Genomic DNA, 53,626 nt, shown 5'->3' on the forward strand with positions numbered 1-53,626 from the left:
CTATGGCCACGGCCGCACTGACAGGCAGGGCGCGAGTATCGCCAGCGAGTTGGCCCGCATCGGCTACCTGGGCGAGCAGCCCGCGTCGGCTCGCCCTCTGACGGCCTCCTTTGAAGTGCATATCGAGCAGGGGCCGATCCTCGAAGCCGAGGGTCTGCAGGTGGGCGTGGTCACCGGAGTGCAAGGTATCCGTTGGTACGACCTGACCCTGGAGGGGCAGCCGGTGCATGCCGGGCCCACGCCGATGACGGTGCGTCGCGATCCATTCATGGGGCTTGGCGGCATCCTTCCGCGCCTCTACCAACTGGCCGAGGAACATGGGCCCTGGGCTCGCGTGACCTTTGGCGACATCCGCGCCGAGCCCGGCTCGCGCAATACGGTGCCTGAGCGTCTGTTACTGGCGGTGGACGTGCGCCACCCCGACGAGGCCGTATTGGAGCGGCTGGACGCTGATTTTCGCCGCATCGTTGCCGATGAGGCCAGGCGTCATCGGTTGCAGGCCGACATTCGCGAGGAGTGGCATTCCCCAGCGGTGACTTTCAATGGCGATTGCGTGGCGGCCGTGCAAGGCGCAGTGGATGCGCTCGGCTATTCGCATCTGCGGATGTGCAGCGGTGCCGGCCATGATTCGGTTTACCTGTCGCGAGTCGCCCCCACCAGCATGATCTTCGTCCCCTGCGAAGGGGGCATCAGCCACAACGAGGCGGAAAACGCCGCACCTGCCGACCTCGAAGCCGGCGCCAACGTCCTGCTGCACGCCATGCTGCGCATGGCTCAATCCTGACCTGGAGAACCTGATGAGCGCATTCACCCTGAAACACCGCCGCGACGGTGGCGACACCCCTCGCCTGGATAACTGGGGGGCCGATTCCGAGTACGGCGTCCTGCGTGACGTCCTGCTCGGCCCGGTCGATCACTACCACTGGCTGGAAACCAGCTCCATCTCGCGCAAGAGCCTGCGCCTTGGCTACGGCTTCGACGCCGCCGTGGCGCGTGCCCAGCATGCGGAGATGCTAGACGCGTATCGGGAAGCGGGGGTGAACGTGCACATGCTGCCGACGGACCCGAACCTGAAGTATCAGGTGTTCGCCCGAGACTCCAGTGTGATGACGCCCTTCGGTCCTATCGTCACCCAGATGGCCCAGTGGTGGCGCCGTGGCGAGTACGCGCCGGTGATCCAGTTTTACAAGGACAACGGCATCCCGATCTACGACATGGTCACCGCTGGTTCTTTCGAAGGCGGCGACTTCATGATGCTGCAGCCGGGCGTGATTCTCTGCGGCTATACCGGCGAGCGCTCCCAGGAGCCGGCGGTGCAGCAGATGAAGGGCTGGCTGGAGGCCGAAGGTTGGGAAGTGAAGCTCTACGGCATGGACCCCTTCTTCGTACACATGGACGCCCTCTGCGTCATGTTGGCCGAGCGTCTGGCCGCGGTGTGCGTCGACGCCGTGGAGCCGGAGCTGGTTGATTGGCTGAAGGCCAAGGGCATCGAGATCGTCGATATCCCCTTCAAGGATGCGATGGAGCTGGGCTGCAATGTGGTGGCGCTGGGCAAGGGCCGGGTGCTGTTACCTTCCACCAGCAAGACGCTGAAGGAGAAGTGCCTGGCATTGGGCCTCAAGGTCTATGACCCGGACATCAGCATGATCGCCAAAGGTGGTGGCGGCGTGCATTGCATGTGCCAGCCGCTGCGCCGCGATCCGGTCTGACGGCGTTCTCGTTGGGGGAGGGCCGCGGGGCGAACCTGCGGCTCCCTCTGTCCTTCAAATAATCACCCATCAGGTGCTATTCGCCGCCTGGACCTTCCGCCCATTGCAGCAGCCAGTCGGCAAAGCGCCTGAGTTTCGGGTCGCGGCTCTGCTTCGGTATCACCACGTAGTACTTTCCCGCCACCAGCGGCTGCTGGCAGGCGACCACCAAGTGGCCATCCTTGACCTCGCGATCGACGAAGAAGCGCGGTAGCACTGTCGCCCCGAGCCCGTGCAGGGCGGCGTCGAGCACGAACTGGAAATGTTCCAGGCGCTGGCCGGGCAGGGCCTCTATTTCCTTTGCGGAAAGGCCGGCACTGTGCAGCCAGAGCTGGGTGGAGGACTTGGTCAGGCTGGTGAGGGAGCTGTGGTGGAGCAGGGGATAGCGCAGGATGTCGCGCCGTTCGACGATGGGCCCGAAGCGCTCCAGCAGGTCCGGCGTGCAGACGGCGACCATCTCGCCCTCCATCAGCAATCGCGCATCGAACTCCGGCCAGTCGCCGTCGCCGTACAGAATGCCCACGTCATAACCTTCGTGCCGGTCATAGAGGCGGCGCAGGTCGTTCATGATCTCCAGCTCGATTTCCGGGTTGAGCCGCGCATATTCCTTGAGCTTGGGTAACAGCCAGCGGGTGGTGAATGAGGGTTCGGCGCCGACCCGCAGCCGCCCTGAGTGGCTGCTGCGTACGCGCATGGTGGCGGCTTCCAGTTGGTCCAGCAGCAGGCTGACTTCTTGCACGTACTCGCGGCCCTGGTCGGTCAGCAGCAGGCGCTGGCGCACCTTCTCCACCAGCGGGCAGCCGAGCATGTCTTCCAGATTCTTGATCTGCCGGCTGACGGCGCTCTGGGTGAGGTTCAGCTCTTCGGCGGCGCGGGTCACGCTCATGTGTCGGGCGAAAGCGGCGAAGCAGCTGAGGGAGATCATGCTGGGAAGCTGACGGCGCATCGGAGTTCATTACATTTTGGAATGATTGTCAGCAAGATATATCGATATTCGCACCTGGGCAAGCGCTCTAATCTCCGCCCCGAGGGACCATTGAAAGGGTAGGCGCATCCCCCCGGTGCGTAGGCTCACGGATGCGCCGATCTGCCCAGCGATGTCGATACTTGACCGGCTGGAATGCTCCATGACAACAAGCAGCAATGAACAGATGCTCCGTACCGACCTCGCTGCCGCCTACCGGCTGCTGGAGGTCAATGGCTGGAGCGACCAGGTCTTCACCCATATCTCGGTCAGGCTGCCGACGGATGAGCCTGCTTTCCTGATCAACCAGTACGGCTTGCGCCCGGAGGAGGTCACCGCCTCCAACCTGGTGGCCATCGACGTCAACGGCCGCAAGCTCGACGACCGCGCCCGCGAAGTGAACCCCGCGGGTTTCACCATCCATAGCGCCATTCACATGCACCGCCACGATGCCGTCTGTGTGATGCATACGCATACCTTGGCCGGCATGGCCGTGGCTGCCCTGGAAGAAGGGCTGTTGCCGCTGAACCAGACCAACATGGCCTTCTACGAGCGGGTTGCGTACTACGACTACGAAGGCATTCCGCTGGACCTGGAAGTGCGCCAGCGCATCGTCGCGGCCCTGGGCGACAAGAAGGCCGCCATCCTGCGCAACCATGGACTGCTGACCGTCGGCCGCAGCGTGGCTGAGGCCTACTTTCTGATGTTCTACCTGAACAAGGCCTGCGAGATTCAACTGGAGGCCATGAAAACTGGTTGCCCGCTGCGCATTCCGTCCCATGAGGATTGTGATTTCACGGCCCGCCAGTTCGACAACGAACGCTACCACCTGGAAAGCGTCGACCTGGTCTGGCAGGCCGAATTGCGTCGACTGGACCGCCTGGACGCAACCTTCAGGGCCTGATGCCCGATCCGTACGCTTGAATCTGCCGTGCGAGCCGGGGCCACCAGCGACCGGTACGACATCCACTACAAATACAAGAAGGTATGACCATGCAAGAACAACCCGATGCCGGATCGGTACTTCCCCAGTCCGGAGGTCCCTTAAGTCAGTACAGCACCGCACAGCTGCTGCGTTTCCTGATCCCGTCGCTGATCGGCGTGATGCTGTTCCTGGTGCCGTTCGAGATCAACGGCAAGAGCAACATCCTTATCGCGTACGTGATCGACTACATCAACGACGTGGTCAAACCGATGATGGTTCCGGTCACGGTCGGTGTTGCCACCATCCCCAGCCTGCTCACCCTGCTGGTGACTTTCAGCGCGCTGAAGAAGAACCCCAACCGCTTCATCCAGCTGTTCAACCCGGGGCTGGGCTGGACCACCGTGCGCGTCATCGGCGCCGTGCTGATGGTGATGACCTATTGGAAGATCGGGCCGGAGTGGATCTGGCACCGCAACACCGGCGGCGTGATGCTCTATGACGTCGGCCCGGTCGTATTGGCCATCTATTTCCTCTCGGCCATCCTGCTGCCGCTGCTCACCGACTATGGACTGATGGAGTTCGTCGGCAGCCTGGTCAGCCGTGGCTTCGAGAAGCTGTTCGGCCTGCCCGGCCGCGCTGCGGTGGACTGCATGGCGTCCTGGCTGGCGGCCTCCAGCGTGGGCATCATCCTCACCACCCAGCAATATCGTCAGGGCTTCTACACCAGCCGCGAGGCCTGTGTGATCGCCACCAACTTCTCCATTGTGTCGATTGCCTATTCCTACCTGCTGCTGAAACTGATCGGCATGGAGCATGTCTTCGTGCCCTGGTACATAGCGGTGGCCATCACCGGCCTGCTCTGTGCCCTGATCGTGCCCAAGTTGCCGCCGCTGCGTGGCAAGCCGAATGCCTATAACCCCGTCGTTGGCAAGCAGCTGAAAACCGATCGTCGCGAAGGCGAAGGCCTGTTCGCCCTGGGCCTTCGCCGCGCCATCGAGCGTGCCGATACCGCGCCGTCGATCTTCGCCCAGGTGCGCCATGGCGTTCACGTCAGCATGGACATCGCCATCTCCGTCTACCCAGCAATGATGTTGGTCGGCTGCCTGGGCCTTGCCGTGGTGGAGTTCACTCCGCTGTTCAAGTACATGGCGATTCCGTTGGTGCCCTACATGGAATTGCTGCAGTTGCCAGAAGCCGAGAAGGCAGCCCCCGCGCTGCTGGCCGGCATGGTCGACAGCATCATGCCGTCGATCCTTGGTGCCAGCATCCAGAGCGAGGTCACCCGCTTCGTGATGGTGGGCGTGGCGGTCAACCAGATCATCTTCTTCACCGAAGCGGCCATTCTGCTGATTCGTGCCGACATCGGCTTGAAGCTGCGTGACCTGCTGATGATCTACGTGCTGCGGGTCCTGGTTTCGCTGCCGATCCTGGCGCTGCTGGGCCACCTGATCGTTGGCTGACCGGCGGCCGGGGTGTCGCCAGGCACCTCGGCCCCAAGACCATAACAAGATTCCCGATTCGGACTTCACTGCCATGGATAAACACACCGACTTCCGTTCGTCGAACCTGCCGGGGTCTTCCGGCGCCGCCGACCTCGTGCTGACTAACGGCCGTATCTACACCGTGGATGCCGCCAACCCCTGGGCCGAAGCCGTGGCCATTCGCGGAGGGCGCTTCGTTGCAGTCGGTGCCAGTGGGGAAATGGACAGCCTGATCGGTCCGCGTACCCGCGTGCTGGACCTGAAAGGGCGCTTCGCCATGCCGGGCCTGTACGACATGCACACGCACCCGGACCTGAAGCTGGCTCCTGGCTACGCGGGCTACCTGGAAGTGGGCGTGGAGGACCCGACGCCGGAGCAGGTCCGGCAGGCCATCCTCGACTATGCCGCCGCCCACCCCGGCGATGGCTGGGTCTACGGCCAGTACTTCGTGCGCTACACCTTCAAGCAGGCCGGACTGGTGCCTGACCGACACTGGCTGGACAGCGTCCTGCCGGATCGTCCGGTGGCCATCCTCGACCGCTCCTGGGGCTGCATGATGGTCAACTCCCGCGCGCTGGAACTGGCTGGCATCGATGCGGATACGCTGGACCCGCGCCACGGCTACATCGAGCGTGACAGCGTCACCGGCGAGCCCACCGGCATCCTGGTGGACGGTGCCTATGCGCTGATCCACGCAGCCATGCCGCCGACCCCGCAACATGCGCTCAAGCGCGCCTACCGCGAGGGGGTGTGGTTCCAGAGTGGCCACGGCGTGGTGGGCACCAAGTACGTGCATGTCTGCGAGCACCGTCTGAACGCGCTGAAATCCATTGACCAGGTCGGCGAACTTTCGGTGCGGGTGGAAGCCGCCATCAGCTGGCAGGACGACATCTTCCCGGTGAAGCGCCGCTGGGAGTTGCTGGCCGGCGAGCGGCACTACTACCGCAGCGCCCGCCTTAACGCCAACGCGGTGAAGTTCCACTTCGACGGCACCCACGAATCCCGTTCCTCCTACCTGTCCAGCGCCTGGCCGGGCGAGGCCAGTTGGCGCGGCCACCTCAACCTGACTCCCGAACACATCACCGACATGGTGGTGGACATGGACCGCCGGGGTATCCGCGTGATCGCCCATTGCACCGGCGATGGCGCCTCCGATCTGTTCCTCGATGCCGTGGCCGAGGCCCGTCGTCGCAACGGTGACAGTGGCGTGCGTCACCAGTGCGCCCACAGCACCACATTGCTGGACGGCAACCTGCCGCGCTTTGCTGAACTGAAGGTCACTGCCGAATTCTCCCCGGTGGGCTGGTTCCCGTCGTCCTTCGCCAACGCCCGCGCCGTTTTCGGCGAGGATCGCATGCAGCGCGCCTACAACTTCAAGGGCGTGCTGGAGCATGGCGGCGTGGCGGTGATGGGTACCGACTGGCCGGTTTCCAGCATCAATCCGTGGATCGGCTTCGAGGCGATGGTCACCCGCGAGAACCCCTTTGGTGATGAGGAAGGCCGCTTCTACGGCAACCCCATCAGCCTGGAGCAGGCCATCCGTGTGATGACCCTCAACGGTGCGTGGTGCATGGGCATCGAGGACAAGGCCGGCTCCATCGAAGTGGGCAAATCCGCCGACCTCATCGTGCTCGACCGCAACCTCTTCGAGGTGGAGCCCAGGGGCAACATCCATGACACCCAGGTGCAGCTGACCCTGCTGGAAGGCGAGGTGACCTGGGACCGTCACGGCGAGTTCGACGGCACCGAGCACGCCGCTGTCTGGCAGGGCGAACTGCCGAACTTCTGAATCAGCCACCGGAAAGCACAGCCATGAGCAGACTCGCCCCCATCCCAGTGACCCTGGTGTCAGGCTTTCTCGGCGCCGGCAAGACCACCTTGCTCAACCGCATCCTCAACAGCGATCACGGCCTGCGCATGGCGGTGATGGTCAACGACTTCGGCGCCATCAATATCGACAGCCAGTTGATCGTCAGCCAGACCCGAACCACGGTGAGCCTGGCCAATGGCTGCATCTGCTGCACCGTGGAGAGCGACCTGATCGAACAGCTCGGCCGCCTGCTGGATGACCGCGTCAATCGCCCCGAGTACATCCTGATCGAAGCCAGCGGGGTGTCGAATCCGGCGAAGATCGCCAACACCCTGCGCTATCCGCAATTCCGCGAGGCGCTCAGCATCGACAGCATCCTCACTCTGGTCGATGCCGAGCAGTTCGGGCGGCTGGAAGGGGAGATGGCGCAACTGGCGATGGAGCAGCTGGATGTGGCGGACATCATCGTACTGAACAAGGTGGACCGGGTCGGCCGCGCCCAGATCGACGCCCTGAAGGCGCGCTGGTTCTACCCCAATGCACGCTTGCTGGAGTGCGAATACGGTGAGGTTCCGCTGGAACTGGTGCTGGGCGCTGGTCGCTTCAAGTCCGGCCGGAATCTGCGGCCGGCTGCCGCGGCGGCAGCACCGCTGGTGGCATCGGTGAAGGGGGCCGATCACTCGGCGATCTTCGAGACCTGGAGCTTTTCCAGCGAGCGCCCGCTGTCACTGAAGGCCCTGCGCCAGGCACTGGCGAACCTGCCGGCCGGTATCTATCGCGCCAAGGGCGTCTGCCAGATAGCCGAAGCCGCGGGCAGACGCTGCATCCTGCATCTGGTGGGCAGCCGCTGTGAGATCAGGCCGGAACAGGGCTGGAATGGCCGAACGCCGCAAACCCAGCTGATCTTCATCGGCCGACGCGGGACCATCGATGCGGTGAAGCTGCAGGCAACCTTTGAGCAGTGCGTGGCCTGACGGCGTTCTTGCCCCTTATAGGGAGAGAAGGGCGGTCATGGCTCCTGCCGGGCGGCACGGGCGAAATCGATGAAGGCCTTGAGCACCGCCGGCACCTGGCGGCGGCTTGGGTAGTAGAGGTGCAGGCCGGGGTAGTAGGGGCACCAGTCCTCCAGCACCTGGATCAGCCGGCCCTCAGCGACGTGCTCCGCCACCATCTCCTCGAACACGTAGGCCAGTCCTACGCCCTGTAATGCCGGCCCCACCATCAGGCCCACGTCGCCCAGGGTCAGCGGGCCGTCCACTTCGATCTCCAGCTGCACGCCGCCGCGCTCGAATTCCCAGCGGTAGTAATGGCCGCTGGGGAAACGGTGGCGGATGCAGGGAAGGCCGTGCAGGTCCTCTGGTTTTTGCGGCAGCGGATAGCGCTCGAAGAGGGCCGGTGCCGCCACGACCACCGAGCGCAGGTAGGGGCCGATGGGCAGGGACACCATGTCGGCCTCCAGGCGTTCGCCGAAGCGTACGCCAGCGTCGTAGCCGGAGGACACCACGTCCACCAGGGCGTCGTCGGCGGAGATTTCCAGGATCACGTCCGGGTAAGCCTCAAGGAAGCGGCTGGCCAGCGGCAGCAGCACCAGTTGTGCGGCGGCGCGGCCGGCGCTGATGCGCAAGGTGCCGGACGGTGTATCGCGGAACTGGTTGAGGTCCTCCAGGGCGTCCTCGATGTCGCGGAACGCCGGCCTGATCCGGGAGTAGAGACGCTCGCCGGCTTCGGTGAGGGCCACGCTACGGGTGGTGCGGTTGAACAGGCGAACCCCCAGACGTTCTTCCAGGGCGCGCAGGGCGTGGCTCAGGGCCGAGGGGGAAAGCCCGAGCTCGACAGCCGCACGGCTGAAACTGAGGTGGGCGGCAATGCTGAGGAAGACATTCAGGTCGGCGGTGGATACCGGTTTCATTGCTGAATCCTGTTCTTGGATTCAGGCGATTCTAGTGAGCGCTACACAGGAGTAAAGGCGTTGCCTGGACGTGGCTTTACGCCGCCTGAACAGCGTCTAGAGTAGGTACCCATTCCCACAGGCAAGGAGGCCATCATGCCCAGTCTTCCGATGTACTTCCCCTCTGCGTTTTCCCTGTCCCAGGCGCAGCAATGTGCCGTACTGGTGGAGGCGGCCTACGACCAGTACAGCCAATGGCTGCAACAGGACAAACCCCGCAAAGCTTCCGATTTCAGCTGGCAGCTGCCAACCAGCCTGAGCGGGTGGAACGTCTCAGCGCCGATCTGGAGCACGCTCAGCGAGCTGAAATACATCAACGAGTCCGAGCCTTTCGGCTTTGCTGCCATGGACACCAGCGATGCGGTGTACCTGGTGTTCCGTGGCACCGAATCGGCCCAGGACTGGGTGGACGACTTGGACGTCAAGCAGGATACCTATCCCTGGCAGTCGCATGTCGGCCAGGTCCACGCCGGCTTCCTCAAGCTCTACGCATCCCTGCGCGACCAGGCCCTGCAGGCCGTGGAAGGGCTCCAGCCCAGTGGCGATCTCTGGGTTTGCGGCCATAGCCTGGGCAGCGCGCTGTCCAGCCTGGCGGTACTTGACCTGCATAGCCAGTGGCCCCACCAGCCTTTGCAGCACTACAACTTCGCCAGCCCGCGGGTAGCCGACCCCAACTTCGCCGCCTACTACAACGGCCTCGACGTACCCACCTACCGGGTGGTCAACGACAGCGACCTGGTGCCCGAAGTCCCGCCGGGCGTGACCGATTCATGGGTCTACCAGCACCTGGGCCTGGCCGTGACTTTCACGGCCAGCTACTCCAGCTTCGCGGGCGACCACAGTATGGCGGACTGTTACCTCTACGCGATCAACAATCCCGATGCGCCGATGAATGGGTGAGGCGCCGCCATAGCGAATTCGCTGCCTGAGAGACCGCAAGGGCCGGGCATGGAGAGAGCAGGGCGGTGAAAGAGCGCGGCGCCCAAAGGCGCCGCGCCGGGTGAACAGTCCGGACGGTCCTGTCCGGCCGAGGTCACAGACCCAGTTCGGACAGACCCGGGTGATCGTCCGGACGGCGGCCCAGGGGCCAGTGGAACTTGCGCTCGGATTCCTTGATGGGCATGTCGTTGATGCAGGCGAAGCGGTGGGCCATCAGGCCGTTCTCGTCGAACTCCCAGTTCTCGTTGCCGTATGAGCGGAACCAGTTGCCCGAGTCGTCGCGCCATTCGTAGGCGTAGCGCACGGCGATGCGGTTGTCGGTGAAGGCCCAGAGCTCCTTGATCAGACGATACTCGAGCTCCTTGGCCCATTTGCGGGTGAGAAAGGCCTTGGCTTCCTCGCGGCTGTTGGCGAATTCGGCGCGGTTACGCCAGCGGGTGTCCAGCGTATAGGCCAGGGACACTCTTTCCGGATCACGGCTGTTCCAGCCATCTTCGGCCAGGCGGATCTTCTGGATGGCACTTTCGCGGGTGAAAGGGGGAAGTGGCGGACGAACTTCAGCGTTAGAGGACATGATATGTCTCCAATAAAAGTTTTGATTCAAAGATTGAAGTCGCCCGCTGGTTGAGCTTTTACTTCCCCAGAAGAGTTCGCGCTACTTGCAAGGCATCATCTGCGGAGTTCAAATCACCAAGCACATGGGCAACGGTAATGGCACCGTCGATCAGAATTAAAAACTGCCTGGCCAGGGCATCCGGATCGGCGGCGCCATATTGCTGGCAAATCTCCTTCACGAACCCGAGCAACTTCTCTTTGTGCTCCTTGGCAACCAGGCGGACGGGATCAGTCGGATCACCCGTTTCACCCGCGGTATTGATGAAGGCACAGCCCCGGAAGCCCGTGGAGGCGAACCAGCCCTTGAGCACGCTGAAGATATGCAGCAGGCGTGCCTCGGGTGATTCGGCTTTTTCCACTTCTGTCCTGAACCATTTCATCCAGCGCTCATCGCGCCTTTTCAATACCTCTGCTACGAGTTCGTCCTTGGTTCCGAAGTATTTATAGATACTCTTCCTCGAAACACCGGAGGTCTTCACCAGGAGATCCATGCCAGTGGCGTGGATACCGTTCCTGTAGATCAAGTCCTCGGTTGTTTCGAGAAGTTTTTCTCTGACATCGGAAGTTGATTTGCTGTCCATGTGAGTGATGGTAGAACGATCGTTCTCCACGAGCAAGCCTCTTTTCTTAAAAAGGTATGAACGGTCAATTGATAGATGAAGGAAATGAGCTTATTGCGTTCGTCTATCAGCGCCGGAGTGTAACCCAGTGCCAGAACGGAGATAGGCCCGGAAGGGGAGGCAAATCGACGCCAGCGACTATACTTGCCACCAACTTTGCCATTTGGGGGGAAAGGCACCGAGCTTCCGGCGCGGCCGGAAGCCGGAACGTGGAGCACATGCACTGCCGATGACCGTCGACGGTCATCAGGAACGAGGCGACGGGAACATGGCGATTGCAATCATCCTGGGACTCATCGTTGTCGTTTCCATCCTCTTTCATCTCCTGGCGCCCTGGCACCTGACGCCCGCCGCGTCCAACTGGGGCTCCATCGACACCACGCTGTTCATCACCCTGGTCATCTGCGGCGTGTTCTTCGTTGCCATCGTCGGTTTCATGGTGGTGGCGATCATCCGGTTTCGACACCGCGAGGGCCGGCGCGCCCGGTACGAACCGGAGAGCCGCAAACTGGAGTGGTGGCTGATCGTCGTCACCTCGGTCGGCATCATCGGCATGCTGGCACCGGGGCTGGTGGTGTACAGCGATTTCGTCCAGGTTCCCAAGGACGCCTACCCGTTGGAAGTGGTCGCCCAGCAATGGCAATGGACTTTCCGCTTTCCCGGCCAGGACGGCCAGCTCGGCCGCGCCGACGTGAAGTGGGTGGACGCTGGTAATCCCCTCGGGCTGGACCCTGGCGACCCGCTTGGCCAGGACGATGTACTGATCCGCAGCAACGAGGTGCGCCTGCCCGTGGACCGTCCGGTGAAGGTGCTGCTGCGCTCGAAGGACGTGCTGCACAATTTCTACATCCCGCAGATACGCGGAAAGATGGATATGGTTCCCGGCATGGTTACGCACTTCTGGTTCACCCCGACGGTGGCCGGGCAGTACGAGATTCTCTGTGCCGAGTTCTGCGGGGTAGGGCACTTCAACATGCGCGGGATGATGCGGGTCGAGCCGGTCCAGGCCTTCGACCAGTGGCTGGCCGCGCAGCCCACCTTCGCCCAGACCCTGGCCAGCGCTGGCAAGTCGGATCAGGGCGGTCTGGCCGAGAAGGGCCGGCAACTGGCGGAAACCCACGGCTGCTCGGCCTGTCACAGCGTGGACGGGAGCGAGAGCCTCGGGCCGGGCTGGAAAGACCTCTACGGCCGCGAGGAAAAACTGGCGGACGGCAACAGCGTGAAGGTGGATGAGGACTACCTGAAGGAGTCCATCCTTGACCCCCGCGCCCGGCTTGTGCAGGGCTTTCCGCCGGTGATGGTGCCCTATACTTTCACCCAGGATGAGCTGGCCGCCCTGGTCGCCTACATCCAATCGCTGAGCGCTGCCGGGCAGCCCGTGCAGGGTGCTTCCGGGCCGGGCGGCGATGCCGTGGAGCAGGGCCGGCAACTTGCCCAGTCCCTCGGCTGCCTGGCTTGCCACAGCCTCGACGGCAGCAAGGGCGTGGGCCCCAGCTGGCAAGACCTGTACGGGCACCGCGTGACCCTGGCCGATGGCAGCCAGGTCGAGGCGGACGACGCCTACCTCGAGGAGTCCGTGCGGGCTCCCGCCGCCAAGCTTGTCCAGGGGTTCGCGCCGGTGATGCCGGCCTTCACCCCCAGCGACCAGGAACTGGCCGCGCTGATCGCTTTCATCAAGTCCAGGGCGAATCCCGACGCCACGAACCACGAACAGGCGCCGTAAACCCAGAGGGACTCCGACATTACGGAGGTAGTCCGATGGCCCATGTCGAGCATGCAGAAGCCGATGTCCTGCACGAGCCGAAGAGTTTCCTGACCCGCTACATCTGGAGCCAGGACCACAAGGTCATTGCCATCCAGTATGCGCTGACCGCGATCTTCGTCGGCCTGATCGCCCTGGTGCTGTCCGGCCTGATGCGCATGCAGATCGGCTTCCCCGGCAGCCTGGAGTTCATGGACCCCAGCACCTACTACCAGGCGATGACCATGCACGGGATGATCATGGTGATCTACCTGCTCACGGCGCTCTTCCTGGGTGGGTTCGGCAATTACCTGATCCCGCTGATGGTAGGTGCGCGTGACATGGTCTTCCCCTACGTCAACATGCTCAGCTACTGGTTCTACCTGGTCTCGGTGCTGATCCTGCTGGCCAGCTTCTTCGCGCCGGGCGGGCCCACCGGTGCGGGCTGGACCCTCTATCCACCCCAGGCGATCACCCAGGGCACGCCGGGCACCGAATGGGGCATCGTGCTGATGCTGGTGTCCCTGGCGGTGTTCATCGTCGCCGCCACCATGGGCGGCCTGAACTACGTGACCACCGTGCTGCAGGCGCGCACCCACGGCATGACGCTGTTCCGCATGCCGCTTTCGGTGTGGGGCATCTTCATGGCGACCATCCTCGCGCTGCTGGCCTTCCCGGCCTTGTTCGTCAGCGCGGTGATGATGCTCTTCGACCGCCTGCTGGGTACCAGCTTCTTCATGCCGGCGCTGATCTCCATGGGGCAGCCGCTGGACCACCAGGGCGGCAGCCCGATCCTGTTCCAGCACCTCTTCTGGTTCTTCGGCCATCCGGAGGTGTACATCGTCGCCTTGCCGGCTTTCGGCCTGGTGTCGGACCTGATCAGCACCCACGCCCGCAAGAACATCTTCGGCTACCGCATGATGGTCTGGGCCATCGTCGCCATCGGCGTGCTCAGTTTCGTGGTCTGGGCCCACCACATGTACGTCAGCGGCATGAACCCGTACTTCGGCTTCTTCTTCGCCACCACCACCCTGGTGATCGCCGTACCCACTGCCCTGAAGGTCTACAACTGGACCCTGACCCTCTGGCATGGCGACATCCACCTGACGGTGCCGATGCTCTTCGCCCTGGCTTTCATCGTCACCTTCCTGGTCGGCGGCCTGACCGGGCTGTTCCTCGGTAACGTGATCGTCGACATCCCACTCTCGGACACCTACTTCGTGGTGGCGCACTTCCACATGGTGATGGGGGTGGCGCCGATCCTTGTGGTGTTCGGCTCCATCTACCACTGGTACCCGAAGATCACCGGGCGGATGCTCGACGACCGGATCGGCAAGCTGCACTTCTGGATCACTTTCCTCGGCACCTACGCCATCTATTTCCCCATGCACTACCTGGGCTTCCTCGGCATGCCGCGGCGTTACTACGCCTACCCGGACTACCAGTTCATCCCGCAATCGGCCCAGGACCTGAACGCCTTCATCACGGTGGCGGCGCTGATCGTCGGTGCGGCGCAGCTGCTGTTCCTCTTCAACCTGGGCTGGAGCCTGTTCAAGGGACGCCCCGCCGGTGGCAACCCGTGGAAGGCCACCAGCCTCGAATGGCAGACCCCGGATACGCCGCCGGTACACGGCAACTGGGGCGAGAAACTGCCGGTGGTGCACCGCTGGGCCTATGACTACAGCGTGCCGGGTGTGGAGCAGGACTTCGTACCGCAGACGGTTTCGGAAGAGGAACTGCAGCGCCTGCGCGAAGCCAACGGCAAGGCGACGACCACGGAGAAACGGCCATGAGCACGCAACTCTGGAAGCATGCCGACAGCGACGGGACGGGCGGCTGGACCCCGGGCGAGGCCGGGCAGCCGGAAGCGCCGGTCCAGGACAGCTACCGCACCGCGAGGATCGGCCTGGGGGTTTTCCTCGGCGTGGTGACCTCGTTGTTCCTGTTGTTCCTGCTGGCCTTCATCGCCCGTTCCCAGGTGTCGGACTGGCGCCCGCTGACCGACCCTCTGGCGCCCCTGGCCCATCCCTGGATGCTCTGGGTGAACACCGCCTTGCTGGGCCTCGGCAGCGCCTGCCTGCAATGGGCCAAGGTGGCGATGGCCCGCGAACGTACGGGCGACGCAACCCTGGCATTCCTGCTCGGCGGTGTGTTCGCCGTGGCCTTCCTGGCTGGCCAGCTGTGGGTCTGGCAGCAGTTCGCCGCCTGGGGTTTCAAAGTGTCGGGGAATCCGGCCAACAGCTTCTTCTACCTGCTCACCGGCCTGCATGGCCTGCATCTGGCCGGTGGCCTGGTGGCCTGGGCGATAGTGGCCTGGCGCCTGCTGCGCTTCGGGGCGGGTGAACGGCTAGAGGCCGGCATGGCGCTCTGTGCCTTCTACTGGCACTACCTGCTGGGGCTGTGGCTGGTGCTCTTCGCGGTGCTCACCAGCACGCCGGAAACCTACCAGGCCATCGCGGCCTTCTGCGGGCTGAGGTGATGCCATGGCCATCACGACACGGGAGACCCCGGCAGCAAATAGATCACCCGATCCATCGCCCTGGCGCAGCATAGTGCAGGACTGGTCCTCGGATCGCGACGCCTTCAAGCAGGTGCCGTGGGGCAAGGCGATGATGTGGATCTTCCTGCTCAGCGACACCTTCATCTTCTCCTGCTTCCTCACCGGCTACATGTCGGTGCGCATCAGCACCACCGCCACCTGGCCCAACCCCAGCGAGGTCTTCGCCCTGACCATTGGCGGCGCGAGCATCCCGCTGATCCTCATCGCCATCATGACCTTTGTGCTCATCAGCAGCAGCGGCACCATGGCCATGGCGGTGAACTTCGCCTATCGCCGCGAGCGCATGCGCTGCGCCGCGCTGATGCTCGCCACCGCAGCCTTCGGTGCCACCTTCGTCGGCATGCAGGCCTTCGAGTGGAGCAAGCTGATCGCCGAAGGCGTGCGGCCCTGGGGCAACCCCATGGGCGCGGCACAGTTCGGAGCCTGTTTCTTCATGATCACCGGCTTCCACGGGCTGCACGTGTCGATTGGGGTGATCTATCTCACCATCGTGGCGTTCAAGGTGCTGCGCGGGGACTACGAGAAGCGCGGGAACTACCAGATCGTCGAAATCGCCGGGCTCTACTGGCACTTCGTGGACCTGGTCTGGGTATTCATCTTCGCGTTCTTCTACCTGTGGTAGAGCAGGAGAGAGATGAGATGGCACACGCAGAAGGTCAACAACATCCGATCAGCCTGTACCTCAAGATCTGGGGGCTGCTGTTCATCCTCAGCACCCTGTCGTACCTGGTGGACTACTTCCAGTTCACCGGGTACTTCCGCTGGTCGATGATCGTCATCCTGATGCTGCTGAAGGCGGGGCTGATCGTTTCGATCTTCATGCACATGGCCTGGGAGCGCCTGGCACTGGTTTACGCCATCCTGGTGCCGCCCTTGTGCCTGCTGGTGCTGGTGGGGCTGATGGTGGCCGAGGCGGACTACGTGTTCTTCAGCCGGGGGATGTTCCTGGGGCAGTAGCGCTTCGAACCATTGTGGGAGCGAATTTATTCGCGATTGGTTGGCGCTGCGGTGTTGGGCCTCGTACCTCGGACCAACCTACGGCAGGACTACGTCCTGCTTGGCGAATGAATTCGCCCCCACAAGAGGCGCTCTGGGATCACCCCTCTCCCTTGGGGGAGAGGGGATGGCGGAGAGGGTTTAGATGGTGCGCTTGAACTGATGCCAGCGATGCAGCCAGGCGACCACCCAGTGCGGTGAGGCCGACCCCGTTCCGGCCAGCCGCAGTTGCGGGTGGTGATGGATGACGCGGTCGAGAGTGGATTCCTGGTCCGGGTCCACATCGACGAAGAAGATGTGTTCGCCCTCCTTGACCTTTTCCTTGAGGTTGCGGAAGTGGGCATTGGGCACCTGGATGCCGAAGAACCCGCCTTCCCAGATGCAGAACCCCAGCACGACGATGGCCAGGAACACGAAGGGCACCCAGCCCGCCGGCGTCTCGGTCCAGCCCGCCAGCCAGGCGCCGAGGAGGATCAGGGCGGCCAGCGGCACGCCGATCACCGCGCCGATCTCACCGGAGTGGACGACGTCCTGTTTCATGAAGGAATTCACATCGTGGAGATGGTGCTGTTCCACATCGGCATCCTTGTCGCTCAGCACATGGATCTGCTCGGTATTGATGCCGTTGGCCTCAAGTTCGGACTCGAGGGTTTCAAGGTCATCAAGGTTGTTACTGATGTAGTAATGCCGATTCATCACACACCTCCGGATTCTTGTTCGAAGTGGAGTGCCGTCTCCCGCAACTGATGGGTTTATTCCTGCAGGCTATGTTCGGAACATGAGTGAGGATTCATGGTTCTTTCACTTGAAAATTATAGCATCGGCGGATTTTGTGAACGGCTGAAACCCCTGCCGTGCGCGGCCTTTGGCGATTAGTGACGCATTCTTCCGGCGGGCTTTGTCTAAACTGCTGATTGATCGTCGGGTGCGGCAACGCCCCAACAAAGGAGGTTGTCAGATGAATACCTTGACCATTAAAAGCTGGTGCAAACCCCAGGGCGCGGAGAAGTCTTTCCCTATGGGGGACCTGCACTTCCACGTCAACGACGCCGACCACCTGCGGCTCGAAGAGGCGGAAGAGCGGCTGCAGAAGACCCATGAGCCAGAGATGCTGTTCGATGCCGACATGGAGCACATGGAACTGGTTACGCCCTCCGAATGCGGCTCGCTTGCGGACCTGCAATTCCGCGTCTACCTCAGTAAGGGCGACGAGCGCGGCCATTTCCACCTGGTGGGGCATCGGGAGAGTGACGGCAGCCTGGTGTACACCAATGCGGTGATGATCGATCAGCTGGGCTAGGCAGCTCTGGTCAATTCGCGCCCGGTGCGAGCGGTTCGCTGAGCCAGGCGCAGCGGGCCCTCTGGAACTCTCCCGGAGGGCCTGCCTTGTAAGCCCCTGTATCCGCCTCCCGGCCCGACACGGGAACTTGCAAAACCCACGGATTACGACACAAGGCCGGCAGATGCCGGGGATAGGGTGAAGCCTCCATCACTGCTCGAACGAGAGGCTCCGCCCATGTTGCATTCAGCTTTCATCACCACCGCTGCGGCCCTGCTTGCTTTTGCCGGGCTCGCCCAGGCCGGGGAATCCCAGCCGCAATCCGGGGCCGGCCAGGCGAGCTGGCAGAACGGCATTCACCGTACCGACCTGGCGCGCCACGACCTGGAAGTGCCCGGCTATGAAAGCATCCAGGCCCGCGTTGACATTGATCCGGGCGTCGCGTCCCCCAGGCACTCCCATCCGGGCGCGGAAGTCGCCCACGTGCTGCACGGTACCTTCGAATACCAGCTGGAAGGCCTTGCGCCGATCGTGCTCAAGGCGGGCGATTCCCTGTTCATTCCCGCGGGCACGCCCCACGTGGCGAAGAACATCGGCAGCGCCACCGCCGCCGAGCTGGCGACCTACACGGTGAACAAGAGCCAGCCTCTGCTGAAGCTGGAGGAGTGACCCACCCGGGATCAGAACCTTGCAGGTGCCGGCTTGCTGGCGAAAACGGGACATTAGCTGGCAGGCCGGCTCCTGCGGGATCGAGTCACCCGGCCCTGCGCTAAGGCGTCCAGTCCACCCCATGCTCATCGAGATAGACATCCACGGCCGCCTCGACCGTAGGCTGGAAGATTTCGTCGCCAGCGCCGATACGGGCAAGCACTTCCAGATACCGGAGCTTGTCCTTCACCGGGTCTTTCATTTCGGCGAAGCGCAGTTCCACACCGGCGCTGCGCAGGATCTGCTCCAGGTCCACGAGCATGTCCGCCGAGGTCACGTCCACGCTGGTGACCGGTTCCGCCGCGATCACGATGCGGCGCACCTTGCCCGGCGCCTGGGCAACGGTGTCCAGCACGCAGCTCTGGAACAGCTCGGCGTTGGCAAAGAACAGCGGCGCATCCCAACGGAACAGCACCAGGCCGGGCACCACCCGTGCGTGGGGGTGGCGACTGATGTCGTGATAGCCGCGAATGCCGTCGACCCGCCCCAGCACCGCGTAGTGGGGGCGCCAGCCATCCCAGAGGAATTCGATCACCGCCACGACCACGGCCAGGCCGATCCCCGGGACGGCGCCGAGCACTGCCACGCCGACGAAACAGGTCATCGACAGCCAGAACTCCCATTGCTGGATGCGGTAGATGCGCTTTAGGTCCTTGAACTCGAACAGGCCGATGGCTGCGGCGATAACCACAGCTGCCAGGGCGCTGTTGGGCAGGTGCTGGAGCAGGTCGGGCGCGAGCAGCAGCAACAGGGAAACCCCCAGCGCGCCGAACACGCCGGTGAGCTGGGTCTTCGAGCCGGATGCCTCGGCCACCGGTGTGCGTGACGAGCTGCTGCTGATGGGAAAGCCCTGGAAAAGCCCGGTGGCCAGGTTGGCGGCGCCGAGGGCGACCATTTCCTGATTGGGGTCCACCGCCGTACGGTTTTTTGCCGCAAAGGTGCGGGACAGCACGCTCGTGTCGGCGAACGAAACCAGCGCCACCGCGAAGCCGCCGATGAGCACGGTGACCAGGTCGTCCGGATGCAGCCAGGGCACGGCGAAATTCGGCAGCCCCTGCGGCATCGCCCCAAGCACCTTGACGCCGTGGCTGGCCGAGAGATCCAGGCTGCCCACCAGCAGAGTCGCGCCGATCACCGCAATGAGAATGCCCGGCACCCGCTCGAATCGCTTCAGCAGCAGGATCGCCAGCAGGGTGCCGGCGCCCACGGAAAAGGACGCCCAATTGACCTGGTTGGAGAGCAGCGACTGGGCAAGTTCCCAGATATCGAGAAGCGGATTCGAGCTATCGACGGAGGTGCCGAACAGCTTGGGCGTCTGGCTGATCAGGACGGTGAAGGCGATGCCGTTCATGTAGCCATAGCGGATCGGCTTGGACAGCAGCTCGGTGATGAAGCCCAGGCGCAGCAGGCCGGCGGCGATGCACACCAATCCGGACACCAGGGCCATGGCGCTGGCCAGGGCGATGGCGCGCATCGGATTGCCTCCCGACAGCTGCATCACCACCGCGAGAATGATGGCCGCCAAAGCCGAATCCGGGCCGACCACGAGAATGCGGCTGGGGCCGAAGAGGGCATAGACCAGCAACGGCACGATGGTGGCGTACAGACCATAGATGCCCGGCACACCCGAAGCCTCGGCATAGGCGATGCCCACCGGCACCAGCATGGTGGTCAGGACCAGGCCCGCCACCAGGTCTTTCGGCAGCCAGGCCGGCTGGTATTCCTGCAGCATCTTCAGCCCGGGCAGCCAGCGCCGCCAGCCCGATTGCCGGGAGGTGGCGAGGGCGGCTTGCGCAAGGAACTCGGGCTGGTTGTCTTTCATCGGGGATCCAGGAAAGCGGCCAGGGCGGCGACGGCAGCGCGATTGGCCAGACGGCCCCAAGGATGATGCAGGTTCATCGCAACGGCAATGAAGCGCGCAGCGATCGTGACGTCGATGAGGGAGATTTCAATGGCTGCTGCGTCAGCTGTTGCAGTTAGGAGGGGGGAGCTGCATCCCTGACGGACCAGGACACCGTACAAGCGAGCTCTGCTCGCGAATGTCCCACGCAGCGAATCGCGAGCAGAGCTCGCTCCTGAATCCTCCCGGACTCCGCGCGAAATCGTTATGCAGGGTCCGGCATGGATGCCGCGAGAGGCGTGCGGGGCCATGAATGGCCCCTCACGTGGCGCCTCACTTCTTCTCGGGCATTGCTGACGAGTGATGGCTGGTGATCAGCCACTGCTGTCCGTCCCATTTGTAGGTGTATGTATAGCGAGCTTTCACCTGGGCACCGGTAGTGCCGAACGTGAAGGTGTAGAGCCCGGCGTCAACGGCTGAATTGCAGTCGATCTCGATCATTCTCCAGTCGATCGTGCCCACCGGCTTGTTTTCCAGGAAGTGATGGAAGTAGTCCTCCTTTTCGGACGGGGTCAGTCGCGGTTTGTTCGATACGGTCGCAAGGAGTACGGAGCGCTCGGCATAGTTGGCGACGACCTTGTGTGGATCGCCAGTTTGCAGTGAGCGATTCCAGCGATCGAACAACGCCGAGATTTCTTGCTCGCTGGTTGCCTTGCATGCTTCCGTGCGACCAGTAGCGGAGCCGGAAGTCGATGAATAAGAAGTACAGCCTGCAAGGAAGAGAGCCAGCGCCGCCGGCACGATGATTGAGTTTTTCATTGTTGGTCTTCTGAGGGACAAGAAAAGTGAGGGGTTACTGCTGGTTTTGCGCCAGGGTTCGACGGCAAGGACGGCACGCATGGCAGACCCGGGCGGTCAGAGCAGTATAGGCACCCGATCAATTCTGGCTGCCGGTCCATTCGGTTTGATTGAGCGGCGCACCTGGGCGATTCTCAAACAGCTGCTAGGCTTGCAAGAGACAAATTCGAGAGGCCTGCCGTAATGGAAGATAAAGGCAGATCCAGCCTGGACAAGCGGCATGAAACCCGCCTGTTTCTCTTTCTGATATTCCTGCTGTTTCCCCTGTTGTCGATCGCCATAGTGGGCGGCTACGGCTTCGTCGTCTGGATGCTGCAGCTGATCATGGGGCCGCCCGGTCCGCCGGCTTGAAGGGAGTTGATGCCTCCATGCCCGCCCCCCTGCATATCGCCAGCCTGCTGGTTCATTGTCGTCCCGAGCTGATGCCCGCGTTGCTGCCCAATCTCGAGCGGTTGCCGGGGGTGGAGGTTCACCGTCACTCCCCCGGGGGAAAGCTGGTGGTAGTACTCGAGGTCGAGCATGAACAACAGATCCTCGATTGCATCGACCAGATCCAGCAATTGCCTGGCGTGCTCGGTGCCGCACTGGTCTATCACGAACTCCTCAGCGCAGAAGGAGACACCCCATGAGCATGACCCGCCGTGAATTCGCCAAGGCGCAGGCCGCGGCCATCGCCGTCGCTGCCGCCGGCCTGCCGATTGTCACCACCGCCAGCAACCTGATCACCGATGCCGAGAGTACGAAGCTGGACTGGAACAAGGCGCCGTGCCGCTTCTGCGGCACCGGTTGCAGCGTCATGGTGGCGACCCGGGATGGCCGGGTGGTGGCGACCCACGGCGACGTCAAGGCCGAAGTGAATCGGGGCCTCAACTGCGTGAAGGGCTATTTCCTGTCGAAGGTGATGTACGGCAGCGACCGCCTGACCCAGCCGCTCCTGCGTATGAAGGATGGCGCCTACCACAAGCAGGGCGAGTTCCTGCCGGTGTCCTGGGAGCAGGCCTTCGACATCATGGCCGAGAAGTACAAGGCGGCGATCCGGGAGCATGGCCCCGAGTCGGTCGGCATGTTCGGTTCCGGGCAATGGACGATCTGGGAAGGCTATGCCGCCAACAAGCTGATGAAGGCCGGCCTGCGTTCCAACAACATCGACCCCAACGCCCGTCACTGCATGGCTTCGGCGGTCATGGGCTTCATGCGCACCTTTGGCATGGATGAACCCATGGGCTGCTACGACGACATCGAGGCCACCGACGCTTTCGTGCTGTGGGGCTCGAACATGGCCGAGATGCACCCGATTCTCTGGACCCGGGTCACCGATCGGCGCTTGAGCTATCCCCATGTCAAGGTCGCGGTACTGTCGACCTTCGAGCACCGCAGTTTCGAGCTGGCCGACATTCCCATGGTGTTCAGCCCGCAAACCGACCTGATCATCCTCAACTACATCGCCAACCACATCATCCAGAGCGGTGCGGTCAACCAGGAGTTCGTAAGCAGGCACACCCGCTTCGCCAAGGGCGCCGATGACATCGGCTACGGCCTGCGTGCCACTGACCCGCTGGAGCAGAAGGCGCAGAACGCGGCCAAGGCCAATACCTGGAGCGACATTTCCTTCGAGCAGTTCGCCGAGTTCGTCAAACCCTACACCCTGGAGCGTGCAGCCAGGGAGTCGGGGGTGCCGGCTGAGCGGCTGCAGGCGCTGGCCGAGCTGTATGCCGATCCCAAGCGCAAGGTGGTGTCGTTCTGGACCATGGGTTTCAACCAGCACACCCGTGGTGTCTGGGCCAACAATCTGATCTACAACATCCACCTGCTCACCGGAAAGATCAGCGAGCCCGGCAACAGTCCGTTCTCCCTTACCGGCCAGCCTTCGGCCTGTGGAACCGCGCGGGAAGTGGGCACCTTCTCCCACCGCCTGCCGGCCGACATGCTGGTGGCCAATCCCAAGCACCGCGCCGCTGCCGAGAAAATCTGGAAGCTGCCGGAAGGCACCATCCAGGAGAAACCCGGCTTTCACGCCGTCGAGCAGAGCCGCAAGCTCAAGGACGGCGTGCTCAAGGTGTACTGGACGCAGGTCAGCAACAACATGCAGGCCGGGCCCAACGTCATGCAGGAGATTCTTCCCGGCTGGCGCAAGCCGGATGCATTCGTGATCGTTTCCGATGTCTATCCCACGGTTTCGGCCCAGGCCGCCGACCTGATCCTGCCCAGCGCCATGTGGGTGGAGAAGGAGGGGGCCTATGGCAACGCCGAGCGGCGTACGCAGTTCTGGCACCAGTTGGTCAAGGCGCCGGGGGATGCGAGGTCCGACCTGTGGCAACTGATGGAGTTTTCCAAGCGGCTGAATACCGACGAGGTATGGCCAGCGGAATTACTGGCCAAGGCCCCGGAGCTGAAGGGCAAGAGCCTGTTCGAGGTGCTGTTCAGGAATGGCCAGGTCGACCGTTTCCCCGTCAGCGACGTCGCCGAGGGCTACGCCAACGACGAGGCGAATGCCTTCGGCTTCTATGTGCAGAAAGGCCTGTTCGAAGAGTACGCCGCATTTGGCCGCGGTCATGGCCACGACCTGGCGCCCTTCGATGCCTATCACGCGGAGCGTGGCCTGCGCTGGCCGGTGGTCGATGGCCGGGAAACCCGCTGGCGCTACCGCGAGGGCCACGACCCCTACGTGGAGAAGGGGAGTGGGGTGCAGTTCTACGGCTACCCCGACAAGAAGGCGATCATCTTCGCGCTGCCCTATGAGCCGCCGGCCGAAGTGCCCGACAAGGAGTATCCGTTCTGGCTGAGCACCGGCCGCGTCCTCGAACACTGGCACACCGGGAGCATGACCCAGCGTGTCGACGAGCTGTACAGGGCCGTGCCGGACGCCTTGGTGTACATGCACCCGGACGATGCCCGCGAACTGCAGGCACGCCGCGGCAGCGAGATCAGGCTGGTCAGCCGGCGCGGTGAAATCCGTGCCCGGGTGGAGACCCGCGGGCGCAACAAGCCGCCACGGGGCATGGTGTTCGTGCCGTTCTTCGACGCCAACAAGCTGATCAACAAGGTCACCCTGGATGCGACCGACCCGATCTCCAAGCAGACCGACTTCAAGAAGTGCGCCGTGCGCATCGAACTGGTCAGCCTGGCGTAAGGAGCACGATCATGAAGACCCTGACTCTGCTGCTTGCCTTGCTGGTTGCCGGCGTACAGGCCGCCGACTATCCACTGGATGCCCCGGCGCCGAACGGCCGTCGGCCCGGAGGCACCCTCGCCGAAACGCAACCGGCGCCGCCCCTGGCTGCCGAAGAGAACAAGGACATAAAACGCGAACGCATCTACCCGGACCAGCCGCCGACCATTCCCCATGCCATCAGCAGCTACCAGGTGGACATGAACAGCAACAAGTGCCTGTCCTGCCATAGCCGGGCCAACGCCCCGCGCTCCCAGGCGCCCATGATCAGCATCACCCATTACATGGACCGTGACGGCCAGGCACTGGCCGCGGTTTCCCCGCGCCGCTACTTCTGCAACCAGTGCCACGTGTCCCAGACGGATGTGAAACCGCTGGTGGAGAACCGGTTCCGCACCATCGACCAAGTGCTGCAGGACGAAGTGCAGCGCGCCGGGCAAACGCCGTGAGGTGTGCATGAAAGCCTTGTTGAATCTGCTTCGCCCATACTGGACAGTCCTGCGCCGGCCGAGCGTGCATTACAGCCTGGGTTTTCTCACCCTGGGCGGTTTCCTCGCGGGCATCGTCTTCTGGGGTGGCTTCAACACCGCCCTGGAGGCGACCAACACCGAGACGTTCTGCGTTTCCTGCCATGAAATGCGCGATAACGTCTTCGTCGAACTGAAGGACACCATCCACTACAGCAATCGCTCCGGCGTACGCGCCACTTGCCCGGATTGCCATGTGCCGCATCAGTGGACCGACAAGATCGCCCGCAAGATGCAGGCCTCCAAGGAGGTCTGGGGGAAGATCTTCGGCACCATCAACAGCCGCGACAAATTCCTCGAAAAACGGCGGGAACTGGCCGAGCACGAATGGGCGCGGCTGAAGGCCAACGACTCGCTGGAGTGCCGCAACTGCCATAACTTCCAGTTCATGGACTTCACCCGGCAGAGCGTCAGGGCCCGGCAGATGCACTCGACGGCACTGGCCGGCGGCACGGCCACCTGCATCGACTGCCACAAGGGAATCGCCCATCGGCTGCCGGACATGAGCGGGGTCAAGGGCTGGTAGGACCCCGTCCCCAGCCCGAGCGCAGAGGCGATCACAGGCATCCATCCGCTCCGTTAGAATGCCCGCCCCACCCGGATGCCTGTTCAACGAGATGCCCATGCCTTCGATCCGCGACTCCGTTCTCCGTCATCGCTGCGATGAGGCCCGGCCATGAGCGACGCCACGCTTGAACTGGTGGAAACCGGCCCGGAGCACGTCGAGCTGATCCGCAACCTCTACCAGTTCTATGCCTACGAGTCGTCGGACTGGGAGCAGGAAGACGTGGAGGTGGACGGCCGTTTCTACATCCACGACGAGCACCTGGCGCGTTACTGGCAGGAGCCGCAGTGGAGCGCCCAACTGATCCTGGTGGACGGTTTCATTGCCGGGTTCCTACTGATCGAACGCAGCGAGCTGCCGGGGATCGATGCCCTGGAGCTGGCCGACCTGTTCGTCTTGAAGAAGTACCGCCGGCTGGGCATCGGCAGCGCCCTGGCCACCCAGGTGCTGACGAGCGGGGAGGGCGACTGGCTGGTGCGTTTCTATCGCCAGGACGAGGTGGCGGCCGCCTTCTGGCGGACGGTGCTGGACCAGTTGCCGCGTCCGGTGCAGGCCATCGAAGTGGATGATGACCCGCAACTGCAGAACTTCCTGGTGACCCGCGCTCGCCACTGAGCGGGCCGTACAAGTTGTGCACCAGGATCATTCGACTGTCATTTTCGATCATTGAGCCGGGGTAGACCGGCTCGTATCGTCCTTCCTCACCAGGCTGTCGCCGCGCGCTGCGTGGCGGGCATGCCCTCACAAGAAGAATAATCGGGAGGAATACCGCATGTCCGGACTCAACCTTCATCCCCTGGCCGCCGCCTCGCTGGAGCGCTGGCACGAAATGGTCGCGCGGCAAGACCTCAGCGACCTGCCCGAACTCCTGGCGGCGAACGTGGTGTTCCGCTCGCCCATGGCCCACACGCCCTATCCGGGGGTGACGGTGGTTTCCACCATCCTCAATACCGTGCTCAAGGTTCTCGTCGACTTCACCTACCACCGCCAGCTGGCCACGGCCGATGGCTGCAGCGTGGTGCTGGAGTTCAGCGCCAGTGTCGATGGGCGCGAGCTGAAGGGCATCGACATGATTCGCTTCGACGAGCAGGGCAAGATCGTCGACTTCGAGGTGATGGTCCGGCCCATGAGTGGCCTGCAGGCACTGGGTGAGGAAATGGGCCGGCGCGTAGGGGCCTTCCTGGCTGCCGCCAAGGCCTGAGCCGGCACGGGTACGGGAGCGACAGCCGCGCCCCCGTACCGGTGTGGCAGCGAATGGGACCCGCCGCAAGGGCGAGTTGATACAGCGTCAGTAGGTGTAGACGAAGTCTCGCACGCCGCGGCCATCGAACTCGACCGCCAGCCACTCGCGCAGCAGGATGGTGGTGCGTTCGGGCTCTTCCAGCGGCGGCAGGTGGCCGCAATTTTCGAGGATTTCCAGTCGCGAACCGGTGATGCGTTCATGCATCAGCCAGGCTTCGGACACTGGCGTGAGCTGGTCGTCGGCACCCACCACGATCAGGGTGGGCACCTGGATATCGCCCAGTACGGGCAGGGAGTCGGCGCGCTTGATGATCGCCTGCTGCTGGCGCACGAAACCGTCCTTGCCCACGGCCGCGGCCATTTGCTGCACGGTGGCCGATACCTGGGAGTCCAGCCAGCGGGGATGGATCAGGCGCGGCATCAGTTGCGGGCTGACGCCGACGAAGCGGCCGCGCTCGGCAAGCTCCAGCAGCCCCTGGCGGGTCGCGGCGCGCTCCGGCGAGTCGAGGCTGGCCATGGTGTCGAACAGGGCAAGGCGCAGGACCCGCTCCGGGGCCTGGCGCATGATTTCGAAGGCGACATAGCCACCCATCGACAGCGCCGCCAGGGCGAACTGCCCGGGGACTTCGTCCAGCACGCGTCGCGCCATGGCGGCAATGCTGTCATTCCGGGTGAGGTCGGGGATCCGGATGTCCACCTCATCGGCGAGGGCGGCGGCCTGGTACGCCCAGAGGCGCTCGTCGTTCAGCAGGCCCGGCAACAGGACCAGAGTCGTTGGGGTTTCTTCCATAAGGCAAGGCACTCGTACAGATGGCGAGTCGCTGCACGGGCGGCACGGGGGCCGTTCGAACAGGCGACAGGGATCAGGGGTTACGCGGATGGAAGCCATCAGCGCACCCTGGATACGGAGCGTTTCACATAAGTGAACAGCGAATTTTAGCCGCATTCCACCGCAGAGGTCGCACAAAGGATTCCTCGAAGGTTCCGAGCCGGCACCGGGCAAGGGCGGCGAGGGCGCTGTATCCCTTTGTATCCGGGCCCTCGCCCTGTTGGCTCGCTTACAAATGCTTCCGGTTGCGGATACGCCGCGGATACATGGCTGAGGCGAAATGGCCACACCCGAACGAGGCAGGCCCAATCGCCTCGCCCGGGGTTCCCAAGCCCGCTACCCATGCCCGGAGAAGCACCATGACTCGTACCCAGATCTCGAACAAGACCCGCATCGGCCTGATCGCTGCCACCCTGGCCGGCGGCATGAACCTCGCCAGTTCCGCTGCCTTCGCCGTGGAGGCGCTGCCCCAGGGTTACCAGCTGGCCGCCGCCGACAAATCTGCCGAAGGCAAATGCGGTGAAGGCAAATGTGGCGCCGCCGAAGCCAGCGGGAAATCGGCCGAAGGCAAGTGTGGCGAGGGCAAGTGCGGTGCCGCCGAAGCCGGCAACGACAGTGCCAAGGCCGCGGAAGGCAAATGCGGTGAAGGCAAGTGCGGCGACGCCTCCTTCGCCCGTACCGACACCGACGGCGACGGCCTGGTTTCCCGCAAGGAGCTGCTGACCGTGGCCCCGAACGGTGGCGCGGAATTCGAAGCCATGGACACCAACAAGGACGGCTTCCTGTCCGAAGGCGAGGTCTACAGGTTCCGCAGCAACCAGTACATCTCCAACGGCAAGAAAGTCCCCACCGAGCTGTTCGTGAACATGAGCAAGGCCAAGAACTGAGCCGCCGCGTCCTGCCCTCCCTGCGCCGCTGGCGGGGGGAGGGGCCACCGCCTGGAGAATGCCCCCATGAGCACTGCTTCCTTCCCCTCTGGCGCCGGTCTCGGCCTGCGTCGCGCGCTGTTGCCCGATCTGCTGGAGATGGACGCTGGCGCCGTGGACTTCCTGGAGTGCACGCCGGACAACTGGATCAACGTCGGCGGTCGCCAGGGTGACGGCCTGGCCCGTCTCGCCGAACGCTTCCCGCTGGCCTGCCACGGCCTGTCGCTGTCCCTTGGCGGACCGGCCCCCCTGGATCGCGAGTATCTCCAGCGCATCCGCGGGTTCCTCGATAGTCATGAGGTGGCCTTCTTCAGCGAGCACCTGAGCTACTGCTCGGACGACGGCCAGCTCTACGACCTTTTGCCATTGCCCTTCACCGATGAGTCGGTGCGCCATGTCGCCTCGCGCATCCGTCAGGCCCAGGATGCACTGGGGCGGCGCATCGCCGTGGAGAACATTTCCTACTACGCCGCGCCCTATCAGGCGCTGCAGGAGATCGACTTTCTCCGCGCGGTACTGGAGGAGGCCGACTGCGACCTGCTGCTGGACGTCAACAACCTCTATGTCAACGCGATCAACCACGGTTACGACGCCGCCGCCTACCTGGCCGCGCTGCCAGCGGAGCGAGTGGTGTACCTGCATGTGGCCGGCCACTACGACGAAGCGCCGGACCTGAAGATCGATACCCACGGCGCCACCGTGAAGGGTGCTGTCTGGACCTTGCTGGAACAGGCCTACCAGCGCTTCGGCGTGCTGCCGACCCTGCTGGAACGTGACTTCAATATCCCGCCCCTGGCCGAACTGCTGGGTGAGGTGGAACAGATCCGCATGCGCCAGCAGGCCGCCATCGCCTGGCCGGAGGTGCGCCGTGCATGAGGTCCTGCATGACCAGTTGATGAGCCTGGCCCGCTACGTGCGCGACCCGCAGCACAACGCGCCGCCGCCGGGCATCGAGGCGCACCGTCTGGCGGTTTACCGGCAGTTGTTCTTCGGCAATGTGGAGTCGCTGCTGTCGGGCGGCTTTCCGGTGCTTCGCACCAGCCTGGGCCCCGAGAAGTGGCAGGCGCTGATCAACACTTTCTACGCGCAGTACCGTTGCAAGACGCCCTTGTTCAGCGAAATTTGTGGAGAGTTCGTCGACTTTCTGGCCGAAGGGGGAGGGGACCTCCTCGATCTGCCGCCCTGGGTGGTGGAACTGGCCCATTACGAGTGGGTGGAGGCCGCACTGTTGCTGAGCGACAGGTGCGAGCCTGCCCATGACCCCGAGGGCGACCTGCTGGAAGGGGAGCCTGTGTTGTCGAGCCTGGCCTGGCCCCTGGCTTACCAGTGGCCGGTCACCGAGATCGGCCCTGACTACCTGCCCCAGCAAGCGCCGGAGCAACCGACCCTGGTACTGGCGCGCCGTGGCACCGACCAGAAGGTGCATTTCTGGCGCCTCGCGCCCCTGGCCCATGCACTGCTGGAGTCACTACAGGAGAGGCGTTGCCCGGGCCGAAGACACCTGGAAACCCTCGCCCAGGCCATTGGCGCGGAGCCCGAAACCGTCCTGCCGCAGGGCCTGGCCCTGCTGGAAAACCTGCGTGCCCAAGGCGTGGTGCTCGGCACCCGCGCCTGAGATGCGAGCTGTTGCCGGTGTCTGCCTCTTTAGCTCGGTGTGGACTGCGCACCGATTTCAGGCCCACCCCGCCGCAGGTCTGCATTCGTGCTTCGACGGTCGTGGGAGTTGTCTTGTATGCGGAAATCCATATATTCACGTTTCCCCATGTCCTTTGCCCTATCCCACGTCGAGGCCTCCATGGCGAGTCTCCAGACCCCAATTACCGTGTTCAAGGCCCTGGCCGATGAAACCCGGGCTCGGCTGATGCTACTCATCGCGCGTGAGGGTGAGCTGTGCGTCTGCGAGCTGACCTGCGCGCTGGACGAGAGCCAGCCGAAGATTTCCCGCCATCTCGCGCAACTGCGCACTGGTGGGCTGCTGGCAGATCGGCGCCAGGGACAATGGGTGTACTACCGCCTTCACCCGGACCTTCCCGCCTGGGTGCGCAGCATGCTGAGCACGGCACTGGAGGCCAACCAGGACTGGCTGACGGGGGATGTTTCCCGGCTGGATGCGATGGGCGGCCGCCCGGAACGAGCCGCCGCTTGTTGTTGAGCGTCAGCTTCAACAGGTAGCCGCGCTTTCCTTCCTTTTCTGTAATCACTGAGCACACTTTCATGAGTATCAAAGTCGGTATCAACGGCTTCGGTCGTATCGGTCGCTTGGCCCTGCGCGCCGCCTGGGGCTGGCCGGAGTTCGAGTTCGTCCGCATCAATGACCCGGTGGGTGACGCGGTGACCCACGCGCATCTGTTGAACTTCGATTCGGTGCATGGCCGCTGGCATCACGAGGCCAGCGCCGAGGGCGATTGCATGATGATCGGTGGCAAGCGCATCCAGGTCACCGCCAACAAGGCGATTGCCGACACCGACTGGTCGGACTGCGATCTGGTGATCGAGGCCAGTGGCAAGATGAAGACCGTCGCCGTGCTTCAGGCCTATCTGGATAAAGGCGTGAAGCGGGTGGTGGTGAGCGCACCGGTGAAGGAGGAGGGCGCGCTGAACGTCGTCATGGGGGTGAACCAGCACCTGTTCGATCCGGCACAGCACCGCATCGTCACCGCCGCGTCCTGCACCACCAACTGCCTGGCGCCGGTGGTCAAAGTGATTCACGAGAACCTCGGCATTCGCCATGGTTCGATCACCACCATCCACGACCTTACCAATACCCAGAGCATCCTCGACCAGCCGCACAAGGACCTGCGCCGCGCCCGCGCTTCGGGCATGAGCCTGATCCCCACCACCACGGGTTCGGCGACCGCGATTGCCGAAATCTTCCCCGAGCTGCGCGGCAAGCTGAACGGCCACGCCGTGCGCGTACCGCTGGCCAACGCCTCGCTGACCGACTGCGTGTTCGAGGTGGAGCGGGCAACCACGGTGGAGGAGGTCAACCAACTGCTCAAGGCGGCTGCCAATGGCGAGCTGAAAGGCATTCTCGGCTTCGAGGAACGCCCGCTGGTGTCCATCGACTACCGCACCGACCCGCGCTCCTCGATCATCGATGCGCTGTCGACCCTGGTGGTCAACGGTACCCAGGTGAAGCTCTACGCCTGGTACGACAACGAGTGGGGCTACGCCAACCGCACCGTCGAACTGGCCCGCCTGGTCGGCTCGGCCGGCTGATCGGGGCGCATGGCGATCATGAAAGCCTTGTCGGCCCTTTCCCCGGAAGTGCGCCAATACCTGCTGGTGACCGGCAACTACTGGGCCTTCACTCTCACCGACGGCGCGCTGCGCATGCTGGTGGTGCTGCACTTCCACACCTTGGGCTTCACGCCCCTGCAGATCGCCGCGCTGTTTCTGTTCTACGAGATCTTCGGTGTCATCACCAACCTGGTGGGCGGCTACCTGGGCGCGCGCCTGGGTCTGAATCGCACCATGAACATCGGTCTCGGCATGCAGGTGATTGCCTTGCTGATGCTGGTTGTGCCGACCGCCTGGCTCACCATCTCCTGGGTGATGGGGGCGCAGGCGCTCTCGGGCATCGCCAAGGACCTCAACAAGATGAGCGCCAAGAGCTCGATCAAGCTCCTGGTGCCGGGCAGCCAGCAGGGCAGGTTGTACCGCTGGGTGGCGGTCCTCACCGGGTCGAAGAATGCCTTGAAGGGCGTCGGCTTCTTCCTGGGCGGCGCCTTGCTGGCACTGCTGGGCTTCAAGGGGGCGGTACTGGCCATGGCGGTGGTACTGGCGCTGATCTGGCTTGGCAGTCTGGTGACACTGAAAAAGGACCTGGGCAAGGCCAAGGCGAAGCCGAAGTTCCGCGACATCCTGTCGAAAAGCCGGGCGATCAATGCGCTCTCGGCGGCGCGGCTGTTTCTCTTCGGCGCACGCGATGTCTGGTTTGTGGTGGCGCTGCCGGTCTACCTGAGCACCGTCTTTGGCTGGGATTTCTGGCTGGTGGGCGGCTTCCTCGCCGCCTGGATCATCGGCTACGGCATCGTGCAGTCCGTGGCGCCAGCCATCACCGGCAAGCAGCGTGACCATGTCCCGGATGGTCGCGCGGCCTTCGCCTGGGCGGCCTCGCTGGCCGTGGTGCCGGCGGGCATTGCCATCGGACTGGCAGCAGGCTGGTCAAGCCAGGCGGTGTTGCTGGGGGGCCTGATGCTGTTCGGCGTGCTGTTCGCGGTGAACTCGTCGCTGCACAGCTACCTGATCGTCAGTTACGCCAAGGAAGACGGCGTGTCGCTGGACGTGGGGTTCTACTACATGTCCAACGCCCTGGGCCGGTTGCTGGGTACCTTGCTGTCCGGCTGGGTCTACCAGGTGCAGGGGCTGGAAGCCTGTCTGTGGATGTCCACGCTGTTCATCCTGATGGCCGCGGCGATCTCATGCGCCTTGCCCCGGCATTCGCCAGCCCAGGGGCGTAACCCGTAGGAGCTGGCTTGCCTGCCAATGGCCCCGTTTCGCCAGCAAGCTGGCTCCTACAGGGCCCGGCAACGTGCCTGCCAGCTCCCGTGCAGCGACTATGCTGGAACTCAGTTGTATGGCAGTGGAAGGCCAACGCTGCAGCGCGCTTGACCCGAAAGGGATGTCGAGGCCGGCCCCGGCAGAAATGATGATCATTGGACCGAAATGATTTGGATCGGGCCCGGCGCGGTTGGACGATCTCCGCCTCTTGCCCGCCGGACTGCCTCCAGGTCCGGCTGTTCTCGCTCGAATGCCACCGCAGAAGGAGAGCCAAATGCTGCCGAATGCCGTTTCAGAAAGGATCCTGTCCCGCGGATTGATGGATGTGTTCATTCGAGCGGGGCTGGTGGCGATCCTCGCCATCTCCTGTTACGAGGTGTTCCGTCCCTTTCTGAACCTGATGCTCTGGGCAATGATCCTGGGCGTTACCTTCTATCCGTTGCATCTGAGGATCAAATCCCGCCTGGGCCTGCGTGACGGGCATGTGGCCACGCTGATCGTGGTCGTCTCGCTGATCCTGCTGATGGTGCCCATCTACCTGCTGGCGGCGTCCATGGCCGAGTCGGTGCAGGCGGCCATCGAACTGATCAAGAGCGGGGAGCTGCACGTGCCGGCGCCCAACGAATCCGTTGCCAGTTGGCCGCTGATCGGCCAGCCGCTGTTTGACTTCTGGCAGCGCGCTTCCAGCGACCTGACCAGCCTGATCAAGCAACTCTTGCCGCACCTGCGCGGATTCGGCCTGGGCCTGTTCGGCAAGCTGGCCGGCGTTGGTGCGGGCTTCCTGCTGTTCATCGCCGCGCTGATCGTCGGCGGCATCTTCATGGCCTTCGGCGAGAATGGTCACCGCAACGCCGTGAAGATCGCCTCGCGGATTTCCGGGCTGGATCGTGGACCGCAGATCGCCCAGCTGTGTACCGCGACCATCCGAGCCGTGGCCCAGGGCGTGGTGGGCATCGCGTTCATCCAGATGCTGCTGGTGGGGCTGGGTTTCGTGTTCATGGGCATTCCGGGCGCCGGCCTTCTTGCGCTGATGGTCCTGCTGCTGGGGATCATGCAGTTGCCGGTGGTGCTGATCACGATTCCGGCGATCATCTTCGTCTTCGCAACCGAAGGGGCCAGCCTCGGCACCATCGTGTTTGCCGTCTACAGCTTCGTCGCCGGCATGTCCGACAACATCCTCAAGCCGCTCCTGCTTGGCCGGGGCGTGAACGTTCCAATGCCGGTGGTGCTGATCGGCGCCCTGGGCGGCATGGTCACCGGCGGCATCATCGGGCTGTTCATCGGCCCGGTGATCCTGGCGGTGGGCTACATGCTGTTCTGGCACTGGGTGGAGGACCAGCCAAAGGCACAGGAAGACGCGGAGGAAGAGGAGAGGGCGGCCTGATCCGGATTGGGCGCCATGGCTCGTTCCGCCTGCCTGCGCCTTCTGCTGCTGGGTACCCTGGGTCTTGGCGGCTGCGTGCGCCTGGGCCCGGACTTCCAGCCGCCTCGCGAGCCCTGGGTGGAGCACTGGAGCAGCACGGCGGTGGAACAGGTCAGCCTCAACCGCCCGCAGCCAGACTTCATCCAGTGGTGGCAGGTATTCGAGGACCCGATCCTCGATGCGCTGATCGCCGAGGCGGACACCCATAACCCCAACCTGGAAATTGCCGGCCTGCGAGTAATGGAAGCCCGTGCGCAGTTGGGTATCGCCGTGAGTGGCCGTTATCCGCAGTTCCAGCAGGCCAGCGCCGACAGCCTCTACCTGGACCGTGATCAGTCCGGAGGCCAGAACCCTCGCGACACCCATTCCTGGCAGTACAGCGCAGGGTTCGATATCGCCTGGGAACTGGACTTCTGGGGACGCTTCAGCCGCGCCATCGAATCTGCCGACGCCGCCTACTTCGCCGCCCGTGCCAACTACGAGGACGTCCTGGTGCTCCTGCGAGCCCAGGTGGCGGATACCTATTTCGTCATGCGCACCTTCGAAGCCCGCCTGGGCATCGCCCAGGAGAACGCTGAGCGGCAGAAGCGCAGCTTCGAAATCACCGAACGCCTGTTCCGCAGCGGCGACAGCTCGGAGCTGGACTTCCAGCAGGCCAAGACCCAGTACCTGGGCACCCTGGCGACCATCCCGGACCTGGAAGCGCAGCTCCAGCGGACGCGCAACACCCTGGCCGTACTGCTCGGCCGCCCGCCCGGAGCGCTGCCAGAACTGTCGGGCGGGGAAGGGCAGGTGCCGCTGCTGGACCGCGCGGTCCTGCAGGACGTGCCGGCGAACCTGCTGCTGCGCCGCCCGGATGTGCGTGCCGCCGAACTGGCGGTGGCCGCCCAGTCGGCCTTGATCGGCGTTGCCGAAACCGACCTTTATCCCTCGGTGACACTTCTGGGCAGCATCGTCTGGAGCGCCTCGACCCTCGATGGGGTGCCGGACACCCTGGACCTGGTCGCCGGCCCCGGCATTGCCTGGAACGTCTTCGACCACGGCCGCATCAAGAACGACGTGCGGGTGCAGGACGCCCGACTGCAGCAGCTGATCGAGGCCTATCGCGACCGCGTGCGCCAGGCGGCGCGGGAAGCCGACGACGCCGCCACCGGTCTATCCAAGGCGCTGGACAGCGAGCGCATCCGCCGAGAGAGCGCCCTGGCCGCGCTGCGCTCCCTGGACCTGGCCAATGCCCAGTACCGCGAGGGTTTCGCCGACTTTCAGCGGGTGCTGGACGCCCAGCGCGAATTGTTCCAGCAGCAGGAGAACTACCTGCTCAGCCGCAGCGATGCCGTCAGCAACCTGATCGGCCTGTACAAGGCCCTCGGCGGCGGCTGGTACCGGGATGGCCCGATGATCGACGACGCCACCCGCAAAGAGATGCAGCAACGGACCGACTGGGACGACCTGCTGGACGAGCCGCCTCCGGCCCGGCCGGTCACAGATAGCGAACAAGGTGAACGAGAATGAGCGAGCAATCGCAGGCCGAAGCACCGAGCCAGCCCGAACCCACGGGCAAGCCCGATGCGGCGGCGAAGGGAACCCGCTGGGTGGCGCTGGTCATCGTCCTGACGCTGGCCTGGTATCTGCTGGCGGACCGCTTCACCCCCTATACCCAGCAGGCCCGCGTGCAGGCCTTTGTGGTACCGGTGGCGGCGGAAGTCGCAGGAAGGGTCACCAAGGTGAATGTGCGCAACAACCAGGACGTGGAGGCGGGCGCCGTGCTCTTCGAGCTGGACCCGGAGCAGTACCGTATCGCCGCCGATCGCGCCCGCGCCGACCTGGAAACCATGCGTCGGCAGATCGGTGCCAGTACCGCCGCCATCGACTCGGCGCTGGCCTCGCTGCGGGCCGCCCAGGCCAATGAGATCAAGGCCCGCCAGGACAGCGACCGCCTCGAACGGCTCTACCGGGAGGATCCGGGCACCATCTCCGTGCGTCGCCTGGAAGTGGCGCGTGCGACCCTGGAGCAGTCCATCAGCCAGGTAGCTGCGGCGCGTGCCGAAGTGCAGCGGGCGCGGGAGCAGCAGGGGGGCAGCGAGGAGGAGAACGCACAGTTGCGCAGCGCCGCCACCGCGTTGGAAAAGGCCCAGCTCGACGAGACCAATACGCGTGTAAAGGCACGTTCCGCCGGACTGATTACCGACTTGCGCACGGACGTCGGCCAATACGTCGGGGCAGGCAGTCCGGTGATGACCCTGATCGCCATCCACGACCTCTGGCTGAGCGCCGAGATGACCGAGAACAACCTGGGCCACGTCGAGGTGGGCAGCCCAGTGGCCATCGTGCTCGATGCGTTTCCGGGCCGGGTGTTCGAAGGTCGGGTGCGCAGCGTCGGTTACGGCGTCAGCGTGGGCCAGGCACCGGCACCCGGCACCTTGCCGACGGTGGAGAACAGCCGCGACTGGCTGCGACCGGCGCAGCGCTTTCCGGTCATCGTGGAATTCGCGCCCGGCGAGCTGGACCAACTGCGTGGCTTGCGCGTTGGCGGCCAGGCGGAGGTCATGGCCTTCCCCATCGAGGGCAATCCGCTCAATCCCCTGGGCCGCGTGTTCATCCGCCTGATGAGCTGGCTGTCCTATGCCTACTGAGCAAGACCCGCGCGGCCGGCGCGCCTTGCGCCTGGCCAGCGGCGTCGCCCTGGCCCTGGCGGTGAGTTTCGGCATGGCCTTGCCGATTCCCTTCCTGGCGCCGATCTTCGTGCTCCTGCTGCTAGTGACGAACAACCGTCCATTGCCCTTGAAAGCCGCCCCGGCGCTGGCCCTGGTCATCATGCTCACCACCGGCAGCGGTCTGCTGATGATCCCGCTGCTGCAACACGCGCCACCCGCTGGCGTGCTGTTGGTGGGCCTGTGCCTGTTCCTGTGTTTCCGCCATGGCCTGCGCGGCGGCAATCCGCTGGTGACGCAGTTCCTCGTGGTCGGCCTGACGATGATCTCGGCGGCAGGCACCTTTCTTTTCCCCCTGGCAGTCACCGTGATCGAGGCCCTGGCCAAGGGCATGCTGCTGGCCGTGCTGGTGTCCCTGGTCAGCCACGCCTTGTTCCCGGAGCCCGCCGATGCACCAGCGGCGCGACCTCGTCCGGTGCTGGATGCCAGCGAATCCGCCTGGATCGCCCTGCGCGCCGCGCTGGTGGTGCTGCCGGCCTTTCTTCTCGCGCTGATCGACCCGAACAGCTACATGCCGCTGATCATGAAGTCGGTCAGCCTCGGTCAGCAGGTCTGTGGCACCTCGGCCCGCACCGCCGGCCGCGAACTGCTGGGTTCGACGCTGCTCGGCGGCCTGCTTGCGATCCTGTTCTGGAGCGCCTTGAGCCTGTTCCCGCACCTGTGGATGTTCTTTCTCTGGATGTTGTTATTCGGCCTGGTGCTGGGCCGGCGGCTCTATGCCCTGGCGGCGCCCCGGCAGACGCCGGGATTCTGGATGAACACCCTGGTGACCCTGATCATCCTGCTGGGCCAGTCGGTGCAGGACAGCGAGTCCGGCAAGGACGTCTACACCGCCTTCGCGGTGCGCATGGCGCTGTTCATCGCCGTCACCCTGTACGCCTGCGCGGCGGTCTACCTCATCGACCGCCGGCGTTTCCAGCTGCAGCGCCGCCAGGAGAGGGCGGCCCTGGCGCCCGAGAAATCAGACTGAACGAATTGCCACGGCAGCGCGTCGGAATGAGGTAGGCCCCTCGCGGGCCTTTCAGCCACCTGTTGGCTCGGCGCGGCATCGTCGGCGCCAGGCCGGGAGCTTGCCCCATGGACAACCCAGACGATCGTGAAGACATCATCCGCACCCTCAATACCCTGATCGAGACCTGCAAGGACGGCGAAGCCGACTTCACGGCCTGTGCCGCTGACGTCCAGCGCTCGGACCTGCAGGAATGGTTCACCACCCGTTCGAAAGACTGCCGCAATGCAGCCACCGAGTTGCAGCGTTCAGTGGTGGAACTGGGCGGCAGGCCCGGGCAGAGCGCCAGCGTCAGCGGCGAACTGCATCGTCGCTGGGTCGACCTTAAAACCCTGGTTTCCGGCAAGGACGAACAGCTCATCCTCGACGAGGCCGAGCGCGACGAAACCCTGGCGGCCAAGCAGTACGCCGAGGCCCTGCATCAGCCGTTGCCCACCGAGATCCGCGCCATGGTCCAGCGCCAGTACGAAGGCGTCCTGCGCAATCACGCGGAAATCAGGGCCATGCGCAACATCGCGCGTACGGGCTGACAACAGAATCGATTCTGCCTGTGACGATTCGAATGCACGAGCGGGTAGGGTGCGCCGTGCGCTCCGGCGGTTCGCACAGCGCACCCGGTCCAGACCGGTTGGCAGGAAGCCTGAATCATTGCCAACGCGGACCTGTCGATTACAACAGGAACAGCAACGTGAGGAGATTGCTCATGAGCGATCTTGTCAACGTCTGGGTACCCGCCAAGCGTTTTGGCGTGAAGGTCGTGACATCCCTGGCGGCGCGCCGCCGCAAGAAGCGCAGGAAGGTAGTCAGTGTGACCCGGTTCGTGGCGATGGTGTGATTGGGTCTGATCTCGCGAAGGTGCGAGGGGAGGGCGTGCCGCCCCGGCTCCATGGCCGGAATTGACTAAACTGGCTACCGGGGCTTCTCTCCACCTTTGAGAAGAAAGCGTATGCCGCGTGTTCTTATCCTGGCGTTCGGCCTGTTGTTCTCCGCCTTTGCCTGGACGCAGACCATCATCGCGGCAGCCGACGCCTATCCCCCCTTTGCCGATCCGGCGCACCCTTCGCAGGGGATCAGCTTGCAGATTGTTCGGGCCGCGTATGCCACCCAGGGCTACACGGTCGACATGCGCTTCGTTCCCTGGGCGCGAGCGGTCAGCGGCGTGAAAAACGGCGAGTACGACATCCTGCCCAATGCCTGGTGGACGCAAGAGCGGGCGGCGTTCCTACTGTTCAGCGAGCCCTACATGAGGAGCGAGATCAAGTTCATCAAGCGCAAGGGTGATCCGTTCGAATACCACGGCCTGGAAAGCCTGACCGGAAAAACGGTGGGGATTGTCAAAGGCTATGGCTACGGCGACGACTTCCTCAATGCCGCCCATTTCTCTCGGCCCGAGGTTTCCAAAGTCCTGCAAAACATCAAGAAACTGGTTCGCGGGCGAATCGATTTGACGCTTGAGGACGAGGTAGTCGCACGCTGGATCATCAAGAACAATGCGCCTGGCCTGATGCAACAGATCGAGTTCACCCGTAACAGCTTGTCCAGCCAACAAATGCACGTAGCCAGCAGTTTGAGCAGCCCGCGCCACAAACTCCTCATCGACCAGTTCAACAAGGGGCTGGCCGCGATCAAGGCGAATGGCACCTACGACAAGATTCTTCGGGAGAACGACCTGAAGTAACGCGGCCCGGGTGACGCCGTGAAATGGCATTCGAACTGGCGGAAGGATGACCTTTTGAACAGTGATGAGCAAGCCTCTACATGGCTGGCTCAAGCTGGATTTGGTCCTGCATCTTTACCGTCAGCGAAAGGCGGAGTGCTCCTATCGAACCTCCGCACCCTGCGGGATGCGGTTGAAGTCCTTGTTCATGCACGGCGCGAAGAACGCGACGCCGACCCTTCGGTGCTCAACAGTTTCTTGCGTGATGCCGTACCGCAGTTGACATGGGTTGCTCATCAACCAGAGCTGGACCGTTTTCATCACAAAGATGAATCCAGCCGCCAGCTCGCCAGGTTGGCGTACTCAGCAGCAGAGCTGCTGGCAGAAGGTGATTTCAGTCTTGTCAGGAAATGCGAGAGCCCGGACTGTTCACTCATGTTCTATGACCGAACCAAATCTCATAAGCGACGCTGGTGCAGCATGGCCTTGTGCGGGAACCGTCATAAGGTGGCTGAGTTCCGAAAACGCCGCCAAGGCCAAGCGGGATGAATCAGGTCAGCAGCAGGTCTCGCAACGATTTGAAGGCCGGGGTGTTGTAGCCAGCACGGCAAACCAACTGGGTATCAGTCTGCATAATCGGATGCAGCGTCAGGTTCGTCGTGCCGCCAATCAGTTCTAGTACGGAACGCGGCACGATGCCAAAGCACGACCCGGCCGTCACACACGCCAGTATTCCGTGATACGACCCAAGTTCCTGCACCTTCAAAGCTCGAAAAGGATGTCCCTTCCCGCTGTTGAACCACTGCTCGGCGATTTGGCGGTATGAACAGCTGGAGGCGAAACCGCCTAGTGTCGTCAACGACACATCATCGGGCCCATTCACTACCGGATGACCTTCAGGCAACACCAATACGAGTTCTTCGGTGAAGACTGGGAGGCTCTCAATTTCAGGCGGGAACGGCTCTGCTTCCCAACGCCCATCCTTGAGGGAAGAGGGTTGTGCGACCAACGCACAATCCACACGCCGCTCCATCACAGCATCAAGCATTCGCCCCGTCGGTCCGGTTGTAACGGTCAACTCCACCTCTGGATGCTCGCGGTGAAAGCGAGCCAGTTTCTGTGGCAGGCGACTGGCAGCAGTACTTTCCATTGTCCCTAGGCGCAAGGGGCCTGATGGGCTATCTGGGTGCATGGACTGCTTCGCTTGTTCTGTGAGTGCAAGGATCTGCTCAGCGTATAGAAGGAACTCTTGGCCACGCTCGGACAGTTTCATGCGTTTTCCATCACGCAGGAAAAGCTCAACACCCAGTTCGTCCTCAAGCTGCCGGATCCTGGTCGTGACGTTCGACTGCACGCGATTCAGGGCCGCGGCCGCTCGCGTCACGCTTTGCGCTTCCGCTACCGCACGAAAAATTTCCAATACCGCCAGATCCATCAAGCACCTCAAATCTCTTGCAGAGAACGTGTTGTCAGAAATATTCTCTATGAGAGATATTAAGTCAAGCTCATGCTAGGGCCTGACGAGACAACAGAGGTAAACGCAATGCCAAACCCGCTGCAGTCGCTTCTTGAGATCGAAATCCCCGTCATCCAGGCCCCCATGGTCGGGGTCTCAACGCCCAAACTGGCCGCAGCGGTTTCCAACGCAGGCGGACTGGGGTCAATCGGCGTTGGAGCCAGTTCGGTAGAGCAAGCCAGGGAAATGATCCGCGAGACCTTTAGGCTGACGGACAAACCGTTCAACGTGAACGTTTTTTGTCATCGCCCCGCTGAGCGCGATGAGGATTTGGAGCAAGGCTGGCTTCGCGGTCTTGCACCTCTTTTTGCTGAATACGACGCTGATCCGCCAAGCTCGCTGAGAGAGATCTACACCTCCTTCGTAGAAGATGTACCGATGCTGCAGATGCTCCTGGAAGAGCGGCCTGATGTAGTCAGCTTCCATTTCGGTCTTCCTCCCCAGTCGATGATCAATGCACTCAATGCAGCCGGAATCGTGACGATGTGCTCAGTCACAAACCTCGATGAGGCGCAGTTGGCTGAGCGCGCTGGCGTGCATGTGCTCATAGCCCAAGGTATCGAGGCCGGGGGCCACAGAGGAGTCTTCGAGCCGGCGAACGATGATGCGATCGGTGTCATGGCTTTGGTTCGGTTGCTGACATCGCGATGCAAATTACCAGTGGTAGCGGCCGGCGGGATTATGGATGGGGCAGGGATCAAAGCTGCAATGACGCTCGGCGCCTGCGGTGCGCAGCTTGGCACAGCCTTTATCCTCTGCCCTGAGACATCCGCAAACGCTGCCTACCGGGAAGCAATGAAAAGCCATCGCGCCTATCACACCCAGGTTACCAGTGTGATTTCTGGGCGACCTGCCCGGGGCATAGTCAATCGTAACTTCACGGATCTACCTTCGGAGCACGCCTCTATACCGGCATATCCCGTCACCTACGATGCCAATAAAGCTCTGAATGCCGCAGCAAACGCACAAGGTAATTTTGATTTCGCGGTGCAATGGGCGGGGCAGGGGGCTCCGCTTGCTAGGGAAATGCCAGCAGCAGCTTTGATCAAGTTGCTAGCGGCTGAAATCAACTGTGAGCATTGAACGAGGAGCGGGTATGTCATCCAAGGTTCAGTTGTACGTAGACCATTTGTTCGCTAGTCCCTACTCCATGTCGGTATTTGTCGCCTTGGTGGAGAAAGGTCTGGATTTTGACATCATTAACATCGACATCGACGCTGGTGAGCAGCACAGCGCTGAATACGCCAAGCTATCGATCACGCGCCGTGTGCCCATGATCATTGATGACGGTTTTGCGTTGACTGAATCCTCAGCCATTACCGAGTATCTGGATTACGTTTACCCCGACGGGCCTTTATATCCTCGTGCGCCCCGTGCTAAAGCACGTGCTCGGCAACTTCAGGCATGGATACGCAGTGATTTCATGCCCATTCGTGAAGAGCGCTCCACTGCTGTGATCTTCTACCGACCAACCAACAATCCGCTATCCGAAAACGCCCAACAGGCCGCGCATCGGCTATTCGAAGCGATCGATCCGCTGATAGAAAATCCAGAGGCCAATCTCTTTGGGGAGTGGAGCATCGTCGATGTTGACCTGGCTCTTCTTCTGAATCGGATGGTCATGAACGGTGACGATGTACCACCGAAGCTGGCCGCCTATGCGAAAAATCAGTGGAAACGGCCATCGGTAGTCCGATGGACTGCTCAAGCTCGGCCTGATATTGACTGAGCCCGCCTGGGCCTAGCCTTCATGAGTGCCCGCGTAGGCATTCATGAGGCAACATTCGGAGACGCCCCATGCACCGCCCAGGTCTACTCTCTGCCGGGCACGCGATCGGCGGTGCATCCGGCGCATTTTTCGGAGGGTGGATATTCGATCACACGGGTGAGTACGTTACCTTGTGGTACGTCTCCATCATGCTTGCCGGCCTGGCAGCAGCTTTGATCATCCTATTGAAAGAAGAGAGGGAGCCTGCCGGTACTATTCAGGCTCAGGACGCTTAGTCTTTAGGCACTGAGCGAGCCCCCGGCTAATCGCTTCCCTTCATAGCATTCACTTCCAATTCAAACATGTCAGTACAGGAAAGCCTCTTAGCCTCAGCTACTTCCGCTTGAAGGCATCACGACGAGACTCGCGTTCGTGAAGGAAACGATCGCTGATCAGCGCTTCCAAGTCCTTGCGTTCCACAGCGTCGCCGCAGTGAGGACAAACGCTGGCCACACCCACATCATGGCCGCAGGCGCGGTGCACGAAATGCACGGCCAACCCCTCATCCGGGTTCTTGCACCACTTCTCGCCCCAGGCGCGCAGCGCGTAGATCACAGGATAGAAGTCCCAGCCCTTGTTGGTCAGATGGTATTCGTAGCGCAGCGGCTTCTCGCTGTAGGGCCGGCGTTCGACCAGGCCATTCGCCTCCAGCGCTTTGAGCCGCGAAGTCAGCATCTGGGGCGTAGCGGTGGTCTGGATCTGCATTTCCTCGAAGCGTGTCGCGCCCATGTACAGCTCACGCAGGACCAAAATGGTCCATTTGTCGCCCACCAAATCCATCGAGCGTGCCACCGGGCACACCGTATCGCTTGTCACGTCCAGCATCGACATCACGCTGCTTTCTCCGCAGAAACTATTGTTTTCATAGTAACCCAGCGTGATTAACCATGTCGCATGGATTAACGCTCAAAGCCTCATCCCTGTTGACACTATGTTTTTCATAGTTAGTATGAAGCCTATGCGGCTTGCGCTGTCGCAGCGCGGCATCTGTCGGTATAGCAAACGTCCCAGAACGCCTCTCTCACCTGGAGCACCATCATGACCCATCCTGTGTATGCCTCGGAGCGGACCGCTCTGCTGCTGGTCGACCCCTACAATGACTTCCTGTCCGATGGCGGCAAGCTTTATCCCATGCTCAGAAGCGTCGCGGACGAGGTTCAACTGCTCGACAACCTGCGCAGGACCGTTGCCGCCGTGCGGGCACAAGCAATTCAGGTGTACTACGTGCCTCATCGGCGCTGGCAGCCCGGCGACTACACCCGCTGGGATCACCCCAATCCCACCCAACGCCTGATCCAGGAACGTCACACCTTTGCCAAGGGCTCCTGGGGCGGCGAATGGCATCCCGACTTCGTGCCACAGGAGGGCGACATCATCATCCAGGAACACTGGGGACAAAGCGGGTTCGCCAATACCGACCTCGATTTCCAGCTGAAGCAACGAGGCATCACACACTTGATCGTCGTCGGCCTGCTGGCGAACACCTGCATCGAATCGACCGCACGCTTCGCCATGGAGTTGGGTTATCACGTCACGCTGGTACGCGATGCGACAGCCGCCTTCAGCAAGGAAATGATGCACGCGGCGCACGAACTGAACGGGCCGACGTTTGCGCACAGCATCGTCGACACCGACGGGCTCGTACAGACTTTGCAGCAGCAGTGAAGAGGCTACGCATGTCTGCCTCTAGCGCATCGCCAATGGGGGTTTCCAGCCGCCTTGCCACACTCATGGCCATGTGCTGCGCGCTGGCGGTCTCGACCATCTACTACCACCAGCCGCTTCTGCCGCAGATGGCAGCGTCGTTTGGCATGGCGCCGACACAGGCCGGTCTGGTCGCCACGCTGACGCAGCTTGGCTATGCGCTAGGCCTGCTGTTCATCGTGCCACTCGCCGATTGCCGACAACCACGCCAACTCGCGCTGCTGGCCATCGCAGGAAATGCCGTTGCCTTACTTCTTTGCGCGGTATCACCGACTTTCATGATGCTGTGCGTAAGCAGCCTTCTGGTCGGGGTGACGGCGATCACTGCGCAGCTCATCATTCCCTGTCTGTCGGGGTTGGCTACTCCGGCTGAGCGAGGTCGAATCGTAGGGAGCCTGCTCAGCGGCCTCTCGGCAGGCCTGTTACTGGCCCGCATGCTCGGGGGCTTCGCCGGTGCACATGCGGGGTGGAGAGTCGTCTTCGTGCTGGCCTCGCTCAGCGATGTCCTACTGCTGTTCATCGTTGCCAAGCGCCTGCCCGCCACCGCGAGTCTGCAGACGATAAGCTACGGGCGGCTCCTGGGTTCGTTAGGCAGCCTGGTCAAACAGGAAAGCGTGCTGCGTTACTGCGCGGCGAGTGGCCTGCTGATGTTCGCTGCATTTAGTGCGCTGTGGGCCTCGCTTGCCGCGCTATTGGCACAACCTCCATACGGACTCGACTCCGCTACCATTGGTCTGTTTGGCCTGGTCGCGTTGTTGGGCATCGTCGCGTCACCTTATATCGGCACGCTGACCGATCGCCTGGGCAGACACATCATGGTTCTAGCCGGCGCGATGACCCTCGCCCTGGGCTTCGCCTGCATTGCAGCGGGCGGGCAACATCTTGGCTGGCTGATCCTCGGCATGGTGCTGCTGGACCTGGGCAATCGTGCCGGGCTGGTTGCCAACCAGGCACGCGTATTCACCCTGAGGACCGAGGCCAGAAGTCGGCTAAACACCGTATTCATGGGGTCGTATTTTCTGGGGGGAGCGATCGGCGCCGCATTGGGGAATTATGGCGTGCACGAGGCCGGCTGGATCGGCCTTGCCGCGGTTGGCATTCTGCTGTCTTTAGCGGCCACAGTTATCAATGCGCTTGCACCCCGTGAATCGAGCTCGACGATGGGCGAGGTTCGCCCCTGAGCGATTAAAAGACGACTCGACAGCGCATCTTTTGCTGGTTTGCTTGGCTTCCAGCCATGCCGTAAGCTGGCATTCAACTCCCAGGCGGGCGCAACACTCACCCAAGAATCGAGACATCCAATCCGCTTGGCTCCCCATCAAGCTCTCATAACTGGGTGGGGATCCTGCGTCGTGTTTCGTTCGCCCCTACTCGAACACGGAACGGGGGACCAACTTTCGTGCTAGAGCGAAGCCCACTTTTCGCGATACTGAACCAGGAAATCCACAAAAGCGCGCACCCTCTGCGGGATGTGACGACTTTGAGGGTACAACAACGTGTACGGCCTCGATCGCCCGCTAAACGGTTTCAAGACTTCGACGAGTCGCCCATCAGCGAGCTCTTGTTCCACGATGAATTTGTAGGTTTGGAATAATCCGGCACCGTTCCTGGCAAGTGTCACTCCGCCCAGCACGTCGTCGGAACAGGAATAGCTTCCAGCAGTGAATACCTCACGCTCTCGACCGTCCTCTTGGAACAACCAAGAGATACGCCGCCCGCTACTCGGAAGCTCAAATTGAATGCATTCATGCTGGTCTAGGTCCTGCAATGTCTGCGGTGCCCCGACCTTCTGCAGGTAGGCCGGAGGCGCTACGACAACCAATTTTGCATCCTCCAGTAACCTCGCAATCATCGTGGAATCAGGCTGCGCTCGTACTCGAATCGCCAGGTCGTACCCTTCTGCAACGAAGTCGATATTTCGATTACCGAGGTGGATATCAACGGTTACCTCAGGATATAGCTCCCGAAATTTTGGCAGCAACGGCAGGATTCGGTGGTGCCCATAGGTCGTAGGCAGGCTGATACGAAGGCGGCCTGAAGGTGTTGCTTGAGCGCCCATAACTGCCTGCTGGGCCTCCACCAGTTGCGTGAGCGCCTGGCTGCACTGCTCGAAAAAATCCTTTCCCACATCGGTCAATCGGATGCTTCGGGTAGTCCTTGCAAACAGCCGAGAGCCAAGCCTTTTTTCCAGGCGAAGGATCGACCTGCTCACTGCGGCCGGAGTAACGCCAGCGAGCTGCGCTGCGGCAGTAAAGCTGCCCGCTTCTGCGGACAGGCAAAACAGCTCAATACTTCCCAACTGCAGATCGTCAAAATGCCGCTTCATAGGATTTATCCGTACAGGGGCTGGTAGAAGGCTTGGTGTCGGACTGCAGTAGACGGTTGCGCCGACCGGAGAACGCTGCTTGACATTTAGACTGCTCGGTCTAATTATCCTTGGATGGACATTCCAATGAAAGCCCCCAGGCGCGGGCGCCCTCCAAAAATCTCGCGTAGCGATCCCGATACTCGGCGTGCATTGATCCGCTGTGGCGTGGAGCTGCTGACCGAGCAAGGATTCAACACTACTGGTATTGAACAGGTTCTCAAACGGGTCTCCGTACCGAAAGGCTCCTTCTATCACTATTTCGACAGCAAGGATGCCTTCGGGCGTGAGGTCCTCGCTGAATACGGAAATTTCTTTGAGCGCCGCCTGCGCCGGATCCTGCTCAACCCCCATCGAGAACCGTTGGAGCGCATCGAAGATCTGCTGCAGGAGTCGCTCATCGGCATGGAAAAGTACAACTGGCGTCGCGGCTGCCTGGTAGGCAATCTCGGCCAGGAAGTGACTTTGCTGCCCGATGATTTTCGCGATCAGATAGAGAAGATTTTTCGCGTTTGGGAGGCACTACTCAGCCAATGCCTCCAGGAAGCGCAGGCCAACCAATCGATAGCCCAGTCTGTGGAGTGTCAACAACTGGCAGCTTTTTTCTGGATTGGCTGGGAGGGCGCAATCACGCGCGCACGTCTCTGCGAAAGTGGTCACCCACTGTCGATCTTCGTCAGGGGATTTCTCACCGGCATTGCCCGGTGAGTTTTTATCGTCGATTACTAGACAATCGGTCTAAAAGGAGTCGCTATGTTCAATGCAGTCGTTGTGGAGAACCAGGAAGGCGCTAAGCAGGCCCATTACAGAGAGCTATCCGATGACCAACTGCCATCCGGCAGCGTCACCGTTGCGGTGTCTCACAGTACCCTGAACTACAAAGATGCCCTTTGCATCACAAGCCGCAGTCCGATCGCCCGGCACTTTCCCATGATTCCTGGGATCGATTTTGTAGGGGTAGTGGAGCGCAGCGAAGACAGCCGCTATCGCGAAGGCGACGCTGTTTTACTCAACGGCTGGGGTGTTGGGGAAAGTCATTGGGGCGGACTATCCCAGAAGGCCCGGGTGAGTGCAGATTGGCTGATTCCACTTCCGCAGGGGATGACACCCCGTAACGCCATGTCGATAGGCACCGCCGGTTATACATCCATGCTTAGTCTGATCGCTCTAGAGCGCGCCGGGCTCAGGCCCGATGCTGGACCAGTTTTGGTAACCGGGGCGAATGGTGGCGTCGGCAGCATTGCAGTCGCTCTACTGGCCGCCCGCGGGTATGAGGTCATTGCCTCGACTGGCCGGCTAGATGAGGCAGATCACTTGATCCAGCTGGGCGCGACGGAAATGATTGACCGAAACACATTATCCACACCCGGTAAGCCGTTGGGCAAAGAGCGCTGGATAGCGGCGATTGACTCGGTAGGAAGTCACACCCTTGCGAACGTATGTGCTCAGACCAACGCCGACGGCTGGGTTGCCGCTTGTGGCCTGGCACAAGGCATGGATTTCCCGGCAACGGTAGCGCCCTTCATTCTGAGGGGGGTGAGCCTCTTGGGGATCAACAGCGTCACACGTCCTTATGCCGAACGAGTCGAGGCATGGGCTCGACTGAACGCGGAGCTGGATCTGTCGGTTCTGGAGCAATTAACAAGGGAAGTACCGCTTTCAGAGGTCATCCCTGTTGCAGATGACCTTTTGGCTGGAAAGATTCGCGGACGCCTCGTTGTAGATACCAGCGTTTAACCCATAGCCCAAGCGCTTTCGATGTTTTCGAAGAGGCCAGCCCTCGCGTGGGGGCTGGATCGCTATGAATGTGAAACACCAACCGGAGCACATGCCAATGAGAGATGCTCAAAAGGACATATTGGACGCTTTCGATAAAGTGACGCTCATCGAGTCGGCAACACCGATTCAGCGGCTACAAAAGCTTGAACTGCGACTGGGTATCAAGCGAGTCAATCTGTACATCAAGCGTGACGATCACATGGCATTCGCCGGGGGTGGCAACAAGCTTCGCAAGCTTGAGTTCCTGTTAGGTGAAGCGATCGCACAAGGATGCGACACAATCGTCACGACTGGCGGACTCCAATCTAACCACGCACGACTTACTGCCGCTGCATCTGCGCGACTCGGCTTGGACTGCGAACTGGTCCTCGGCAGGGTAGTGCCGCGGCATGATGCCGAGTACGAAAACAACGGCAACGTTCTGCTTGATCAGATCTATGGCGCCAAGCTCCATGTACTCCCGCCAGGGGAAAAGGCAGCCGAATTCGCAGCTAATCGAATCCAGCTGCTGATCGAAGAGGGCAAGAGACCCTACCTGATCCCTATGGGGGGATCGTCTCCTCTTGGCGCGCTGGGTTACGCCAAATGCAGTGATGAGATAATGCAGTATGAACGGGATAACGACATCCGCTTCGAGAAGGTTCTTCTACCTAACGGCAGCTCGGGTACTCATGCGGGTCTAGCTGCAGGTTTCGTCACTCGTGGACGCTCCCCGACGATCATTCGATCCTATTCAGTGTTGGGAGAGCAAGAACAGGCGGTGCAGCAAACCTTGAAGCTCGCTAACGACGCGCTGGCATTGGTTGGGTCTTCAGAGATCGCGCCCAATCAGATCGATGTAGATGGGAATCACCGGGGGGAGGGTTATGGGATTCCGACAGCTGAAGCTCTTGAGGCAATTGCATCTCTAGCTAAGACCGAAGGTATCTTGCTTGATCCGGTTTACTCTGCAAAAGCCTTTGCCGGCATGCTTCATGACATAGCTGCGGGAGATTTCGTCGAGGGGGCCAACCTACTGTTCCTATTCACAGGCGGCGGACCAGGCGTTTATGCCTATCGCAGCGCATTCGCTTTCTAAAAAACCGGTCCTCAGAGGGAGTCTGCTCATCACCGGGATGTGCCGGTGATGAGCATTCTGTCAATCAATGGCCTGCGCTCTGACCGCCGTCGACGTGCAGGATCTCGCCGGTGACAAACGAAGCGCTGTCCAAGTAAAGAATCGCTTGAACGATGTCATTGATCTCGCCCATGTGACCGACGGGGTGCAGCTTGCCGAGGGCATCGTGAGTTTCGGCGCCATGCATTGGGGTCTTGATGATGCCAGGCGATACGGCGTTAGCGCGAATGCCTCGCTTGGCATACTCAATCGCGATCGATTTGGTAGCAGCGTTGATGCCACCTTTGGTGAGGGATGCCATTACCGACGGAACGCCGTCGATTGCGTGGTCAACCAGGCTGGTGGTGACGCTGACCACATGCCCGCTACCATTCTTTTCCATTTCCGCGATGGCGAGCTGGGAGATGTAGAAGAAGCCGCTCATATTGGTCGCAACGACCTGCGCATAGTCTTCTTTGGTGTAGCTGGTGAATGGTTTGGCGACGAAAATCCCGGCGTTGTTGACGAGCGTATCGATGCGCCCGAAGCGGGCCACGGCTTCGCGCACAACTCGTTCCGCTGTGGCCGGATCCGCAATATCACCGGCAACAGTCAGGATATCTGGATCGGTCGATGGTTGAATGGAGCGCGAGGTCGCTACCACTTTGTGGCCGAGGGCTCGGAACCCTTCCACTACACCTGCACCAATGCCTTGAGATGCGCCAGTTACGATGATGACTTTTTGAGAATTGCTCATGATATTTCCTCTACGATGGATTAAGGTTTCAGTTAGACGAAGCGGCTTGTGCCGCCTGCCTTAACACTTGCTCGTAATACTCAACAGACTGTGAGCCTGCGACGACTTGCCGATTGTTCAGTACCATTGCGGGTACAGAGTTGATGCCGCGGTCCAAGTAAAAATTTTCGAGCGCTCGGACTTCATCGGTGAATTGCCCGCTTTCAAGTACTACCTGCGCTTGCTGGGCGTTCAAACCGACTTTCTGAGCCAACGCCACCAACGTCTGGTGACTGCTAGGGTTTTGCCCGTTCACGAAGTAAGCCTCAATCAGCGCTCGGTGGAGCTCGCTTTGGAGCCCTTCGTTCGCTGCCCAGAACAGCAGGCGATGTGCATCGTGGGTATTGAAAAAGTGAGTTCGCCTTTGGAGATTGAACTCAAAGCCGAGCTCCCGTCCTCTTTCAACAATCATCTGATTACGCGCCGCCACCTGCTCCGCAGTTCTTCCGTACTTGCGAATCATGTGCTGGATGGCGTCCTCACCTTCGGCAGGCATATCGGGATTGAGCTCAAACGGTTTAAACGTCAACTTGACGTCGATTTCGTCGGCTACGTTGGCGATGGCTTGGTCCAAGGCAGTCGAGCCCAATGCGCACCAGGGGCAGACAACATCAGAAACGAAGTCGATTTTTATCGTGTGCTTCATGGCTTTGACTCCGACAATTGCTTTCTGTACTCGGTAGTCGTAATGCCGGAGTAGCCCCAGTTATCAGTGTCGACTTCTTCGATCACGATGTGGGTCAACTTAGGATCTTTATGAAGCACGCGCTCCATAGTTTCAGTAATTTCTTTTATTACCTGAGCCTTTTGCTCTCGGGTAACACCATCACGAGTGATGCGGACGCTGATGAATGGCATAGGAAGTTCCTCTATCAAGTATGCATTTGGGTGATGAGCAGTTGATGGAGAAACTTTAAGAATTCAGAGCAAATTGATAAATATGCCCTGAGGTACTTCATTTGTGACCTCGTGTATCGAATCACGGGGCACCTGGGTAGGCCTTTTTTGGCTGTTACCTGTCTGTGCACAGCTGTGGCAGCCTATAGCTGCCGGTCGTGCTTCGCAGAGAAGAGGGGATGGGATGGATCGTTTGCAAGCAATGCAGGTTTTTGCCCGGGTAGTGGAGACCAACAGCTTCAATAGAGCAGCCGAGGCCTTGGGGATCATGCCATCCTCGGCCACCCGGATGATCAAGAATCTTGAGGATTACCTGGGGGTCCGCTTACTCAATCGGACGACACGACAGCTGAGCCTGACAGCGGATGGTGAGCATTACTACCGTCACTGCCGACAAGTGCTGGCTGACATTGATCGGGCGGAATCCACCTTTCCGGGCGGGAATGCCACGCCGCGAGGCAGATTGCGTGTGGATATCTCGAATTCTTTAGGTCGTCTTTTCGTTCTACCTGCAGTGCGCGAGTATCAGCAGCGATTCCCTGAGGTTGAATTGGTCATCGGCCTGAGTGATCGGACCGTAGACTTGGTACAGGAAGGCATCGACTGCGTGGTCCGTACCGGAGTGCCGCTTGACTCTGCAAGCCTGGTAGCTCGGCAAATTGGCAGTTTCGACTGGGTAACGTGCGCCTCTCCACAATACCTACAAGCGTATGGCGTACCCAGGTCCTTGGACGACTTGCAGAAGCATCAGTCAGTGGGTTACCTGTCTAGCAGGACCGGGCGATCCATCGAATGGCATTATTTGGTCAACGACGAACCCGTCTTTGTTCGAGTCCCTGAAAAGCTAGCGGTAAATGATACTGACGGCTATGTGACATGCGGGCTAGAAGGTCTTGGCCTGATACGGGTGGGCAGCTACATGGTTTGGCCCCATTTGGATTCCGGCAGACTAGTTTCAGTGCTTGAGGGTTACACCGCACCGCCCGTGCCGATCTCAGTGATGTATCACCACAGCAGTTACCACTCACCGACGCTGAGGTCGTTCGTAGACTGGGTCATTGAGCTATTCAAAAACTCAAAATTAGGACTAGGCAATTAACTCATCACACCTCCTCCCTGCATGCCAAGCGTTGAAAGCCAAATGGTGGTAGTGGTCATAATTCGATTTTTTGCAATTGTGAAATCGAGTTACGGCACAGACATCATGAATGCTTTTGTCCAAAATCGTTAACTGGCTAGCGACTGTAAGAGTCGCCAACTGCTCATACTGAGGGTTTTCAGTTCTAACGAGGTGGCTTTATGACTAACGAGACTACTTTTAACAAGCGCAAGATACTCGTGCTCGGCGCAGGTGAATTGGGGCTAGAGGTTCTGAGAGAGTTATCTGCACAAGGAGTGGCCATCGGAAAGGCAGAGGTTTCGGTAATGCTGAGGACATCATCCAGCAGTTCTTCAAGCCAACGGAGTCAACTGCTCACGGAACTGGATGCTCTTGGGGTTAGCGTGATTGCGGGGGATGTGGTGGGTGACACCCTGGAAACCATAGCCGAAACCTTTGGCAAGTTTGAGGTAGTGGTTAGTTGCGTAGGCTTTGCTGCTGGTCCAGGCACTCAGCTGAAGCTGGCCTTGGCAGCTATCGAGTCAGGTATCAGAAAATACTATCCTTGGCAGTTTGGTGTTGACTACGACGTGATCGGCCGCGGTAGCGCTCAGCCACTCTTCGACGAGCAACTTGATGTTCGTGATCTATTGCGATCGCAAAGCAGGATCGACTGGACGATTATTTCTACTGGTATGTTCACAAGCTTTCTCTTTGAGCCATCCTTTGGCGTCGTAGATCTCGAAAACAGGACAGTTAATGCACTTGGCGACTGGGATACGTCCGTTACTGTCACCACGCCTCAAGACATTGGTAAGTTGACAGCGAAAGCAGTACTTTCCGAGCCTGAAATTACCAGTAAAGTAATCTACACTGCGGGCGATACCGTTTCCTATCGTCAGCTGGCAGATCTCGTAGATGAGGCGCTGGATTGTTCCGTTGCAAGGAATGTTTGGACGATCCCTTTCTTGCAGGACGAGCTCAAAAAGGATCCCACCAATGTCTTGAAAAGA

General features: G+C 61.7%; 58 protein-coding genes (2 of these 58 cut by a window edge). 44 read left to right on the plus strand and 14 right to left on the minus strand.

Annotated features, from left to right (window positions below; all coding sequences use genetic code 11):
- Window positions 1-784, plus strand: partial view of a Zn-dependent hydrolase gene (locus ACFW0B_RS08530; RefSeq protein WP_449147498.1) — the 3' portion only. The gene continues 464 nt to the left of window position 1, outside the view; 784 of the gene's 1,248 nt are visible here — the last part of the coding sequence; its start codon lies beyond the left edge, outside the window; it ends in the stop codon at window positions 782-784.
- A 13-nt stretch (window positions 785-797) separates the two neighbouring features.
- Window positions 798-1,709, plus strand: a complete 912-nt coding sequence (locus ACFW0B_RS08535; protein WP_449147499.1) for a dimethylarginine dimethylaminohydrolase family protein — start codon at window positions 798-800, stop codon at window positions 1,707-1,709.
- 76 nt (window positions 1,710-1,785) lie between these two features.
- Here the strand turns inward: ACFW0B_RS08535 and ACFW0B_RS08540 are convergent, their stop codons facing one another.
- Window positions 1,786-2,694 (minus strand): LysR substrate-binding domain-containing protein, encoded by a 909-nt coding sequence (locus ACFW0B_RS08540; protein ID WP_226284134.1) that lies wholly within the window; start codon window positions 2,692-2,694, stop codon window positions 1,786-1,788.
- 181 nt (window positions 2,695-2,875) lie between these two features.
- Here ACFW0B_RS08540 and ACFW0B_RS08545 point away from each other — a divergent pair, with 181 nt between their 5' ends.
- From ACFW0B_RS08545 to ACFW0B_RS08560, 4 genes are all read left to right on the plus strand, one after another.
- Window positions 2,876-3,616, plus strand: coding sequence for a class II aldolase/adducin family protein (locus ACFW0B_RS08545; RefSeq protein ID WP_449147500.1), 741 nt, complete (start codon window positions 2,876-2,878; stop codon window positions 3,614-3,616).
- A gap of 89 nt (window positions 3,617-3,705) precedes the next feature.
- Window positions 3,706-5,097 (plus strand): YjiH family protein, encoded by a 1,392-nt coding sequence (locus ACFW0B_RS08550; protein WP_449147501.1) that lies wholly within the window; start codon window positions 3,706-3,708, stop codon window positions 5,095-5,097.
- A 73-nt stretch (window positions 5,098-5,170) separates the two neighbouring features.
- Window positions 5,171-6,907, plus strand: a complete 1,737-nt coding sequence (locus ACFW0B_RS08555) for an amidohydrolase (protein WP_449147502.1) — start codon at window positions 5,171-5,173, stop codon at window positions 6,905-6,907.
- A gap of 23 nt (window positions 6,908-6,930) precedes the next feature.
- Entirely contained in the window at window positions 6,931-7,902 is a 972-nt protein-coding gene (locus ACFW0B_RS08560; protein ID WP_449147503.1) for a CobW family GTP-binding protein, read from the plus strand.
- A 35-nt stretch (window positions 7,903-7,937) separates the two neighbouring features.
- On the opposite strand, the gene ACFW0B_RS08565 is transcribed toward ACFW0B_RS08560, so the two are convergent.
- Window positions 7,938-8,837 carry a LysR family transcriptional regulator gene (locus ACFW0B_RS08565; RefSeq protein ID WP_449147504.1) on the minus strand — a complete coding sequence of 300 codons (900 nt, stop codon included), beginning with the start codon at window positions 8,835-8,837 and terminating at the stop codon, window positions 7,938-7,940.
- Window positions 8,838-8,972: 135 nt separating this feature from the next.
- On the opposite strand from ACFW0B_RS08565, the gene ACFW0B_RS08570 reads away from it, so the two are divergent.
- Window positions 8,973-9,776, plus strand: coding sequence for a lipase family protein (locus ACFW0B_RS08570; protein WP_449147505.1), 804 nt, complete (start codon window positions 8,973-8,975; stop codon window positions 9,774-9,776).
- Between the two features lie 133 nt (window positions 9,777-9,909).
- On the opposite strand, the gene ACFW0B_RS08575 is transcribed toward ACFW0B_RS08570, so the two are convergent.
- Entirely contained in the window at window positions 9,910-10,389 is a 480-nt protein-coding gene (locus ACFW0B_RS08575) for a nuclear transport factor 2 family protein (RefSeq protein ID WP_449147506.1), read from the minus strand.
- A 58-nt stretch (window positions 10,390-10,447) separates the two neighbouring features.
- Window positions 10,448-11,011, minus strand: a complete 564-nt coding sequence (locus tag ACFW0B_RS08580; protein WP_449147559.1) for a TetR/AcrR family transcriptional regulator — start codon at window positions 11,009-11,011, stop codon at window positions 10,448-10,450.
- A gap of 307 nt (window positions 11,012-11,318) precedes the next feature.
- Here ACFW0B_RS08580 and ACFW0B_RS08585 point away from each other — a divergent pair, with 307 nt between their 5' ends.
- Genes ACFW0B_RS08585 through ACFW0B_RS08605 form a run of 5 tightly spaced genes read left to right on the plus strand, consistent with a single transcriptional unit; the run spans window position 11,319 to window position 16,308 of the window.
- A complete protein-coding gene (locus tag ACFW0B_RS08585) occupies window positions 11,319-12,773 on the plus strand; it encodes a c-type cytochrome (RefSeq protein ID WP_449147507.1) in 1,455 nt (484 codons plus the stop codon).
- Window positions 12,774-12,808: 35 nt separating this feature from the next.
- On the plus strand, window positions 12,809-14,584 hold the full coding sequence (ctaD, locus tag ACFW0B_RS08590) for a cytochrome c oxidase subunit I (protein ID WP_449147508.1): 1,776 nt from the start codon (window positions 12,809-12,811) through the stop codon (window positions 14,582-14,584).
- A complete protein-coding gene (locus ACFW0B_RS08595; protein ID WP_449147509.1) occupies window positions 14,581-15,270 on the plus strand; it encodes a cytochrome c oxidase subunit 3 in 690 nt (229 codons plus the stop codon). The genes ctaD and ACFW0B_RS08595 overlap by 4 nt, the downstream gene beginning before the upstream one ends.
- 4 nt (window positions 15,271-15,274) lie before the next feature.
- The gene (locus ACFW0B_RS08600) at window positions 15,275-15,973 is read left to right on the plus strand and encodes a heme-copper oxidase subunit III family protein (RefSeq protein WP_449147510.1); all 699 of its coding nucleotides are present in this window, start codon (window positions 15,275-15,277) and stop codon (window positions 15,971-15,973) included.
- A gap of 17 nt (window positions 15,974-15,990) precedes the next feature.
- A complete protein-coding gene (locus ACFW0B_RS08605) occupies window positions 15,991-16,308 on the plus strand; it encodes a cytochrome C oxidase subunit IV family protein (protein ID WP_449147511.1) in 318 nt (105 codons plus the stop codon).
- Window positions 16,309-16,488: 180 nt separating this feature from the next.
- Here ACFW0B_RS08605 and ACFW0B_RS08610 read toward each other — a convergent pair whose 3' ends face one another.
- Window positions 16,489-17,043, minus strand: a complete 555-nt coding sequence (locus ACFW0B_RS08610; RefSeq protein WP_449147512.1) for a magnesium transporter — start codon at window positions 17,041-17,043, stop codon at window positions 16,489-16,491.
- A 262-nt stretch (window positions 17,044-17,305) separates the two neighbouring features.
- Here ACFW0B_RS08610 and ACFW0B_RS08615 point away from each other — a divergent pair, with 262 nt between their 5' ends.
- Both ACFW0B_RS08615 and ACFW0B_RS08620 read left to right on the plus strand, forming a co-directional pair.
- Window positions 17,306-17,647 (plus strand): hypothetical protein, encoded by a 342-nt coding sequence (locus ACFW0B_RS08615; RefSeq protein ID WP_449147513.1) that lies wholly within the window; start codon window positions 17,306-17,308, stop codon window positions 17,645-17,647.
- Between the two features lie 216 nt (window positions 17,648-17,863).
- Window positions 17,864-18,295 (plus strand): cupin domain-containing protein, encoded by a 432-nt coding sequence (locus tag ACFW0B_RS08620; protein ID WP_449147514.1) that lies wholly within the window; start codon window positions 17,864-17,866, stop codon window positions 18,293-18,295.
- A gap of 100 nt (window positions 18,296-18,395) precedes the next feature.
- On the opposite strand, the gene ACFW0B_RS08625 is transcribed toward ACFW0B_RS08620, so the two are convergent.
- Window positions 18,396-20,156 (minus strand): SulP family inorganic anion transporter, encoded by a 1,761-nt coding sequence (locus ACFW0B_RS08625; RefSeq protein ID WP_449147515.1) that lies wholly within the window; start codon window positions 20,154-20,156, stop codon window positions 18,396-18,398.
- Between the two features lie 351 nt (window positions 20,157-20,507).
- Window positions 20,508-20,993 carry an SgcJ/EcaC family oxidoreductase gene (locus ACFW0B_RS08630; protein ID WP_449147516.1) on the minus strand — a complete coding sequence of 162 codons (486 nt, stop codon included), beginning with the start codon at window positions 20,991-20,993 and terminating at the stop codon, window positions 20,508-20,510.
- A gap of 222 nt (window positions 20,994-21,215) precedes the next feature.
- Between ACFW0B_RS08630 and napE the strand changes: the two genes are divergently transcribed.
- The 7 genes from napE (at window position 21,216) to ACFW0B_RS08665 (ending at window position 26,494) form a co-directional block, all read left to right on the plus strand.
- The gene (gene napE, locus ACFW0B_RS08635; protein WP_449147517.1) at window positions 21,216-21,383 is read left to right on the plus strand and encodes a periplasmic nitrate reductase, NapE protein; all 168 of its coding nucleotides are present in this window, start codon (window positions 21,216-21,218) and stop codon (window positions 21,381-21,383) included.
- Between the two features lie 17 nt (window positions 21,384-21,400).
- Window positions 21,401-21,661: a chaperone NapD gene (locus ACFW0B_RS08640; RefSeq protein ID WP_449147518.1), complete on the plus strand. Its 261-nt coding sequence runs from the start codon at window positions 21,401-21,403 to the stop codon at window positions 21,659-21,661.
- A complete protein-coding gene (gene napA, locus ACFW0B_RS08645) occupies window positions 21,658-24,162 on the plus strand; it encodes a nitrate reductase catalytic subunit NapA (protein WP_449147519.1) in 2,505 nt (834 codons plus the stop codon). The genes ACFW0B_RS08640 and napA overlap by 4 nt, the downstream gene beginning before the upstream one ends.
- Before the next feature lie 11 nt (window positions 24,163-24,173).
- Window positions 24,174-24,650: a nitrate reductase cytochrome c-type subunit gene (locus ACFW0B_RS08650; protein WP_449147520.1), complete on the plus strand. Its 477-nt coding sequence runs from the start codon at window positions 24,174-24,176 to the stop codon at window positions 24,648-24,650.
- Between the two features lie 7 nt (window positions 24,651-24,657).
- The gene (locus tag ACFW0B_RS08655) at window positions 24,658-25,254 is read left to right on the plus strand and encodes a cytochrome c3 family protein (RefSeq protein WP_449147521.1); all 597 of its coding nucleotides are present in this window, start codon (window positions 24,658-24,660) and stop codon (window positions 25,252-25,254) included.
- Window positions 25,255-25,404: 150 nt separating this feature from the next.
- Window positions 25,405-25,908 carry a GNAT family N-acetyltransferase gene (locus ACFW0B_RS08660; RefSeq protein ID WP_449147522.1) on the plus strand — a complete coding sequence of 168 codons (504 nt, stop codon included), beginning with the start codon at window positions 25,405-25,407 and terminating at the stop codon, window positions 25,906-25,908.
- A gap of 157 nt (window positions 25,909-26,065) precedes the next feature.
- Window positions 26,066-26,494 carry a nuclear transport factor 2 family protein gene (locus tag ACFW0B_RS08665; RefSeq protein WP_449147523.1) on the plus strand — a complete coding sequence of 143 codons (429 nt, stop codon included), beginning with the start codon at window positions 26,066-26,068 and terminating at the stop codon, window positions 26,492-26,494.
- Between the two features lie 87 nt (window positions 26,495-26,581).
- Here ACFW0B_RS08665 and ACFW0B_RS08670 read toward each other — a convergent pair whose 3' ends face one another.
- Window positions 26,582-27,325 carry an alpha/beta fold hydrolase gene (locus ACFW0B_RS08670; RefSeq protein ID WP_449147524.1) on the minus strand — a complete coding sequence of 248 codons (744 nt, stop codon included), beginning with the start codon at window positions 27,323-27,325 and terminating at the stop codon, window positions 26,582-26,584.
- Window positions 27,326-27,723: 398 nt separating this feature from the next.
- Between ACFW0B_RS08670 and ACFW0B_RS08675 the strand changes: the two genes are divergently transcribed.
- The 14 genes from ACFW0B_RS08675 to ACFW0B_RS08740 all read left to right on the plus strand — a co-directional run bounded on the left by ACFW0B_RS08675 (window position 27,724) and on the right by ACFW0B_RS08740 (window position 40,142).
- Complete coding sequence (locus ACFW0B_RS08675) at window positions 27,724-28,251, plus strand: HvfA family oxazolone/thioamide-modified RiPP metallophore (protein ID WP_449147525.1); 528 nt, start codon at window positions 27,724-27,726, stop codon at window positions 28,249-28,251.
- A gap of 66 nt (window positions 28,252-28,317) precedes the next feature.
- Complete coding sequence (locus tag ACFW0B_RS08680; RefSeq protein WP_449147526.1) at window positions 28,318-29,166, plus strand: HvfB family MNIO-type RiPP peptide maturase; 849 nt, start codon at window positions 28,318-28,320, stop codon at window positions 29,164-29,166.
- On the plus strand, window positions 29,159-29,905 hold the full coding sequence (locus tag ACFW0B_RS08685) for an HvfC family RiPP maturation protein (protein ID WP_449147527.1): 747 nt from the start codon (window positions 29,159-29,161) through the stop codon (window positions 29,903-29,905). Before ACFW0B_RS08680 ends, ACFW0B_RS08685 begins: the two co-directional genes overlap by 8 nt.
- Before the next feature lie 180 nt (window positions 29,906-30,085).
- Window positions 30,086-30,442 (plus strand): metalloregulator ArsR/SmtB family transcription factor, encoded by a 357-nt coding sequence (locus ACFW0B_RS08690; protein ID WP_449147560.1) that lies wholly within the window; start codon window positions 30,086-30,088, stop codon window positions 30,440-30,442.
- 62 nt (window positions 30,443-30,504) lie between these two features.
- Complete coding sequence (locus tag ACFW0B_RS08695; protein WP_449147528.1) at window positions 30,505-31,509, plus strand: ArsJ-associated glyceraldehyde-3-phosphate dehydrogenase; 1,005 nt, start codon at window positions 30,505-30,507, stop codon at window positions 31,507-31,509.
- An 18-nt stretch (window positions 31,510-31,527) separates the two neighbouring features.
- Complete coding sequence (arsJ, locus tag ACFW0B_RS08700; RefSeq protein ID WP_449147529.1) at window positions 31,528-32,760, plus strand: organoarsenical effux MFS transporter ArsJ; 1,233 nt, start codon at window positions 31,528-31,530, stop codon at window positions 32,758-32,760.
- A gap of 307 nt (window positions 32,761-33,067) precedes the next feature.
- Window positions 33,068-34,177, plus strand: a complete 1,110-nt coding sequence (locus tag ACFW0B_RS08705; protein WP_449147530.1) for an AI-2E family transporter — start codon at window positions 33,068-33,070, stop codon at window positions 34,175-34,177.
- Window positions 34,178-34,192: 15 nt separating this feature from the next.
- Window positions 34,193-35,728: an efflux transporter outer membrane subunit gene (locus ACFW0B_RS08710; RefSeq protein WP_449147531.1), complete on the plus strand. Its 1,536-nt coding sequence runs from the start codon at window positions 34,193-34,195 to the stop codon at window positions 35,726-35,728.
- A complete protein-coding gene (locus ACFW0B_RS08715; RefSeq protein WP_449147532.1) occupies window positions 35,725-36,849 on the plus strand; it encodes an HlyD family secretion protein in 1,125 nt (374 codons plus the stop codon). Before ACFW0B_RS08710 ends, ACFW0B_RS08715 begins: the two co-directional genes overlap by 4 nt.
- Window positions 36,839-37,897, plus strand: coding sequence for a DUF2955 domain-containing protein (locus ACFW0B_RS08720; RefSeq protein ID WP_449147533.1), 1,059 nt, complete (start codon window positions 36,839-36,841; stop codon window positions 37,895-37,897). The genes ACFW0B_RS08715 and ACFW0B_RS08720 overlap by 11 nt, the downstream gene beginning before the upstream one ends.
- A gap of 107 nt (window positions 37,898-38,004) precedes the next feature.
- Window positions 38,005-38,466, plus strand: a complete 462-nt coding sequence (locus tag ACFW0B_RS08725) for a PA2169 family four-helix-bundle protein (RefSeq protein WP_449147534.1) — start codon at window positions 38,005-38,007, stop codon at window positions 38,464-38,466.
- Window positions 38,467-38,639: 173 nt separating this feature from the next.
- Entirely contained in the window at window positions 38,640-38,771 is a 132-nt protein-coding gene (locus tag ACFW0B_RS08730; protein ID WP_449147535.1) for a hypothetical protein, read from the plus strand.
- A gap of 111 nt (window positions 38,772-38,882) precedes the next feature.
- A complete protein-coding gene (locus ACFW0B_RS08735) occupies window positions 38,883-39,614 on the plus strand; it encodes a substrate-binding periplasmic protein (protein WP_449147536.1) in 732 nt (243 codons plus the stop codon).
- A gap of 18 nt (window positions 39,615-39,632) precedes the next feature.
- Window positions 39,633-40,142 carry a CGNR zinc finger domain-containing protein gene (locus tag ACFW0B_RS08740; RefSeq protein WP_449147537.1) on the plus strand — a complete coding sequence of 170 codons (510 nt, stop codon included), beginning with the start codon at window positions 39,633-39,635 and terminating at the stop codon, window positions 40,140-40,142.
- Between the two features lies 1 nt (window position 40,143).
- On the opposite strand, the gene ACFW0B_RS08745 is transcribed toward ACFW0B_RS08740, so the two are convergent.
- Entirely contained in the window at window positions 40,144-41,028 is an 885-nt protein-coding gene (locus tag ACFW0B_RS08745) for a LysR family transcriptional regulator (RefSeq protein WP_449147538.1), read from the minus strand.
- 108 nt (window positions 41,029-41,136) lie between these two features.
- Here ACFW0B_RS08745 and ACFW0B_RS08750 point away from each other — a divergent pair, with 108 nt between their 5' ends.
- Window positions 41,137-42,192, plus strand: a complete 1,056-nt coding sequence (locus ACFW0B_RS08750; RefSeq protein WP_151133656.1) for an NAD(P)H-dependent flavin oxidoreductase — start codon at window positions 41,137-41,139, stop codon at window positions 42,190-42,192.
- 13 nt (window positions 42,193-42,205) lie between these two features.
- Window positions 42,206-42,838: a glutathione transferase gene (gene yfcF / locus ACFW0B_RS08755; RefSeq protein WP_151133657.1), complete on the plus strand. Its 633-nt coding sequence runs from the start codon at window positions 42,206-42,208 to the stop codon at window positions 42,836-42,838.
- Between the two features lie 372 nt (window positions 42,839-43,210).
- Here yfcF and ACFW0B_RS08760 read toward each other — a convergent pair whose 3' ends face one another.
- Complete coding sequence (locus tag ACFW0B_RS08760) at window positions 43,211-43,708, minus strand: winged helix-turn-helix transcriptional regulator (RefSeq protein ID WP_151133658.1); 498 nt, start codon at window positions 43,706-43,708, stop codon at window positions 43,211-43,213.
- A gap of 207 nt (window positions 43,709-43,915) precedes the next feature.
- On the opposite strand from ACFW0B_RS08760, the gene ACFW0B_RS08765 reads away from it, so the two are divergent.
- Both ACFW0B_RS08765 and ACFW0B_RS08770 read left to right on the plus strand, forming a co-directional pair.
- Window positions 43,916-44,542: a cysteine hydrolase family protein gene (locus tag ACFW0B_RS08765; RefSeq protein WP_151133659.1), complete on the plus strand. Its 627-nt coding sequence runs from the start codon at window positions 43,916-43,918 to the stop codon at window positions 44,540-44,542.
- A gap of 11 nt (window positions 44,543-44,553) precedes the next feature.
- Window positions 44,554-45,762, plus strand: coding sequence for an MFS transporter (locus ACFW0B_RS08770; RefSeq protein ID WP_178119321.1), 1,209 nt, complete (start codon window positions 44,554-44,556; stop codon window positions 45,760-45,762).
- Window positions 45,763-45,983: 221 nt separating this feature from the next.
- On the opposite strand, the gene ACFW0B_RS08775 is transcribed toward ACFW0B_RS08770, so the two are convergent.
- A complete protein-coding gene (locus tag ACFW0B_RS08775) occupies window positions 45,984-46,907 on the minus strand; it encodes a LysR family transcriptional regulator (RefSeq protein WP_449147539.1) in 924 nt (307 codons plus the stop codon).
- A gap of 126 nt (window positions 46,908-47,033) precedes the next feature.
- On the opposite strand from ACFW0B_RS08775, the gene acuR reads away from it, so the two are divergent.
- From acuR to ACFW0B_RS08790, 3 genes are all read left to right on the plus strand, one after another.
- Window positions 47,034-47,654 carry an acrylate utilization transcriptional regulator AcuR gene (acuR, locus tag ACFW0B_RS08780; protein ID WP_178119322.1) on the plus strand — a complete coding sequence of 207 codons (621 nt, stop codon included), beginning with the start codon at window positions 47,034-47,036 and terminating at the stop codon, window positions 47,652-47,654.
- A 45-nt stretch (window positions 47,655-47,699) separates the two neighbouring features.
- Window positions 47,700-48,683, plus strand: coding sequence for an acrylyl-CoA reductase (NADPH) (gene acuI, locus ACFW0B_RS08785; RefSeq protein ID WP_449147540.1), 984 nt, complete (start codon window positions 47,700-47,702; stop codon window positions 48,681-48,683).
- A gap of 97 nt (window positions 48,684-48,780) precedes the next feature.
- Window positions 48,781-49,803, plus strand: a complete 1,023-nt coding sequence (locus tag ACFW0B_RS08790) for a D-cysteine desulfhydrase family protein (RefSeq protein WP_449147541.1) — start codon at window positions 48,781-48,783, stop codon at window positions 49,801-49,803.
- Window positions 49,804-49,867: 64 nt separating this feature from the next.
- Here ACFW0B_RS08790 and ACFW0B_RS08795 read toward each other — a convergent pair whose 3' ends face one another.
- Genes ACFW0B_RS08795 through ACFW0B_RS08805 form a run of 3 tightly spaced genes read right to left on the minus strand, consistent with a single transcriptional unit; the run spans window position 49,868 to window position 51,475 of the window.
- Window positions 49,868-50,578, minus strand: a complete 711-nt coding sequence (locus tag ACFW0B_RS08795; RefSeq protein ID WP_003291493.1) for an SDR family NAD(P)-dependent oxidoreductase — start codon at window positions 50,576-50,578, stop codon at window positions 49,868-49,870.
- Window positions 50,579-50,606: 28 nt separating this feature from the next.
- Window positions 50,607-51,263, minus strand: coding sequence for a DsbA family oxidoreductase (locus tag ACFW0B_RS08800; protein WP_151133663.1), 657 nt, complete (start codon window positions 51,261-51,263; stop codon window positions 50,607-50,609).
- Window positions 51,260-51,475: a tautomerase family protein gene (locus tag ACFW0B_RS08805; RefSeq protein WP_046614894.1), complete on the minus strand. Its 216-nt coding sequence runs from the start codon at window positions 51,473-51,475 to the stop codon at window positions 51,260-51,262. The genes ACFW0B_RS08800 and ACFW0B_RS08805 overlap by 4 nt, the downstream gene beginning before the upstream one ends.
- A 223-nt stretch (window positions 51,476-51,698) precedes the next feature.
- On the opposite strand from ACFW0B_RS08805, the gene ACFW0B_RS08810 reads away from it, so the two are divergent.
- Complete coding sequence (locus ACFW0B_RS08810; RefSeq protein ID WP_151133664.1) at window positions 51,699-52,613, plus strand: LysR family transcriptional regulator; 915 nt, start codon at window positions 51,699-51,701, stop codon at window positions 52,611-52,613.
- Window positions 52,614-52,813: 200 nt separating this feature from the next.
- Window positions 52,814-53,626, plus strand: the 5' portion of a protein-coding gene (locus tag ACFW0B_RS08815) for an aromatic alcohol reductase (RefSeq protein WP_151133665.1). 135 nt of this gene lie beyond the right edge of the window; 813 of the gene's 948 nt are visible here — the first part of the coding sequence; it begins with the start codon at window positions 52,814-52,816; its stop codon lies beyond the right edge, outside the window.

The organism is Metapseudomonas phytobenefica (assembly GCF_043392685.1).
GTDB lineage: Bacteria > Pseudomonadota > Gammaproteobacteria > Pseudomonadales > Pseudomonadaceae > Metapseudomonas.

What these genes read in the sequence shown, in the direction of transcription:
- ACFW0B_RS08775 (WP_449147539.1), bottom strand. Translation starts at nt 46,907, where the DNA reads ATGAAGCGGCATTTTGACGATCTGCAGTTGGGAAGTATTGAGCTGTTT.
- arsJ (WP_449147529.1), top strand. Translation starts at nt 31,528, where the DNA reads ATGAAAGCCTTGTCGGCCCTTTCCCCGGAAGTGCGCCAATACCTGCTG.
- ACFW0B_RS08745 (WP_449147538.1), bottom strand. Translation starts at nt 41,028, where the DNA reads ATGGATCTGGCGGTATTGGAAATTTTTCGTGCGGTAGCGGAAGCGCAA.
- ACFW0B_RS08790 (WP_449147541.1), top strand. Translation starts at nt 48,781, where the DNA reads ATGAGAGATGCTCAAAAGGACATATTGGACGCTTTCGATAAAGTGACG.
- ACFW0B_RS08710 (WP_449147531.1), top strand. Translation starts at nt 34,193, where the DNA reads ATGGCTCGTTCCGCCTGCCTGCGCCTTCTGCTGCTGGGTACCCTGGGT.
- ACFW0B_RS08545 (WP_449147500.1), top strand. Translation starts at nt 2,876, where the DNA reads ATGACAACAAGCAGCAATGAACAGATGCTCCGTACCGACCTCGCTGCC.
- ACFW0B_RS08810 (WP_151133664.1), top strand. Translation starts at nt 51,699, where the DNA reads ATGGATCGTTTGCAAGCAATGCAGGTTTTTGCCCGGGTAGTGGAGACC.
- ACFW0B_RS08595 (WP_449147509.1), top strand. Translation starts at nt 14,581, where the DNA reads ATGAGCACGCAACTCTGGAAGCATGCCGACAGCGACGGGACGGGCGGC.
- ACFW0B_RS08770 (WP_178119321.1), top strand. Translation starts at nt 44,554, where the DNA reads ATGTCTGCCTCTAGCGCATCGCCAATGGGGGTTTCCAGCCGCCTTGCC.
- ACFW0B_RS08765 (WP_151133659.1), top strand. Translation starts at nt 43,916, where the DNA reads ATGACCCATCCTGTGTATGCCTCGGAGCGGACCGCTCTGCTGCTGGTC.
- ACFW0B_RS08575 (WP_449147506.1), bottom strand. Translation starts at nt 10,389, where the DNA reads ATGTCCTCTAACGCTGAAGTTCGTCCGCCACTTCCCCCTTTCACCCGC.
- ACFW0B_RS08540 (WP_226284134.1), bottom strand. Translation starts at nt 2,694, where the DNA reads ATGCGCCGTCAGCTTCCCAGCATGATCTCCCTCAGCTGCTTCGCCGCT.
- ACFW0B_RS08615 (WP_449147513.1), top strand. Translation starts at nt 17,306, where the DNA reads ATGAATACCTTGACCATTAAAAGCTGGTGCAAACCCCAGGGCGCGGAG.
- ACFW0B_RS08675 (WP_449147525.1), top strand. Translation starts at nt 27,724, where the DNA reads ATGACTCGTACCCAGATCTCGAACAAGACCCGCATCGGCCTGATCGCT.
- ACFW0B_RS08670 (WP_449147524.1), bottom strand. Translation starts at nt 27,325, where the DNA reads ATGGAAGAAACCCCAACGACTCTGGTCCTGTTGCCGGGCCTGCTGAAC.
- ACFW0B_RS08760 (WP_151133658.1), bottom strand. Translation starts at nt 43,708, where the DNA reads ATGTCGATGCTGGACGTGACAAGCGATACGGTGTGCCCGGTGGCACGC.
- ACFW0B_RS08795 (WP_003291493.1), bottom strand. Translation starts at nt 50,578, where the DNA reads ATGAGCAATTCTCAAAAAGTCATCATCGTAACTGGCGCATCTCAAGGC.
- ACFW0B_RS08805 (WP_046614894.1), bottom strand. Translation starts at nt 51,475, where the DNA reads ATGCCATTCATCAGCGTCCGCATCACTCGTGATGGTGTTACCCGAGAG.
- ACFW0B_RS08690 (WP_449147560.1), top strand. Translation starts at nt 30,086, where the DNA reads ATGGCGAGTCTCCAGACCCCAATTACCGTGTTCAAGGCCCTGGCCGAT.
- ACFW0B_RS08630 (WP_449147516.1), bottom strand. Translation starts at nt 20,993, where the DNA reads ATGAAAAACTCAATCATCGTGCCGGCGGCGCTGGCTCTCTTCCTTGCA.
- ctaD (WP_449147508.1), top strand. Translation starts at nt 12,809, where the DNA reads ATGGCCCATGTCGAGCATGCAGAAGCCGATGTCCTGCACGAGCCGAAG.
- acuI (WP_449147540.1), top strand. Translation starts at nt 47,700, where the DNA reads ATGTTCAATGCAGTCGTTGTGGAGAACCAGGAAGGCGCTAAGCAGGCC.
- ACFW0B_RS08680 (WP_449147526.1), top strand. Translation starts at nt 28,318, where the DNA reads ATGAGCACTGCTTCCTTCCCCTCTGGCGCCGGTCTCGGCCTGCGTCGC.
- ACFW0B_RS08550 (WP_449147501.1), top strand. Translation starts at nt 3,706, where the DNA reads ATGCAAGAACAACCCGATGCCGGATCGGTACTTCCCCAGTCCGGAGGT.
- ACFW0B_RS08600 (WP_449147510.1), top strand. Translation starts at nt 15,275, where the DNA reads ATGGCCATCACGACACGGGAGACCCCGGCAGCAAATAGATCACCCGAT.
- ACFW0B_RS08750 (WP_151133656.1), top strand. Translation starts at nt 41,137, where the DNA reads ATGCCAAACCCGCTGCAGTCGCTTCTTGAGATCGAAATCCCCGTCATC.
- ACFW0B_RS08730 (WP_449147535.1), top strand. Translation starts at nt 38,640, where the DNA reads ATGAGCGATCTTGTCAACGTCTGGGTACCCGCCAAGCGTTTTGGCGTG.
- ACFW0B_RS08610 (WP_449147512.1), bottom strand. Translation starts at nt 17,043, where the DNA reads ATGAATCGGCATTACTACATCAGTAACAACCTTGATGACCTTGAAACC.
- ACFW0B_RS08640 (WP_449147518.1), top strand. Translation starts at nt 21,401, where the DNA reads ATGCCCGCCCCCCTGCATATCGCCAGCCTGCTGGTTCATTGTCGTCCC.
- ACFW0B_RS08535 (WP_449147499.1), top strand. Translation starts at nt 798, where the DNA reads ATGAGCGCATTCACCCTGAAACACCGCCGCGACGGTGGCGACACCCCT.
- ACFW0B_RS08605 (WP_449147511.1), top strand. Translation starts at nt 15,991, where the DNA reads ATGGCACACGCAGAAGGTCAACAACATCCGATCAGCCTGTACCTCAAG.
- ACFW0B_RS08620 (WP_449147514.1), top strand. Translation starts at nt 17,864, where the DNA reads ATGTTGCATTCAGCTTTCATCACCACCGCTGCGGCCCTGCTTGCTTTT.
- napE (WP_449147517.1), top strand. Translation starts at nt 21,216, where the DNA reads ATGGAAGATAAAGGCAGATCCAGCCTGGACAAGCGGCATGAAACCCGC.
- ACFW0B_RS08555 (WP_449147502.1), top strand. Translation starts at nt 5,171, where the DNA reads ATGGATAAACACACCGACTTCCGTTCGTCGAACCTGCCGGGGTCTTCC.
- napA (WP_449147519.1), top strand. Translation starts at nt 21,658, where the DNA reads ATGAGCATGACCCGCCGTGAATTCGCCAAGGCGCAGGCCGCGGCCATC.
- ACFW0B_RS08665 (WP_449147523.1), top strand. Translation starts at nt 26,066, where the DNA reads ATGTCCGGACTCAACCTTCATCCCCTGGCCGCCGCCTCGCTGGAGCGC.
- ACFW0B_RS08560 (WP_449147503.1), top strand. Translation starts at nt 6,931, where the DNA reads ATGAGCAGACTCGCCCCCATCCCAGTGACCCTGGTGTCAGGCTTTCTC.
- ACFW0B_RS08735 (WP_449147536.1), top strand. Translation starts at nt 38,883, where the DNA reads ATGCCGCGTGTTCTTATCCTGGCGTTCGGCCTGTTGTTCTCCGCCTTT.
- ACFW0B_RS08570 (WP_449147505.1), top strand. Translation starts at nt 8,973, where the DNA reads ATGCCCAGTCTTCCGATGTACTTCCCCTCTGCGTTTTCCCTGTCCCAG.
- yfcF (WP_151133657.1), top strand. Translation starts at nt 42,206, where the DNA reads ATGTCATCCAAGGTTCAGTTGTACGTAGACCATTTGTTCGCTAGTCCC.
- ACFW0B_RS08565 (WP_449147504.1), bottom strand. Translation starts at nt 8,837, where the DNA reads ATGAAACCGGTATCCACCGCCGACCTGAATGTCTTCCTCAGCATTGCC.
- ACFW0B_RS08715 (WP_449147532.1), top strand. Translation starts at nt 35,725, where the DNA reads ATGAGCGAGCAATCGCAGGCCGAAGCACCGAGCCAGCCCGAACCCACG.
- ACFW0B_RS08585 (WP_449147507.1), top strand. Translation starts at nt 11,319, where the DNA reads ATGGCGATTGCAATCATCCTGGGACTCATCGTTGTCGTTTCCATCCTC.
- ACFW0B_RS08720 (WP_449147533.1), top strand. Translation starts at nt 36,839, where the DNA reads ATGCCTACTGAGCAAGACCCGCGCGGCCGGCGCGCCTTGCGCCTGGCC.
- acuR (WP_178119322.1), top strand. Translation starts at nt 47,034, where the DNA reads ATGAAAGCCCCCAGGCGCGGGCGCCCTCCAAAAATCTCGCGTAGCGAT.
- ACFW0B_RS08800 (WP_151133663.1), bottom strand. Translation starts at nt 51,263, where the DNA reads ATGAAGCACACGATAAAAATCGACTTCGTTTCTGATGTTGTCTGCCCC.
- ACFW0B_RS08705 (WP_449147530.1), top strand. Translation starts at nt 33,068, where the DNA reads ATGCTGCCGAATGCCGTTTCAGAAAGGATCCTGTCCCGCGGATTGATG.
- ACFW0B_RS08695 (WP_449147528.1), top strand. Translation starts at nt 30,505, where the DNA reads ATGAGTATCAAAGTCGGTATCAACGGCTTCGGTCGTATCGGTCGCTTG.
- ACFW0B_RS08655 (WP_449147521.1), top strand. Translation starts at nt 24,658, where the DNA reads ATGAAAGCCTTGTTGAATCTGCTTCGCCCATACTGGACAGTCCTGCGC.
- ACFW0B_RS08650 (WP_449147520.1), top strand. Translation starts at nt 24,174, where the DNA reads ATGAAGACCCTGACTCTGCTGCTTGCCTTGCTGGTTGCCGGCGTACAG.
- ACFW0B_RS08660 (WP_449147522.1), top strand. Translation starts at nt 25,405, where the DNA reads ATGAGCGACGCCACGCTTGAACTGGTGGAAACCGGCCCGGAGCACGTC.
- ACFW0B_RS08625 (WP_449147515.1), bottom strand. Translation starts at nt 20,156, where the DNA reads ATGAAAGACAACCAGCCCGAGTTCCTTGCGCAAGCCGCCCTCGCCACC.
- ACFW0B_RS08725 (WP_449147534.1), top strand. Translation starts at nt 38,005, where the DNA reads ATGGACAACCCAGACGATCGTGAAGACATCATCCGCACCCTCAATACC.
- ACFW0B_RS08580 (WP_449147559.1), bottom strand. Translation starts at nt 11,011, where the DNA reads ATGGACAGCAAATCAACTTCCGATGTCAGAGAAAAACTTCTCGAAACA.